This window comes from Polymorphospora sp. NPDC051019 (genome assembly GCF_040683055.1).
Classification (GTDB): domain Bacteria; phylum Actinomycetota; class Actinomycetes; order Mycobacteriales; family Micromonosporaceae; genus Polymorphospora; species Polymorphospora lycopeni.
On sequence record NZ_JBFBCH010000007.1, the window covers coordinates 227,591 to 284,497 of the forward strand.

Below are 56,907 nucleotides of genomic sequence, written 5' to 3' on the forward strand. Positions count from 1 at the left end.
ATCTGCAGGAACTCGTCGGCGAGCGCGGTGCCCGGCCCGACGATGCCGTCCGGCCGCTGCGGGTTGCGGAAGCGGCGGAGGCCGGCCTCGGGCAGCGGGTTGACGGCGATGATCTTCGTGCCGTTGGTCCGCTTGGCGTGTTCGAGGGCGGAGAGCATCCGGGGGTGGTTGGTGCCGGGGTTCTGCCCGACGACGACGATCAGTTTGGCCCGGTGGATGTCGTCGAGGGTGACCGAGCCCTTGCCGATGCCGATGGTGCCGGTCAGGGCCACGCCGGACGACTCGTGGCACATGTTGGAGCAGTCCGGCATGTTGTTGGTGCCGTGGGCGCGGGCGAGCAACTGGTAGAGGAAGGCGGCCTCGTTCGACGTACGGCCGGAGGTGTAGAACAGTGCCTCGTCCGGCGCGGCGGCCCGCAGGTGGGAGGCGGTGAGTTCGAACGCCTCGTCCCAAGCGATCGGCGTGTAGTGGTCGGCGCCGGGGCGGCGGACCATCGGTGTGGTGAGCCGGCCCTGCTGGCCGAGCCAGTGGTCGGACTTCCCGGCGAGTTCGGAGATCGGGTGGGCGGCGAAGAAGTCGGGGCCGATCCGGCGCAGCGTCGCCTCCTCGGCGACGGCCTTGGCGCCGTTCTCGCAGAACTCGGCATGGGACCGTTTGGCGGGTGCCGGCTCGGGCCAGGCGCAGCCGGGGCAGTCGAACCCGTCGGCCTGATTGATCTTGAGCAGGGTCAGCGCGGTGCGCCGTACGCCCATCTGGGCGAGCCCGTCGGCGAGCGCGTGGGTGACGCCGGGGAGCCCGGCGGCCGACCGCTTCGGTGGGCTGATCCGCAGGTCACGGTCGCCGGCGTCGTCGCGCGGCGGCTTCTTCGCCATGCCTGAACCATCTCACAGTCTGCCGGTCGGGGTCGATGGCCGATCGGCCTACGGCTTGGCGTTTCGGCTGGCCAGCTCGGCGAGCCGGTCGGCAAGCCATCGGCACCACTGGATGCGAGACGGGTAACGCAGCAGGGCGAACTCCAGGGTGGCGTACGCGCCGAACTCCGGATGGGTGGGATCGCCGGCGCCGCGGGCGGCGAGTTCGGCGTGCTGCCCGGTGAAGTCGGCCAGTTGGCGCTCGTACGTTTCCGCCTCGGCGAGGTACATCTCCCGCATCGCGGTCGGGTCGGCCATGGCCAGCGCGTACGTCCGGAGCACGGTCTCGTCGCGTGGCGGGCGTACGACCGCGGGCCGCACCAGCCACTCGGCGAGTGCCTCCCGGCCGGCGGTGGTGATCCGGTGGGTCTTGCGCTGTCGCGGCCCGGGTCCGCTGTCCGCCTCGTGCTCGATGAGGCCGGCGGCCGACAGGCGGGCCAGTTCGGGATAGATCTGGCTCTGCTGTGCGGTCCAGTAGTAGCCGATCGGTCGCCGCATCCGCCGCACGATGTCGTAGCCGGTGAGTGGCCCGCGGTGGAGCACGCACAGCAGCGCGTAGCCGAGCGTGCTGACGGTGGCCAAACCGTTACCTCCTGGCGACGACGTAACTATGTCTGGGTTGACATAGTGCCATGTCAGAAGTGACATAGAGGAGGAGGGGCGCCATGCGACGGATCACGCGGCTCATCGCGTACGTGTTGGTGCTCGCGGCCGGCGCGGCCGGCTGCGGCGGTCCGGACCCCGGACCCGCCGCCCCGACGGGGGCCGCCGCGCCGGCCACCACCGCGCCGGCGACCCGATCGGATACGCCCACCGCTCCACCGCCGTCACCGGCTCCCGGCGACCACACCCTGCACCTGCCCTGGGAGGGCCGGACCCGGGACACCCTCCTGCACGCCCCGCCCGGCTACCGGCCCGGCACCCCCACCCCGCTCGTCGTGGTGCTGCACGGCCGGCCCAGCAACGCCACCGCCGTACGGGAGACGAGCCGGCTGGACGCCACCGCCGACCGCCACGGGTTCCTGGTCGCCTATCCCAACGCCCCGCAGCGGGCCTGGAACGGCATCGGCTGCTGCACCGACGCCGACGACGTCGGATTCCTCCGCCACCTGGTCGGCGAACTCGTCGCCACCTGGGGCGTCGACCCGGCCCGGGTCTACGCCACCGGCTTCTCCGCCGGGGCCAACATGGCCTGGAAGCTGGCGGTGGAGGGCAGCGACGTCTTCGCCGCCGTGGCGCCGGTCAGCGGCGGCTTCACCGGCGGTCGGGCGTACGACGACAGCGGCTACAAGCCACCCCGGCCGGTTTCCGTGATCACCTTCGTCGGCACGTCGGACCGGTCCCACGCCAGCATGATCGAGGGCATCGGCCGGTGGCGGGACAACCTCGCCTGCCGGCCGGGCCGCCCGGCCTTCGTCGACCCCGGCCGCGGCGTCGGGCGGACCACCGCGAAGTGCGCCGACGGCAGCGAGATCGTCGACTACGTCGTCACCGACATGGGGCACGCCTGGCCCGGATCACCCGCCTACCCGCCGGTCGCCGTCGACGCCAACGAGGTGATCTGGGACTTCTTCGTCCGGCACCGCCGCTGAGCCTTCGTCAGGCCGATCCACCGGCCGAAACGGGGCATGTCGACGGCCGCTCGCGCTGGGTAGGGTATGCACGACGGACGGACGCGATCATGGGCGAGCGGAGTGAGATGTCATGACGGAGCACATCCTGCTCGACGATCCGAGCACTTCCGACCTGCGGGCGAAGGTGACGCAGGCGTGGCAGGACTTCGCCCAGGCGCTCGCCGACTCGTTGCGTACCCTGCCGGCCGGTGCGCAGGTCGACCTCACCCTCGATCCGACCGCGTCCGGCACCGGCGACGCCGTCTACTCGGTCAGCATCCGCATCGACGAGCAGGACCGGCTCGGTGCGCTCGCGGTCGGCAACGCCGCCCTGCCCGCCGGCTACCGGATGGACCGGACGGCCGTCGCCGACCTGGTCGCGCTCGGCTGGTCGCCGCCCGGAGTGGTCGAGGGATCCGGCGACTCGTTCGGCATCCAGGCCACCCGCGCCGAGGCCGGCAGCCTGGCCGTCACCGTCTCCCGCACCCTGCGTGACGTCTACCACGCCCCGCATCCCGCCTTCCTCGTCTACCTGGTGCACGACGCCGACGACGAGCCGATCCCGGCCGACCCGCTGGGCACCGCCCGGCACGAACTGCGCCCCGAGGACCACGGCTTCGATCTCGACAACGCGCTCGCCGGCGCGCCCAGCACGGTTCCGGCCAGCGAGGAGCAGCTCGACCTCGCCGAGCGGGTCCGTACCGTCGTCGCCACCCTGCTCAAGACCCCGCCGGAGGAGCTGCAGGTCGACGCGGACGGCGACATCGGCATCCGCGCCGGTTCGGCGATGGTCTTCGTACGCGTACGCGACAACCCGCCGCTCGTCGACGTCTTCTCGCCGGTGCTGACCGAGGTCGAGCCGACCGAGCAGCTCTACGTCAAGCTGTCCGAGCTGACCAACCGGATGCCGATCGGTCGCCTCTACTGCGTCAACGACACGGTCTGGGCGTCGATCCCGGTCTTCGGCCGCAACTTCCAGGCCACCCACCTGATGCTCGCGGTGCAGGTGATGATGGGGCTGGCCGACGAACTGGACGACCGGCTGCACGGCGAGTTCGGCGGCAAGCGGTTCTTCGGCGACGCCGACAAGCCGGCCCAGCGTGACACCGGCGGCCACCGCACCGGGATGTATCTCTGACCTCCGCTTGACGGACGGTGAGGCCCGGAAACCCCGAGACCGGGCCCCACCGTCCGGGGGAGGGGGAATCAGGTCGTCGGCACCCAGCCCAGGGTGTCCAGTGTGGATAGATTGTTGGCCTGCAGGCCACTGTCGGAGACGGTCCACAGCACGTCACCGACCACCAGCGAACGCCGGATCATGCCGGTCCCGTGGATGTCCGGTGTGGACGCCGAATGCCGGACCGTGCCGACCGGGGTGAATCCGTCGTCGGACACCCGCAGCGCCAGCGCCCCGGCGTCCGGTGCGCCCCGCCGGCCCGGGTCGTACGTCGTCAACGGCACCACCACCAGCCGTTTGGCGGGCCAGTAGAGGAACGCGTGCGGGTCGAACTCGGCCTCCGAGTTGCCGTTGCGTACGTGGTGCTGGGCGAGGCGGGTCGGCCGGGCCAGGTCGCCGACGTCGAACAACGAGACCTGGGTGCCCTGCCGCCGGCCCTCCTCGGTGGCGTCCTGGCCGATCCCGAGCAGCCGGCTGTCCGAGACCGGGTGCAGATAGGCGGAGTAGCCGGGGATCTTCAGCTCACCGAGGACCTTCGGCCGGTCGGGGTCGCGCAGGTCGACCGTGTAGAGCGGGTCGGTCTCCCGGAACGTCACCACGTATCCGGTGCCGGCCACGAAACGTACGGCGTAGATGCGCTCGCCGGGGCCGAGCCCGGTGACCCGACCGGTCTCCCGCAGGGTGCCGCCGTCGGCGCGGAGCACATACACCGAGGAGGTGGACTTCGGCCGCGCCCCCCAGTCCCGGCCACTTGTGGTGGCGACCCGCAGATGGCCGTTCCACTCCGACATGGCGTACTGGTTGATCAGCCAGCCGGGCACCGAGGTGGCGGTGACGTAGCGCGGCCGGTCCGGCCCGGTGGTGTCGAACTGGTAGATCTCGGTCCGCTGATCCTCGGGCTTCGGGTCGCGCTCCCGTTCCTGGAGTGCCGGCAGGACCCGCCAGCGCTGGTCGCTGGCGATGTAGAGGTTGGCGCCGTTGGAGTAGACGGTGTCGCCGTCGGCGACGACGGTGACCGGCGACCCGTCGCCGAGCGTGGTGGCCGCGAGATCGAAGCTGAACAGGGTCACCATCGAGGTGCCGGAGTACGTCGCCGGCCGGGTCACCTGTCCACAGTCGACGCTTCCGGTGCTGGTCCGGCCATCGTCGGTGACCGCCCAGCGGGGCAACCAGTCCTCGATCGGCGCCCGGTCGATCACCGCCTGGTTGGCGGCGAGCCGTTCGTCGTCGGAACCCTGGTCGACCGACGGGAAGTCGAGCCGGGGTGCCGAGCGCACCACGACCCGGGCGGTCGGACCGACCTGGCGCGCGTCGACCAGCCCGCCGTCGACGCGGAAGTCGCTGACCACCCTCGGCTGTCCGGCGAGGTCGACGAGGACCAGGCGCGGCCCGGTCGGCGTACCCTCCGGCAACGGGGTCGCCGGACCCGGGCGACCCGGGACGATGCCGACCGGGCGGGCGGCCCACGGTTCGGGCACCAGGACGAGCGCCCGGTCGCCGTGCAGCAGCAGGCTGGCGTCGGCCCACCGGGCCGGGTCGTCGGTGGACGTGCCGAGGTCGAGCCGGCCGGTGACCCGGCGGGTCGCCGGATCGACGACGTGCAGCACCCCGCCGCCGACCGTGACGATGCGCCGGCCGTCGGTCTTGACCAGATCGGGCTCGTCGACCCCGGCCTCGTGGGTGTTCGTGCCCGAGAAGGCGGGCGGGTCCGGCGCCCCGGCACCGGGAGCGGCCCGCTCGGCGGTCACCGCTTCCCGCCCGCCGCCGGTCATGTCGGCCCGGACCGGGCCGCCGAAACCCCAGGGGCCGACGTACGCCCGGGCGGCCGTCCGCAGCCCGGCCAGCGCCTCGGCGCACGAGTCGAACGCGACGAGCCGGAATCCGCCGCCGGGCACGCCCGGGTCGACGGGCGCCGGTCGTGGTGCCGCCGACGTGCATCCGGCCAGGAGCGTGAGGCCGACGAGCACGCCGGTGGCGGCGCTCCGGGACCGCCGTCGGACCCGGCCTTCTGGTCTCATGCGGGGTACGACGTAACCCGTGGCCCGGCCGTTCCCTCCGGGCCGGGGCGACTTTCAGACCGATGTGCCGGGCACCACGGCGGGCGAGTCGACCAGCCGGGACAGCACGATCATGCTCCGGGTCGAGGTGACGAACGGTTCGGCCCGCAGCCGTTCGAGGGCCTGCTCCAGGTGGGCGATGTCGGCCGCCCGCAGGTGCACGAGCGCGTCGGCCTCACCGGAGACCGTGTACGCGCCGACCACCTCGGGGTGCCGCCGGGTCGCGACGGACAGTTGGGCGGGGGTGGTCCGGCCGGTGCAGAAGAGTTCGACGAACGCCTCGGTGGTCCACCCGACCGCTGCCGGGTCGACGACCGCGGTGAACCCCTTGATCACCCCGGCCGATCGGAGCCGGTCGACCCGTCGTTTCACCGCCGGTGCGGAGAGGGAGACGCGGGCACCGATCTCCGCGTACGAGGCTCGCGCGTCAGCCACAAGCGACGCAACGATCCGCTGATCGACGCTGTCCATCTGCAACGTTCCGCCCCTTGGAAGCAATAATCGCGGCTGTTATCGGCGTAACAGCCTACCTACCCTTGGTTTCCGTGACCCAGCATCGGATGCCTCGGAAGCGGACATACCTCATCTGCCCGCCTGAGCACTTCGCGGTGGAATACGCCATCAACCCGTGGATGGACACGGCCACGCCGGTCGACACCGAACTGGCCCTGAAGCAGTGGACCGGCCTGCGCGAGACGCTGCTCTCCCTCGGGCACGAGGTGCACGTCCTGCCGCCCGAGCCGGGCCTGCGCGACATGGTTTTCGCCGCCAACGGGGCATTCAGCGTCGACGGCACCGTCTACGGCGCCCGCTTCAAGCATCCGCAGCGTACGGCCGAGGCCGCCCTGCACCGGGAGTTCTACGATCGGCTCGGCTGGCGATACGTCGCGCCGAGCGAGACCAACGAGGGCGAGGGCGACTTCACCTACCTGCCCGAGGCGTACGGCGGACTCGTCCTGGCCGGCTACGGCTACCGGACCGACCCGGCCGCGCACGCCGAGGCACAGGAGGTGCTCGCCCGCCCGGTGGTGTCGCTGCATCTGACCGACCCGCGCTTCTACCACCTCGACACGGCGCTGGCCTCGATCGACGACAGCAACATCGCCTACTTCCCGACGGCGTTCTCGTCGGCCTCGCAGACGGTGCTGCGCCAGCTCTTCCCGGACGCGATCGTCGCCGCGGACGCGGACGCGCTGGCCTTCGGCCTCAACCTGGTCAGCGACGGGCGCAACGTGGTGCTGCCGGCCGAGGCGACCGGTCTGGCCGAGCAGCTGGCCGCCGCCGGCTACCGGCCGGTGCCGGTCGAACTCGCCGAGCTGAAGAAGGGCGGCGGCAGCATCAAGTGCTGCGTCGCCGAGCTGCGCCCCTGACCTCCCGGCGCCACCCCGTCCGGTGGCTCAGCCCAGCGTCGCCAGCTCGGTGATCAGCACGTTCGACAGCACCTGACCGTCGCGGCGCACCTCGCGCAGATACCACATCTGCTGCGGGGTGCGCGGCTGGTTGAACTGCCACGGGCCGCGCGGGCTGTCGATCTGGCCGACCCGGCCCAGCGCCAGGTTGACCTGCTGCGGGTTCAGGTCGTCGCCGACCAGCCGGATCGCCTTGTCGAGCACCTGCGCCGCGTCGTACGACGCCATCGCGTAGGTGGTCGGCGACGACCCGTGGCTCTTGCGGTAGCTCGACGCGAACCGCCGGTTGGCGGCGTTGTTGATGTCGGCGGAGTAGTTCAGCGCGGTGAAGATGTTCTCCGCGTCCCTACCCAGCTCGTCCAGCACGGTGCCCTCGGTCAGGAAACCGGGCGCGTAGACGACCTTGCGGTAGCCCGCGGCCCGAAGCTGCTTGATGAACTCGACGGCCGCGTCGCCGGCGTAGAAGCAGAAAACCGCCTCCGGGTTCAGCGCCCGGAGCTGGGCGATGTCGGACGCGAAGAAGTCCCGGCCCGGGCTGGTGTTGAACGTGGTCCAGATGACCGGGGACGAGATGCGTGGGTCGGACGCCCCGAATCCCTCCCGGAACCCGGTGACCGCGTCCCGGCCGGCCGGATAGTCCGGCGCGATCATCGCCACCCGGCCGGCGCTGGACACCTGGTCGGCCACGTACGGCCCGAGGGCGCGGCCGGGTTCGTCGTTGACGTACGAGGTGCGCCAGATGTAGACGACGCCCTGCATGGTCGACGGGGAGGCGTCGGAGCCGATCAGGGGCACCCGGGCCTGCTCGACGACGTCCCTGATGCCGAGCATCACCGACGAGTTGGCCACCCCGGTCAGGGCGAGCACGTCCTGCTGGAGCAGCCCTTCGACCGCGGTCCGCCCGGCCTCCGGGGTCTCCCCCTCGTCGACGATCAGGAGTTCGGCCGGGTGGCCGCCGAGCCGCCGCCCGTTGAGGTCGAGGAAGAGCTGGAAGCCGTTGACGATCTCGTCGCCGATCGGCTTGTAGCCGCCGGTCTGCGGGGCCACCAGACCGATTTTGACCGGTACGTCGCTCACCGGATCGCCCGTCTCCGGGTCGCCGTCGGCGCCGCAAGCGGCGACAAACCCACCCGCGCCGAGCGCTGTGAGGAGTTTGAGTGCCTGCCGGCGATCGAGGTGCGACACGCGACTGCCTCCCGTTGGTCGTGGGCCTGCTCACGGCCCCTCCGGCGTTCTACCCCTCTCACGACGCTGCGTCAATGCAAGTTGATCGTCAGTGCAGGGTCAGCAACCCGGCTGTGACCTCGGGCCAGGCCGCGGAGGCCGGATCAATGAGCCCGAAATGTTCTACATCGGGCAGCTCGACGAGCGTGACCTCGGCGCCGCGCCCGGCCAGCGAGTCGACGTACCGGCGGCTGATCCCGACCGGCACCTGTACGTCCGCCAGACCATGGATGATCACGCACGGTGATCCGGGTACGGGTAGCGCCGGGGCGGACGGGTCCGCCAGCGCATACCGGTCGGGCACCTCGTCCGGGCCGCCGCCGAGCAGGTCGGCCACCGCGCCGCCGTCCAGGTCGAGCCGGTACGCCTCGGCCAGGTCCGCGACCGGGGCGAGAGCCACCACCCCGCGCAGCTCGGCGGCGGTCCGGGCGGCGTACCACAGGGCCAGGTGCCCGCCGGCCGAGTGACCGAGCAGGATCGGTGGCCCGCCGTCGGCGACCCCGAGTTCGGCGACCAGCCGGGGCAGGGCGTCGATGCCGGCCGCGACGTCGTCGAGGGTGGTGGGCCAGCCGCCGTCGGGCTGTCCGGTACGCCGGTACTCCAGCTGCGCGACCGGATAGCCCCGGCCGGCCAGGTCGGCGGCGAGGGGACCGGTATGGGTACGGTCGTACTCCGCCCGCCAGAACCCGCCGTGCACGACCACGACGAGCGGCCGGACCGGACCCGTCCCGCCCGGCAGTCGTACGTCGGCGATCTGGTCCGGGTGCCCGCCGTAGCGGACGGTCGCGTCCGGCGGCGGCGCGGGGCGGCTGAGTACGGAACGTGGATCACTGCTCATCCCCCCATGGTCCCCGTGATCAGGGAGTACGTCGCGCGTGTCGGCGGCGCGTCGGGTCTGCCAGCCCCTGATCACCAGGATCATGCACCAGTCCGACCCGCGCCCCGCCCCCCGTCGCCGCTGCGCGAAGATGGGGTGATGACCGAGCGGAGCGAGGGAATCAGCCGGCGCAGTCAGCAGTCGTGCGATCGTCGAGCGAAGCGAGGTGTCGCATGACCGATCGAAGCGAGGGAACCAGATGACCGAGGAGCCCCGTACCCCTGAGGAAATCGACGAGGCGGCCCGACCGGGCGCCGGTCGGCCCTCCACGGTTGTCGTGGTCGGACCGGACGGACGGCCGGTCGGCACCGTCGAGGCCGACGGCGACGGCGACGGCGAGGAGGACCCGGGTCGTCTGATCGAGCAGCCGGCCAAGGTGATGCGGGTCGGCAGCATGATCAAGCAGCTGCTGGAGGAGGTCCGCGCCGCGCCGCTGGACGAGGCCAGCCGGCACCGGCTGCGCGAGATCCACCAGCGGTCGATCGCCGAACTCAAGGACGGCCTGGCCCCTGAGTTGCGCGAGGAACTGGACCGGCTGTCGTTGCCGTTCGAGCAGGGTGCCACCCCGAGCGAGGGTGAGTTGCGGGTGGCCCAGGCCCAGCTCGTCGGCTGGTTGGAAGGGCTCTTCCACGGCATCCAGGCGACGCTGGTGGCCCAGCAGATGGCGGCCCGCCTTCAGCTGGAGCAGATGCGCCAGGGCGGGCGGGCGGCGCTGCCGGTCGGCCCGGGCGGTGCGCAGATGATGCCGGGGATGCCCGGTGCCCCGGGGGCCGACAACGGCCACAGCACCGGCCAGTACCTGTAACACGTTGCGACCGCCGCCGGCCCGCGCCGGCGGCGGTCAGTCACGGTCCGCGTCGGCGAGCAACCTCTCCAGGTACGCGGCCACGCCGTCCTCTTCGTGTGACAGCGTCACCCGGTCGGCGATCTCGCGTACGGCCGGGTGGGCGTTGGCCACCGCGACCGCCGTGCCGGCCCAGGTGAGCATCGGTACGTCGTTGGGCATGTCGCCGAAGGCGACCACCTCGTCGGCGGTCACCCCGTACCGGGTGCACAGCCACGCCAGCCCGGCCGCCTTCGTCACCCCGGCCGCCGAGATCTCGACCAGCCCCGACCGCGACGAGTGGGTGGCCTCGGCCACCCCGGCGAGCGCGCCCGCGACGAGCCTGACGAAGGCGTCCGGGTCCTGGTGGGCGGTGGCCCGGGCGAGCAGCTTGACCGCGGGGGCGGTCAGCAGGTCGTCGGGCAGGTCGACGAGGCGGATCGAGGGGTCGCCGTCCTCCCAGAGCGTCGGCCAGGCCGCCTCGTGGAGCATCCGCCGGCCGTCTTCGATCTCGACCGCGAACATCACGTCGGGAATCTCGGCCCGCAGCCGCCGGACCACCTCGGCCAGCAGGTCGGGGGCGAGCGGGTCGGCGCGCAGGATCTCGTCGCCGACGGGGTCGTAGACCACCGCGCCGTTCGCGCAGACGGCTGGCAGCGGCGCCTTGAGCTGCTCGAAGACTCCGGCCAGCCAGCGGACCGGGCGGCCGGTGACCGCGACGACGTGGGTGCCTGCCGCCGACATCCGCTCCAGCGTCGCGGCGGTACGGGCGCTGACCGTGCGGTCCGCGCGCAGTAGCGTGCCGTCGAGGTCGGTTGCGATCAGTCGGGGCAGTGTTCCCATCAACGGGACAGTAGTCGATCGAGGTAGACCGCCACCCCGTCGTCGTCGTTGCGCAGCGCGATCTCGTCGGCGGCCCGCCGTACGGTCGGGTGGGCGTTGGAGACCGCGACCCGTCCCCAGCCGGCCCACTCGAACATCGGCAGGTCGTTGGGCATGTCGCCGAAGACCAGCACCTCGGCCGGGTCGACGCCGAGCGCCCCGGCGACCACCGACAGGCCGCTGGCCTTGTCGACCCCGGGCGGCAGGATCTCGATGAAGCCCAGCCCGGCCTGGGTCACCGTGGCATGGGTCACCGGGATGATCCGCCGGGCGGCGTCGAGCAGGGCGTCGACGTCGTGGTCGGCGGTACGCGCGAACGCCTTGATCACGTCGACGGACAGGCACTCCGCCCGGCTGCGGGCCTGGAACCGCTCCGGGTAGGGCCACGACGGGTCGAAGTCGCCCCACAGCGGCTCTTCGTGCCCGTCGAGCGCCTCGACCATCACGGTCAGCGGGCCGACCGCGTCTTCCAGGGCGTTCAGCAGTTCGGTGAGCACGGCCGCGCTGAGCCGCTCGTCGCGGAGCACGACCGGGTTGGTCGGGTCGACCTGGTCGACGACCCGGCCGCCGCCGGCCATCACCAGGTAGTCGGCGGCGCGGATGTCGTTGCGGGTCAGTTCGGTCAGCCGCGGACCGCGTCCGGTCGCCCCGACGATCGGGATGCCGGCGGCGCGTACCCGGTCGAGGACCTCGTGGGTGTAGGCGGACACCGTCTCGTCGCTGCGGACGAGCGTTCCGTCGAGGTCGGTGGCGATCAGCTTCGGCAGCCCAGGTCGCGGCATGGCTCCTCCTTCACCGCCGGGGCGGGCCTGGACCGGCCCTTCGCAGGCGTGGCTCCGGGGCGGATCCGTCCTGCGACGGCGGGGCAGCAACCGTACCTCGCGCTCCGCGACGCAGCCATGACTTCCTGGCGAAGTACGGATCAACTGCGCACGTCACCGAGGTTCCAGTACGTCCTTTCCGCCCAGGTACGGCTGGAGCGCCTTGGGGACCCGCACCGAGCCGTCCGGCTGCTGGTGGTTCTCCAGGATCGGGATGAGCCAGCGGGTGGTGGCCAGGGTGCCGTTGAGCGTCGCCGCCATCTGCGGGCGACCGTCCTCGTCGCGATAGCGGATGTTGAGCCGCCGGGCCTGGAAGGTGGTGCAGTTCGAGGTCGAGGTGACCTCGCGGTAGCGGCCCTGCGACGGCACCCACGCCTCGCAGTCGTATTTGCGGGCCGCGCTGCTGCCCAGGTCGCCCGCTGCGACGTCGATGACCCGGTAGGGCACCTCGACCTTGGCCAGCATCTCCTCCTCCCACGCCAGCAGGCGCAGGTGTTCGGTGGCGGCCTCCTCCGGCCGGCAGTAGGAGAACATCTCGACCTTGTCGAACTGGTGCACCCGCAGGATGCCGCGCACGTCCTTGCCGTACGACCCGGCCTCGCGGCGGAAGCACGACGACCAGCCGGCGTAGCGCGCCGGCTCGTCGAGCGACAGGATCTCGCCCGAGTGGTAGGCGGCCAGCGGCACCTCGCTGGTGCCGACCAGGAAGAGATCGTCGGCCTCCAGCCGGTAGACCTCGCTGGCGTGGGCGCCGAGGAACCCGGTCCCCTCCATCGACTCCGGCTTGACCAGCACCGGCGGGATCGCCGGGGTGAAGCCGTATTCGACCGACTGGGCGATCGCGAGCTGGAGCAGGCCGAGTTGGAGCAGCGCACCGACCCCGGTCAGGTAGTAGAACCGGCTGCCCGACACCTTGGCGCCGCGTTCGACGTCGATGGCGCGCAGCGCCTCGCCCAGTTCGAGGTGGTCGCGTGGATTCTCCAGTTGCGGCCGCTCGCCGACCTCACGCAGCACGACGAAGTCGTCCTCGCCGCCCGCCGGCGCGCCCTCCTGCACGATGTTGGGGATGGCCAGGTGTGCCCGGCGCAGCTCCTGCTCGGCCTGGCCGGCGGCGGCCTCGGCCGCCTTCACCTCGGCCGAAAGCTCCTTGGTACGCGCCAGCAGCGCGGTCTTCTCGTCACCGCTGGCCTTCGGCATCTGCTTGCCGAGCTGCTTCTGCTCGGCGCGTAGCGCCTCGAACCGCTGCACGGCGGCCCGGCGCTCCTCGTCGGCGCGCAGCAGCTCGTCGACCGCCGACTCGGACTCACCGCGAATCCGCTGGCTGGCTCGTACGGCATCGGGGTCGTCGCGAAGCAGGCGCAGATCAATCACGGGTGCTGAGCCTACCGGTGTCCGCCGACGTACTCACGGGGATATGTCCGTGGCGCGGGTGGACGCCGGCGCCCGCCCACCGGTACGCCCGCGCCGGTCGACGCCGGCGGCACCGGTCAGCGGGGGTCGCCCCGGTCCGGGCGGATGAACGGCGCGGCCGGGGTGACCGTTACGTCGATCATGGATCCGTCGGGATCGGTCGGCTCGGGCGACCGCCGTGGCCGGCGCCAGGGCCAGTCTCCGGCCGGGCCGGGGTTGCCCGGACCGGGTTCTGCCGGGCCGGGGTCGCCCGGATCGGTGGGGTCGGTCGCGGCCGGACCGGTGCCGGGGCCCTGCCCGGCCGGGGCGAAGCGCGCGGCGGCGGGTGCCAGCCGCCCGATCAGGTAGAGGGTGAGCAGCAGCCCGATGGTGCCGACGAACGCCATCACCAGCCCGCGACCCTGGTCGACGTCGATGGAGCCCTGCGGCGCGAAGTAGGAGCGGTCCACGGCCTGCTCGCCCACTGTCGTGGCGGCGACCAGGACGGCGATGGTGGTGCCGCCGGCGGCGAGGCCGACGACCCGGGCGTTGTGGCGTACCGCGGCGTCGCCGAAGAGGGCCAGCGCGGTGCAGCCGACGACCACGAAGACACCCAGCAGGTATCCGGCTCCGATCGCGTCCATCCGGACCAGTCCGGCGGTGAGAACCAGGGGTTCGCTGCCGATCCCGCCGATGTCCAGGGTGGCGATCACCCATTCGCCGGCGAACGAGGCGAAGACGGCCAGCAGGCTCAACCCGCCGACGACGGGGGCGAGCCGGCGGTCCCGCCCGACGGCGGCGAGCAGTCGGCCGGCCCGGCTACCGCCGGCCGGTTCGTCGTCTCCCCACTGCGCGACTGCGGGGTGACCGTCGGCGGGCGGCGTCGGGGGATCCTGGGACATGCGTTCGCCTTCCCGCGTCGGCGCGGTGCTTCGTCCGCATCGTCGCATCACCGGATCGTTTGGGCTAGCGTCGTCTTCATGCCTATTCGCACCGCAGCCGCCCGCTGGCAGGGGAATCTCACCGAAGGTTCCGGAACCATCCGCACTGGTAAGGGCGGCTACGAAGGGAACTATTCTTTCAAATCCCGCTTCGAGGAGGGAGAGGGCACCAACCCCGAGGAGCTGATCGGCGCCGCGCACGCCGGCTGCTTCTCGATGGCCTTCTCCAAGGGGCTGGCCGACGCCGGGCACACCCCGACCTCGGTGGAGACCACCGCGAAGGTCCACTTCGACAAGACCGAGGCCGGGATGACCGTCACCCGCATCGACCTGGAGACGGTCGGCGACGTGCCGGGAATCGACGAGGCCGAGTTCGCCAAGCTGGCCGAGGCGGCGAAGGCCAACTGCCCGATCTCCCGCCTGCTCTCGCCGGGCGCCGAGATCACCCTGTCCGCGCGTCTTTCCTGACCGGCTCTCCCGGTGGTCGGGGCGGCTACCTGATCACCGGGAGCACACGGCCGTGGCCGGCCGGGCAGAATGGGTTCGTGCCGGTCGAGATGAACCGCGAGCGTTTCGAGGAGCTGGTTGCCGAAGCCCTCGACGAAGTGCCCGAGGAACTGCTCGGTCTGATGAACAACGTCGTCATCCTCGTCGAGGACGACACGCCGCCGGGCGAGCCCGAGCTGCTGGGGCTGTACGAGGGCCACGCGCTGACCACCCGCGGCTGGGACTACGGCGGCGTACTGCCGGACCGGATCACCATCTACCGCAACCCCATCCTGCGGATCTGCGACAACGACGACGACGTCGTCGAAGAGGTCGCGGTGACCGTCGTACACGAGATCGCCCACCACTTCGGCATCGACGACGATCGGCTGCACGAACTCGGCTGGGGCTGAGCCGCCCCCGCCGAGCCGGTGCTTGCCAGCGCTGCCTAGGCTCGGCTCAGAAATCCCTGACCAGGAGGAACCCTCATGCGCAGCGCGCTGTTCTCCGCGGAAAACCTGGAAAAGGCGTCGGGCCAGCCCGGCATGAGCCTGCAGAACCACAAGATGCTCAAGGTGTCGCTGAACGGCGAGGTGATGGCCCGCACCGGCGCGATGGTCGCCTACCAGGGGCAGGTCGAGTTCAAGGCCCTCGGATCCGGTGGCGTCGCCAAGTTCTTCAAGCAGAAGCTCACCGGCGAGGGTGTGCCGCTGATGAAGCTGACCGGGCGTGGCGAGGTCTACCTCGCCGACCTGGCGTCGGACATCCACCTGATCGACCTCGAGCCCGGCGACGCCTTGTCGATCAACGGTTCCAGCGTGCTCGCCTTCGACTCGACCCTGTCGTACGACATCAAGATGGTCAGCGGCATGGGGATGCTCTCCTCCGCCGGGCTGTTCAACTGCGTCTTCACCGGACACGGCCGGATCGCGGTGACCACCAAGGGCACCCCGCTGGTGCTCAACGTCGCCCCCAACCAGCCCACGTTCGTCGACCCGCAGGCAGCGGTCTGCTGGTCGGCGAGCCTCCAGACCGGCTTCCACCGGGCCGACCAGACCGGCCTCGGCGGCAACCTGATCGGCCGCACCACCGGTGAGGCGTTCACGATGAGCTTCGCCGGTCAGGGCTTCGTGATCGTGCAGCCGTCGGAGGAGGCGCCGGTCCGGGGTGCCGGCCAGCAGTCCGGCAGCGGCATCTTCGGCTGACGGGCGCCCCTTCCCGCCGCCGTGGTTCAGGTCAGCTCGCCCGACCGCAGTCGGGCGAGCCAGGCCGCGGCGTCGGCATAGTCGGTGTCGGACTGACCGGCCGGCGCCGGGACCGGCCGCTCGTCCGTAGTCGTCGGAAAGCGGTGCCGGGGGTACGACCCGAGGAAGCGCACCTCGGCGCAGATCCGGCGCAGTCCCTGCAACGCCTCGCCGAACCGGTCCTCGGCGACGTGTCCGGTGCAGTCGAGGAAGAACGCGTAGCGGCCGAGGGCCTCACCGGTCGGCCGGGATTCGATCCGGGTCAGGTTGACCCCGCGTACGGCCAGTTCCATCAGCACCGCGAGCAGTGCGCCCACCCGGTCGTGGGCGATGTAGACGGCCAGTGAGGTCACGTCGTCGCCGGTCGGCGGCGGTGGCGGGCCGGGCCGGGAGACGAGCACGAACCGGGTCACCGCGTCGCTGTGGTCGGCGATCTTGTCGGCGAGCACGACCAGCCGGTGCCCGGCGGCTCCGATCGGCGCGCAGATCGCCGCGTCGTAGGAGCCGTCGGCGGCACCCGCGGCGGCGGCCCCGTTCGACAGCACGTCGACGACCTGCGCGTCGGGCAGGTGGTCGTGCAGCCAGCCCCGGCACTGCGTCGACGCCTGCGGGTGCGCGGCGACGGCGCGTACCCCGTCGAGGTGCACGCCCGTCCGCGCGGCCAGGACGAACTCGACCGGCAGCACCACCTCGCGGGTGATCATCAACGGGGTGCCGCCGGTGAGTTCGTCGAACGTCACGCCGACGGCGCCGCCGATGGAGTTCTCCAGCGGCACGAGCGCCGCGTCGGCGTCCCCGGCGCGTACGGCGTCGAGCGCCTCGGGCACGCTGCGGGCCGGCGTACGGTCACCGCGCTCGGCGGCCGGGATGGTGCGGAGGGCCTGCTCGGCGAAGGTGCCCTGCGGGCCCAGGTAGACGAAACGGGTCGGTGGTGTTCCCGGCATGGGCCCAGCCTACGCACCCCTCGGTGGCGACAGTCACGCGTCGCAGGCCAGGGTGCGGATCCCGGCCGGCGCGGTCGCCCGGATCCGGGCGTTGCAGACGTTGCTGCCGGCCGTGACCAGGATCAGGCTGGCCGCCCGCCCGGTGGAGACGACCTGCATCGCCGAGCTGCCCCGGCCCGGGACGTTCACCTCCACCACCGTGTACTGCCAGGTGTCGGCGCACACGGGTTCACGCACCACCCGTACGGTGGCGTCGGAGCGCAGCAGTCCGGGGGACCGGCGCAGCAGGTCGGTCACCTGGGCGCCGGACGGGTTGCCGGCACAGCTCACCGCCACGTATCCGCCGTAGCTCGGCGACGGGGTGCCGCCGGGCACGGGGGTGATTCCGGGAGTGGGGCGGGTGGTCGACTCGGTCGGCGGTCGGCCTGCGTCGGCACCCGGCCGGCCGCTCGGACCGCTGGAACCGCTCGCGGACGGCACCGGTACGCCCGGCCGGGGCCGCAGCTCCGGCGGTGTGCCGCAGCCAGCCAGCAGCACGGCGCCGGCCAGCACGCAGGCTGAAGCGGCGGCGAGGCGCGGCACGCGGGGCACGGACCGGTTCCTTGGCATAGGCGAACGTCATTGTATGTGGTGGCGGGGGCAGGGTGGAGCCCCATGGTAGGCGGTGCGTGCTCGCGCCGGGAAGATCAGGTTGTGATCCGGTGGCCGGTGTGGGTGAGCGTGGCCAGCGCCTCGGTGAGCCGTACGGACGGCACCAGCAGGTAGTCGGTGTCGTACGTCGAGAAGGCGAGGATGTTGACCCGGGCGTCGGCCAGCGGGGTGACCAGGGAGGCGAGGATGCCGGTCAGCGCGAGGTCGAGCGGGCCGACGACCCGGAAGCAACGCCACGGGGTTTCGGCGGTCGCCTCGACCGGCACCAGGTCGGACCGGCAGATGATGGAGACCTCGTCGGCGGTCCAGGTCACCGAGACGACGCCGCCGTCCGGGCCGCCGACCAGATTGGCGGGCAGCGGGGAGCCGGCCGGCAGTCGACACACCGCGTATTCGTCCGGTAGCAGGTCGAGGTCCAGCATGGTGGGAACACTACGGTTCACCGGGCCCGCTCCCAACCGTGTGGCGATGCGTTGATCGCCACACTCACCGGGCCCGGCGCCCGCGGGGTGGGCACCGGTCAGACCGGCGAGAAGAAGGTGAGCGAGCCGGCGACCGTCCCGTCGACCGACAACGGGGTGGCGATCGCGTCGACGGTGGCGACGTTTTCGGCGGAGCTGTCGGACTGCACGCGCAGCAGGCCCCGGGCCAGCCGGCCGGACGTCAGCGCGAGCAGCGGGGGAATCTTGTCGATCTCGGTCTCGGTCAGTTCGCCCCGGGCCGCGGTGAAGTCGACCAGCCGCAGCTTGCCGTCGAGCAGCGCGAGCCCGACCGTCTCGGCGGGCGTGCCCAGCCCGAGCAGATCACAGCACGAACTGGAGACGGCGGTGATGGTGGTCTGCCGGTCGATGACCAGGCAGGGCTCCGCCGCGTGTGACACCGTCGCCAACCAGAGTTGCAGGCTGTCGCCGACCGCCGGCTCCGCCGGTGTGCGACTGGATGGCGCCAACGCCTCGGTCAGCTCAAGCTCGACGTGTGCCACCGCGCCTCCCATGCACCTTGCCGGATCACCTCGCCGGATCCGCCGTCGGGGCGGATCCGCGGAGTCAACCGACCCGCAACGTTAGTCGATCGCCACACTCCCGCCGACCCGTGCCTGCCCGGAGCGACCGCGGCGGGGGAGGGCACCTTGGTGCCGCGGGCAGGCCAGTGCTTCGAGGGTGGTCGATGGGCGCGGGTGGTGTTGGGAGCAGACGTTACCGGCGCGCCGCGCTCTTGTCAGCGGCCGTTCGGCCGTCCTCGTACCACCGGTAGTCGGCGGCGGAACGGTAGGGCGCGTTCAACCAGGTCGATGGGTGTCGGGCGACCGCGGAGAGCTTCTCGGCCGTCGTCGCGCTGATCCGGCTGCCGCCGGCGACCAGCAGGCGGTCGAGTTCGCGGTGGGTGGCCACCAGGCAGTCCTTCGGCAGGCCGTAGACGCTGATGACGCCGGAGCCGACGAAGGTCAGCACCGGGGTGACCGGGATGGTGTGCCCGGTCGCGGCGGACATGGCCTTGCTGGCCCGCTTCGCGTCCCGGCGGGCCTGGCCGACGTAGGTCGGTCGCTTGCCGTTGATCTGCACCACGTCGCCCGCGACCATCACCCGGGAGCGGCCGTGATCGGCGATGGTGACCGCGAACAGCCCGCTCGGGCCGATCGCGAGGAAGCCCGCCCGGTCGTCGCCGGCGCGGCCGGTGTCGAAGATCTGGGTCTCGGGGGAGTCGGTCCGCGGCCAGTCCACCACGTGCCACGACGGCCCGAGGTGGTCCAGCCGGTTCAGCGCGCGGGCGCCGGCGGCTTCGACGCGACGGGCGTCCCGCTCGGCACGGCGGCGGCGGGCCCATTCGAGTGCGGTGGGGCGGACGGCGGCCAGCCCTCCCGGCGACGAGGGTGGCGACTTCTCGCTATTGGTGGGCAGAGCCCGCTGGCGAGGAACGGCTCGCTGGACTGGTGCACCCGAACGCGCAGGAAAGACAGTCATCTCTTCTCGACCTCCGGCAAAAGGTCCTCTGAGTTGTGATACCACTACCCTACGTGGTGACACCGCCTGTCGGGCAAGGTGCAAAACCGGAGTGAGTAAGGATGAATGCCTCATTCACTCCACGCCTCTTTTGCCAGATGGTGCCAACGCAAGGTCCTACGCTGCCATTGTGACCCATTACGTCGACAGTGAGGTCGGACGGCTGAGCACCGTCCTGTTGCACCGGCCCGGCCGAGAACTCGCCCGGCTGACCCCACGAAACAACGATGACCTGCTGTTTGATGCCATCCCGTGGGTTGGTCGCGCCCAAGAGGAGCACGACATCTTCGCGGCGGCCCTTCGCGACCGCGGCGTAGAAGTGCTCTATGTCGCAGATTTGCTTGCTGAGACACTGGCCGTGCCGGCGGCCCGATCTGAGCTGACCGAGATGATACTCGCCGACCGCAGGCTAGGCGATACCCTGAGTCGAAGAGTTTCCGACCATCTCGCATACCTCGATCCCGCCGGACTGGCCGACATCCTCATCGCCGGACTCGCCCGGCACGAGCTGCGGACCAGCTGGGACCGACCGGGCGGCCTCGTCCACACCCTGATGGACGAACACGACTTCGTGATCGACCCGCTCCCCAACCTGCTGTTCACCCGCGACTCGTCGGTCTGGATCCGCGACCACGCCGCGGTGACCAGCCTGGCCATGCCGGCCCGGCGCCGGGAGACCACCCTGCTCGACGCCATCTACCGGCACCACCCGCGATTCGGCGGGACCCGGTTCGCGTACGGGCCGGACCTCGAACCGCTCGAAGGCGGCGACCTGCTGCTCCTCGGTCCCGGCGTGATCGCCATCGGCACCGGCGAGCGGACCACGCCCGCCGGCGCCGAACGGCTGGCCCGCCGGGTCTTCGGTGCCGGCCTGGCGCACACCATCCTGGTCGTGCCGATCGCGCAGGAGCGGGCCACCATGCACCTCGACACGGTCTGCACGATGGTCGACGTCGATGCCGTCCTGATGTATCCCAACATCGCCGACACCCTGCTCGCCTACACGGTGATCTCCGGGCCGGACGGCGAGCCACAGGTGGACGGCCCGGCACCCTTCCTACGGGCCGCCGCCGACGCCATGGACATCGACACCCTGCGCGTGATCGACACCGGGCTCGACCCGGTCACCGCCGAACGCGAGCAGTGGGACGACGGCAACAACACCCTGGCGATCGCCGCCCGGCTGTGCGTGGCGTACGAGCGCAACATCGAAACCAACGCGCAGCTCGAACGGGCCGGAATCGAGGTCATCCGGATCCCCGGCTCGGAGCTGGGCTCCGGCCGGGGTGGTCCGCGATGCATGTCCTGCCCGATCGTCCGCTCACCGCTCGCCCTGCCGGCCGTCGCCGCCGGGTGAGCGGCCGGGCTCGCGCCGGGTGAGCGGCTGGGCTCGCGCCGGGTGAGCGGCCGGGCTCAGCGCAGGGTGAGCTGGCGACCGAGCAGTCCCTGCCGGGCCCGTCGCGCCGCCGCGTCCAGCGGTTCGGTGTCGGCGAGTGCCTCCGCGTACCGCTTCGCGAACTCGGCCAGCGGCGCCTCCCACTCGGCGGCCTCGGGCACGCCGGGGATGTCCCACACCGGCACGAGCAGGCCGTGTGCCCGGAACATCCCGGCGAACTTCGTCCCGTCGCCGAGTAGCAGCTCACCCGCCGCGGCGAGCCGCGACAGCGCCGCCAACGCGGCATCCTCCTGGTCCGGCAGCACCCAACGGACGTGCCCCTTGTCCGGCACCCGGCACCAGTACGCGGCCGGTGCGGCCGCGAGCCGTACGGTCGGGTAGATCGAGGCGTTCGCCCGCTCCAGGGATGCCTTGACGTTCGAGTCGTCGGCCGCGTCTTCGTCGAGCCAGAACTCGAAACCGTCGTGCATCGTCACGTCGAGCGGACCGTCGACGAGGACGTCCTGCAACCGTGGACCCTCACCGGGCAGGGCGGGCACCGACACGGTGCCACCGGGCGCGGTCTGCAGCGCGCACAGGATCGCCACGGCCAGGTCTCGGGAGACGTCGCCGGACTGCACGTGGCGCTGGAGGCCGATGAAGATCCGGCCGTCGGGCTTGGTCATCGCGGGCCAGGCCATCGGCAGCACCGTGGCCAGCGTGACCGGGCGGTCACCGAAGCGCTCCACCAGGTCGGGGGCGAGCGTCAGCGGAGCCGACGCCGCGGGCACCAGCTCCCGCAGGGCGATCCACTCGGCCTCGTCGGCGAGGCCCTCGAACGGTCGGGGGACGAAGATGTCACGTACCTTTTCGCGCTTCGGCGCTTGGTCGGCGGACCGGGGGTTCTTTCGACGCTTACTCACGGCGAAACAGCCTAGGCCCCGGCGGCGTCCCGTGGGACGCGTACCGGGTAAATGGCCGCCGCTACGACAGCTCCGCCCACACGCTCTGCCCCAGCCCGTCGCGCTCCACACCCCAGCGGCCGGACAGCGCCGCCACGATGCACAGGCCACGGCCGTCGAGCGACTCCGGGCCGACCGTACGCAGCGTCGGCGGTGCCTGCGCGCCGCCGTCGGTGACCCGTACCTCGACGATGTCGGCGTCGACCCCGGGCCGCAGCCGCCACGACACCCGGACGACCCCGCCCGGCAGTGGGTCGGCGTGCCGTACGGCGTTTCCGACCAACTCGGCGACCACGGCGACGGCATCGGAGAGCAGCTCCGGCGGTACGACGTCGGAGAGTTCCGCCGCGAGCCGGTGCCGGGCGATGCGGGCTCCCCCGGTGTGGTGAGGGACGACCACGCACCAGGATCGTTCGGCCAACGCCATGGACACGATCGTGCCTCCTCGGACATTCCGGCGGCGGGCCGCGCCGTCTCATCCGCGGGGCAGCCGCACCTCTGCGACCGTACCGCCCCCGTCGCGCGGACGCAGGGAGACCCAGCCGTTCTGTCGCTCGACGATCCGCCGTACCAGGAAGAGTCCGAGACCGGCGCCGGGGTAACGCCGCCGGTCGCCCGATTCGCCCTGCCAGAAGCGGTCGAACGCGCGCTCCACGTGATCGGGACGTACCCCGATGCCGCGGTCGCTAACCCGGAACACGACGGTCCGTCGGTCGGCCTCGGCGGTCAGCTCGATCAGGGTGTCGGGTGGCGAGTACTTGTCGGCGTTGGTCGCCAGTTCGGTGAGCACCGTGGCCAGGCTGGCCCGGTCGCCGAACGCCTTGGGCAGGTCACCGGGCAGGTCGACGACCAGCCGTCGGCGCAGGTCCGCCGGCAGGTCCAGGGCCGCCGCCCGCAGCGCCTCGACCAGGTCGAACGGTACGGGCGGGGCGTCGCCGACCGGGCCGATGTCGTCGGCCGCCGACAGGAGCCGGTCGAGCAGGCGGGCCAACTCGTCGGCACGCTGCCCGATGACCCGGGCCGCCTGCCTGCGGTCGGGGTCGGTCAGCGAGTCCCAGTGGTTGCACAGCGTGTCGGCGTACCCCTTGATGACGGTGACCGGAGTTCGCAGCTCGTGGCTGGTGACCGCGACGAACAGGTCGTGGTCGCGCCGGTGCTGGTCGGTGATGTCGCGGAACGTCACCACCCGCGACGAGATCGCGCCGGGCAGGTCGCCGGAGGTGATCGTCAACCACCGACCGTCCGGCAGCTTGTGGTCGACCACCTGCCCTGCCGGCGGCAGCGGGAACGGTGCCGGGCGGTTGAGGATCTGCGCCGCCGGATGCCCGGTCACCTGCTCGGCCGCCGGGTTCCACAGCCGGACGTAGCCGTCCCGGTCGACGATCGCCAGGCCGTCGGCGAGCGCCGCCACCACCGGGCCGTCACCGTGGATCGGCAGCCCGGCCTGGTCGCCGTACATGTGGGCGGCGCAGGCGGCGAGGTAGGCGAGCAGGGCGTGGTGCTCGGCGGAGTCGGCCGGATCGCCGTACGCGTGCCGGGTGCGGCCGGCGGGCGGGTCGGCGTAGTAGGCGTGGAGGCTGCCGACCACCAGTCCGCCGACCTCGGCCCGGGCCGAGATCACCCGGTGCAGCCCGTGCCCGGCGAGCTGGTGCGCCAGGTCACCGGGGAGTTCGCCGATCAGGGCCTCGTCGGTGCGAGGGCCGTGCATCAGCCGCGCCGCCGCCGGACCGGTGCGGTCGACCGGCCGGCCGAGCGCCCAACCGACCCCGCCGGTGGCCGCGATGATCCGTCCGCTGTCCGGCCGGTATTCCACGAACGCCATGCCGCCCGCGCCGAGGGCACGCTCGGCGACCCGGAGCAGGTGGGTGAGGACGGGAATCCCTGCCTCGCCGGAGTTGGTCATCTCGATGACGACGGTCTGGCCGGCGATCAGAGCGGCGTAGTCGGGGCGCTCCGGCATGCCCCGAGTCTGCCAACTCCCGCGTGTTTTGGGCAGTCCTGGCACTCAACGTCCGAGCCGCTGGAGGACCAGAGCCGGCCGATCGGTGATGATCCCGTCCACCCCGTGGCCGATTACCAGGTCGAGGTCGTCCGGCTCGTTCACCGTCCACACGAAGACCCGGTTGCCGGCGGCCCGCAGCTTCGGTACGAGCTGCGGCCGGGCCCGGACCAGGCCGATGCCCGGCCCGGCGATCCGGGCGCCGAACGGCAGCCGGCCGACCCGCAACCCGGGCGGCAGCATCTCCAGCAGCAGCGCCGTCGGCAGTCCCGGCGCGAGTTCGCGCATCCGCCGGACGGCCAGCGGCGAGAACGACATCACGGTGACCTGGACCGGATGGTCCGGGGCGGGGTCGAGCAGTCCCCGGGCCCGCAGTGTCGCCACCAGGGTGCGTTCGACGGTCGCGCCCCGCCGGGACGGGTGTTTGGTCTCGATCAGCAGTCGCACCGGGCGTCCGGCGTCGTGTAACGCGTCGAGCAGCCGGTCGAGGGTGAGCAGCCGGGTCCGGGACGGGTCGGCGGGTATGTCCGTGACCCGGTCGTCGGAGAGCGCGGCGGTGTGCCAGGAGCCGAAGTCCAGTTCGTCGAGTTCGGCGAGCGTACGGGCACTGACCCGGCCGGTGCCGTTGCTGGTGCGGTCCAGCCGCCGGTCGTGCACGCAGACGAGGTGCCCGTCGCGGGTGAGCCGTACGTCGCACTCGACCCCGTCGGCACCCTCTTCGATCGCGCGCAGGTAGGCCGCGAGGGTGTGCTCCGGCAGCAGCGCCGAGGAGCCCCGGTGGGCGAAGACCAGCGGTCCGTTCACAGCACGCGGGCCGGCTGCCCGTCCGTGCTGACGACCGGGCGGCCGGCGGCGGCCCAGTCGTGCATGCCGCCCGCGACGTTGCGTACGTTGTCCCACCCGTTGCTCATCAGATAGCCGACGACCTGGCCCGACCGCCCGCCGGAGCGGCAGATCACGACCACGTCGCCTTCGGTGGGCACCTCGGAGAGCCGGGCCGGGATCTCCATCATCGGGATGTGGTGGGCCCCGGGCGCGTGCCCGGCCGACCACTCGTCGGGCTCGCGTACGTCGAGCACGTAGGCGTCGTCGGCGATCTGGGGCACGCTCACGGAGGGGATCTGGCGTCCGAACACGGCTACCAAGCTTAGGGCGTGCTCCTTCGACGTGCCGCCGGCCGGTCCTACAGCCGATTCACCCAGTTCGGATTGCGGGTCGTCCAGTCCCGCATCCCGGCCTGCCGCAGGGCGCCGAAGAGGGAGTCGGCGGCCGGGTCGAGCATCGAGTACGACGATCCGGCCACGTCCTGCGCGTGCGCCGGCATCTGCACCCCGAGCAGCGTCTCCGGGCGCAGGCCGCGCAACGCGAACGCCAGGTCCTCGACCGGTACCCCGCCGGTGTCGACCGTGAACGAGGCGCCGACCGCCCGGATGAGCTGGTCGAGCTTGACGGGCTGGGTGACCAGGCCGCCCAGGTCGACCTTCTGCAGTATCGCCTTCAGCAGTTGCTGCTGGTGGCGCTGCCGGTCGTAGTCCCCGTTCGGCAGGTCGTAGCGCTGGCGTACGTAGTCGAGGGCCCGCGCGCCGTCCATCTGCTGGCAGCCGGTGGTGAACAGGTGGCCGGTGTGGATCGACCGCACCTCGCTGTCGACGCACATCTCGACCCCGCCGATCAGGTCGATGACCCGGCGGAACCCGGAGAAGTCGAGGATGGCGGCACCGTCGAACCGGACGCCGGTGAACAGGGTGACCGTGGCCGAGAGCAGTTTGGCCCCGCTGGCGCCGGCGTTGCCGAACTGGAAGGCGGCGTTGATCCGGTCGGTGCCGCCGGAGTAGCCGGCGGCCGGGTCGGCCGGGATCTGGACGAGCAGGTCGCGGGGGACCGAGACGAGGTAGGCCCGGTCCAGCCCGGCCGGGACGTGGACGATGAGGATCGAGTCGGCGCGCTGGCCGGCATCCGGGTTGGAGGCGCGCAGGTCGGAGCCGATGAGCAGGTAGTTGAGCGGGCCGGTGACGCCATTCCGGTCGCCCCGGGCGTCGGGGGCGAGGAGCTGGTCGGTCGTCACCGAGCCGCCGTACCGGTCGGTGAGGCTGCGCAGCCCGGTCAGTCCCGCCGCGGCGACGACCAGCAGCACCAGGCCCAGGGTGATCAGGGCGCGGGTCCAGCGTGGGGCGGGCGGCCGGGGCGCTTCCGCGTCGTCCCGGGGCCGTACGGCCAGCGCGCCGCCCCGCTCGGTGCCGGTCGGGCGGTTCCGGTCCGGGTCCGCCCGTTCGGATCTGGACGTGACGCCTCCCTACGCACGGCGTGAACCCTTCTCACGTCAGCGTAGGGATGACTTGCCCGAGTTGATGGTGTTTTGCCGACCTTGGGTGGTGCTACGACTTGTTGTTCGCCATCACGGTCGGGTTGTTCATGACGAACTCGGCGAGCCGGTCGTTCTTGACCGCCTCGAACATCTCGAGACTGATCGGCTGGAGCGCCTCGCGGCCGGAGTTGTTGCCGTTGAAGGTGCCGCCGTTGGTGCGCAGCATCACCATGTCGTTGGCCGCGACGCCCCGCAGGGTGAAGACGAAGTCGGCGACCGGCGTGCCGGCGGTGTCCAGGACGAACGCCTCACCGGCCGCCTTCATCAACTCGTTGATCTTCATCGGGTTGGTCATGGCCCCGCTGTCGACGGCCTTCTTGGCGATCGCCTTGACCAGTTGCTGCTGGTTCTTCTGGCGGTCGTAGTCGCCGTTGTCCAGGCCGTAGCGCTGCCGGGAGTAGTCCAGCGCCTCCCAGCCCTTCATCTCCCGGCAGCCCTTCTTGTAGACCACCGGGTTCAGCTTCTCGCCCGGGTGCCGCTCCTTGTCGGAGATGTAGACCGGGTATCCGTCCCGCTCCCGGGTCAGCATGTGGATCGACTCGACCTCCTGGTCGACGCACATCCGCACACTGCCGAGCGCGTCGATGATGCCCTTGAAGCCGCTGAAGTCGATGATCGCGGCGCCGTTGAAGGTGATGCCGCTGAAGTTCTTGATGGTCTGGGCGACCAACTGGGCCCCACCGGACCACTCGCCACCGTTCTGGGCGCCCGCGTGGAACATGTCGGTGATCTTCCCGACCCCGCCCTGGAAGCCGCTCTTCGGGAACGCCGGGGCGGTCACCTCCGTGTCCCGGGGGATGGAGATCAGGTATGCCTGGTCGTGGGTAGCCGGGATGTGCAGGATGATGATGGTGTCGGCCCGGGTGTCGTTCTTGTCCCAGCCCTTCCTGAGGTCGACACCGAGCAGCAGCATGTTGATCGGCCCGTCAAGGTCGTTGCCGCCCTGGTCGTTCGTGCCGGCGATGCCCAGCAGGTCGTCCTGTGCGATGTTGCTGGTCGCCTGGTCGATGATGACCTTGGTGCCGACGATGGCCCCTCCGCTGACCATCATCAGGAACGCGCCCGCGATCACCAGTAGCCGCGACCAGAGCGGATCCTTGCGTTTGGTGCGCTTCGCCGGCTTCGAATGGCTCCGTGCGGTGGCCGAACGGCTGGGCGGGGGTGCCGAACGGGCCGATCGGGTCCGTCTGGGGGTCTCGACGGGCATTGGTACTCCAGGGGCGGGACGATGGGCCGACGTCACTGTACGGACACCGATCCGTTCTCGCGAGCCCCCATCCTGTTTCGATTTTGTGACCAATACTGGTCGGTAGCCTCCGCGACGCCGCCGGGGCGGCCGGGCACCCGCCCACTCCGCCCCGCCGTACCCGGCTTGACCAGGCGATCAGCCGCCGTTGTCGGCCGACGGCGACGGTTCGGCGTTCGCCCGCACCCAGTCGGCCATCTTGTCGGCCGCCATCGCCTTGTACATCGCGAGCGCCTTCTCCCGGTCCGAGACGACCACCGACTCGCCGTTGATGGTCTCGCTGCCGTTGTGCGGGCTGGTCATGAAGCGCAGGTTGTCGCCCCGCAGGTTGCGGAACTTGACCGCCATGTCGACCAGCGAGAACCCCTCGTCGACGGTGACCGCGGCGGTCGTGGCCTTGAGGAAGTCGTTCATCTTCTTCGGGTTGGTCAGCGTGCCGGTGCTCACCGCCTTGTCCATCAGCGCCCGCAGGAACTCCTGCTGGTGGCGCATCCGGGCGAAGTCACCGTCCGGGAACTGCTTGCGCTGGCGGATCCAGTCGAGCGCCTCGGTGCCGTTCATGTGGTTCGTACCCTTGCTGAACTTGCGGTACGGCTTGTGGATCGAGGTGGTGTCCTGCTCGACGTACAGTTCCACCCCGCCGAGAGCGTCGGTGACCTCCTTGAACCCACCGAAGTCGACGGCCATGACGTGGTCCATCCGGATATCGGTGAAGCACTCCACCGTGTGTACGGCGAGTGGCAGGCCGCCCCACGCGAACGCCGCGTTGATCTTCGACCGCTGTCCCGAACCGCAGGGCGCGCCCGCGTTCTCCGGAATCGGCACGTAGAGGTCGCGCGGGATGGAGACCAGGTACGCCTCGTCGTGCGAGGCCGGGATGTGCATGATGATCACCGTGTCGGCGCGCCACTCGCCGGGCTGGTCCAGCGGGGCATCCGGATCACGGGAGTCGGTGCCGACCAGGAGGATGTTGAGCGCCCCGGTGACCGACTCGGGTCGTCCACCGGTGATGTCCGAGAACGCGTCGGTGCGGTCCAGGTCGCTTTCCAGGCTGCTCGCGTACACCCACATACCCCCGGCGCCCAGCAGGCTGAGCACCAGCACCGCGAGCCCGGCCACCAGGGCGATCCGGCCCCACCTGGGACGTGGCCCGCGCCGGCCCGACCGGACCGTTCCGCCGGACCGGCCGTAGGGCGGGCGAGGCCCGCCGCCGGACCCACCGCCCGACGCGGGGTGGCCCGGCTGCCGAGCGCCGGCTTGACCGCCGACCCGGGCACGGCCGGAAATCCGGCCCGAACCGCCGGAGCCGGCCTGAGGGATCGAAGACCGGCGGTATGAGCCATCGTGGGGAGACGTCCTGGCTGCCATGCTTTTCAGAGTACGGACAGATGCGAAAAGCGCAGTTCAGGCACGACGATGGCGGCACGAAGTCGGGACCGCCCCTCCCCCGATCAGTTCAGGTGAGCGCTGAAGTGGGCGATCGTGCGGCGCAGGCCATCCTCGGGCGGCACCGACGGGGTATAGCCGAGCCGCTCCCGGGCCAGGGTCAGATCGGGGCGACGCATCTCCGGGTCGTCGGCGGTCCGGGTGAGGTAGGTGACGGTCGACGTGCTGCCGGTCAGTGACACGATCAGCTCCGCCAGGTCGCGCATCGTCACCTCGTGTTCGGTGCCGCAGTTGACCGGACCGGTCTCGGACGAGTCGAGCAGCAGCAGGATGCCCTTGACCAGGTCGTCGACGTAGCAGATGGACCGGGTCTGGGTGCCGGTGCCGTGCACCGTGATCGGCTCGCCGCGCAGCGCCTGGGTGATGAACGTCGGGATGGCCCGGCCGTCGTCGGGCCGCATCCGGGGACCGTACGTGTTGAAGATCCGTACGATGCCGACGTCGGCGCCCCGGTAGCGGTGGTAGGCCATCGTCGTGGCCTCGGCGAACCGCTTGGCCTCGTCGTAGACGCTGCGGATGCCGACCGGGTTGACGTTGCCCCAGTACGACTCCGGCTGCGGGTGGACCAGCGGGTCGCCGTACGCCTCGGACGTCGACGCCATGATGAACCTGGCACCGTCGGTGACCGCCCGTTCGAGCAGGTGGATGGTGGCCAGCGAACCCACCCGCAGGATCTCGACCGGCAGGGTGGCGAAATCCTTCGGACTCGCCGGCGACGCCATGTGCATGATGGCGTCGAACCGCTCGGCCACGGCCGGGTGGTGCACCGGCAGACCGTCCGAAACATCCGCCTCCACCAGCGTGAACAGCGGGTTTTCGGCCAGGTGGGCAACGTTGTTCTTGGATCCGGTCACGAAGTTGTCGATCGCGACGACGGTGCAGCCCCGGGCCAGCAGCGCATCGACGAGATGCGACGGCATGAAGCCCGCACCGCCGGTGACGAGGATTCGCTGACCTTTTCCATAACGTTGAGCTACCACCATGCCGTCAGCCTACTTGTCGCGATCGGGCGCGGCATGAGGTGAGTGGACCTCGGCGCCCGACCCGCCGGTGCCGGGTGGGTGTCGACCCACCCGGCACCGGTCGCGGTCAGTGCGCGCCGTGTCCGGTCAGCGACCTGACCTCCAGTTCGGCGTACTTGTCCTCGTCGCGTTCCTTGGAGATCACCGTCCCGATCCAGCCGGCGAGGAAGCCGAGCGGGATCGAGATGATGCCCGGGTTGGACAGCGGGAACCACTGCCAGTCCGCGTCGGGGAACATCGACGACGGGGCACCGGAGACCACCGGGGAGAAGAAGACCAGCACCACCGCGGCGAGCAGGCCGCCGTAGATCGACCAGACCGCGCCCGAGGTGTTGAACCGTTTCCAGAACAGGCTGTAGAGGATCGCCGGCAGGTTGCCGGAGGCGGCGACCGCGAAGGCCAGCGCCACCAGGAACGCCACGTTGAGGTTCTGCGCGAAGATCGACAACACGATGGAGACCGCGCCGATCACGAAGGCGGAGATCCGGGCCACCCGTACCTCCTGGCGCTCCGACGCCTCGCCCCGCTTGAGCACGTTGGCGTAGAAGTCGTGGGCCAGGCTGGACGACGAGGCCAGGGTCAGGCCGGCCACCACCGCCAGGATGGTGGCGAACGCGACCGCGGCGATCACCGCGAGCATCGCCGCGCCGCCGAGTTCGCCGCCGAAGAAGTCGACGCCGAGGGCCTGGGCGAGCTGTGGTGCCGCGGTGTTTCCGGCCGCGTCCTGGGTGGTGATCGCCTCGCCGCCGACCAGGGCCGCCGCGCCGAAGCCCAGGGCCAGGGTGAACAGGTAGAAGGTGCCGATGATGCCGATCGCCCACAGCACGCTCTTGCGGGCCGCCTTGGCCGTCGGCACCGTGTAGAAGCGGATCAGGATGTGTGGCAGGCCGGCGGTGCCGAGTACCAGCGCGATGCCCAGCGACAGCAGGTCCATCTTGTTGTAGAAGGTCTGTGTCGCGTTGCCGGCGACCTCGACGCCGTATCTCAGCCCGGGTTCGAGGAACGCGTTGCCTTTGCCGGAGGTGGCCGCCGCGTCGCCGAGCAGCGCCGACAGGTTGAACTTGTAGTGCGCCAGCACCAGCACCGTCATGATCAGCGCGCCGCCCATCAGCAGGAACGCCTTGACGATCTGCACGTAGGTGGTGCCCTTCATGCCGCCGACCGTCACGTAGATGATCATCAGGGCGCCGACCAGGATGATGGTGGCGACCTTGGCGGTGTCGGCGTCCATGCCGAGGAACGTCGTGCCGGGCCGGATGCCGAGCAGCAGCGCCACCAGGGCGCCCGCGCCGACCATCTGGGCCAGCAGGTAGAAGATCGACACGGTGATCGTGGAGACGGCGGCGGCGGTACGCACCGGACGCTGCCGCATCCGGAACGCCAGCACGTCGGCCATCGTGTATCGGCCCGAGTTCCGGAGCAGCTCCGCCACCAGCAGCAGGGCCACCAGCCAGGCGACGAGGAAGCCGATCGAGTAGAGGAAGCCGTCGTAGCCGTACAGGGCGATCATGCCGGCGATGCCGAGGAACGACGCCGCCGACATGTAGTCGCCGCCGATCGCCATCCCGTTCTGGAAGCCGGAGAACGACCGGCCACCGGCGTAGAAGTCGGTGGCGGTTTTGGTCTGCCGGCTGGCCCAGAGCGTGATGCCCAGCGTCACCGCGACGAACACCAGGAACAGCGTGATGGTCAGGGTCCGGGCGGTGCTGTTGCCGGCCTCGGCGGCGAGGTTGCGTACGCCGTCGACGACGCCGTCGAGCGTCAGGTTGCCGCTCACCGCTTGTCACCCTTCCCTTCGAGGTCGGCGTGGATCCGTTCGGCGATCGGGTCCACCTTCCGGGCGGCGTACCGGGAGTACAGCCAGGCGATCAGGAACGTGGTGACGAACTGGAGCAGGCCGAAGAGAAGGGCGATGTTGATGTTGCCGAACAGTTTGGTGCCCATGAAGTCCCGCGCGTACGCGGAGAGGATCACGTAGAGCGCGTACCAGAGGAAGAACGCGACGGTCATCGGGAAGATGAAGCCGCGCAACGCCTTGCGTAGCCCGGCGAACTCGTCCGACCGCTGCACGACGACGTATCGGTCCGGCGTGGACGTGGTCGGCGCGGGTGTATCCGTACTCATGCGGGTCACCACCTTTGTGCAGGACGTGAGTGGGTCCTGCGCACCGTAGGGAGGTGTACCCATCGACGGGAAGCTGTGATCCTCGTCATTGCGACCGGGTGCGCCGAACGGGCGATTGGCTGCGCCGAGTGACCCCGGTCACGTCGCCGAACGGCGGAGAAGACGCTGATCGCGGGATCAGGTGCGGTAGCGGCCCCGGTGGTGGATCAATGGTCCCGGGTCGTCGTCACCCAGTTCGACGTGCTCGATCGTCGCCTCGACCAGCAGCGCCCAGCCGTACTCGCGGGCGCCGTCGAGGCGGCACCCGGCCCAGCCGCCGGCGTCGGCCGGCACCGGGCCGTAGTCGGTCTCCGTCCAGTCGTGCCCCCTGAAGAGGCCGCCGGGTGCCGGCATCAGGCCGGCGAAGCGGTCGGCGAGCTGCCGGTGGGCCGGCCCGAGCGGCGCGACGGCGAAGCGCCCGGCGGCGGACACCGCCGCCCACAGGTCGGACTCGTCGTCGACCAGACCGAGCAGCCGGCCCGGTTCGCCGTCGGCGACCAGCGTGGACGACACGGTCAGGCCCGCCGGTCCGGGCGCCGTCCACAGCGTCACGGCCGCCGCCAGCCGGCCCCGCAACCGGCGTACGGGCGACCGCTCGTGGGCCGGCGCGGCGAACGGGTCGGTGTGGTGGATACGTCCACCCGGCTCCGGATGATTCACGTGAAACATTGTCCCCGGCTAGCGGCGCGGGGTGACGGTCTGCAACAGCTCCGGCATCCGGCGGTCGAGGATGTCGCCGGTGATGTACGTGCCCAGCGCCACCGCGCCGTAGCCGTAGCCGATGCCGACCGGAAGCGCCAGCCACAGCCAGAAGTCGGGCAGCAGCGCCGTGGCGATGATCATCGGCAGGCCCAGGGCGGCCGATCCCACCATCGCCACCAGGCTGAGCATGCTCTTGGCCACGCCGGCACCGGTGTTGATCGCGAACGGGTTCGACGTCTCCGGCAGCGCGTACGCGGCGGCCACCGACATGACCAGGTTGACCGCCAGTCCGGTGCCGTACGCGGCGGCGACGGTGCCACCGATCATCCCGATCCAGCCCGGCTCGCCGAGCAGGAGGCCGAAGCCGACCGTGACCAGGGCCAGGAACGGCACGATGTACAGCGAGAACGCCGCCACCCGGGCCTGGAGTTCCACCCGGCCGGGTACCCCAGCGACGACGTTGGCCGCGTACGCGCTCCCGTCGAAGCCGAACTGGTTGGCCAGGGTGACCGCGGCGAGTATGCCGACGAAGAGCATCGACAGGGCGACGGTCGTCGGCGAGGCGGTCAGGCCGGAGACGTCGCCGTTGAATTCGAACGAGGTGAAGTTGATCATCACCGGGACGAAGATGCCGACGATCGCCAGCGTGATCAGGTTGGCCCGGCGACGGGCGTCCCGCCACCAGTAGCGCGCCTCGCGGGCGACCAGCGCACCGAACCGGGAACGCGGCACCCAGCGCAGGCTCGCCGGGAAGAGTTGGTCGACGGCCTGCCCGGGCTCGCCCTTCGCGGCCCGGGCCGGACCGCCGCTGACCGCGCCGACCATCGCCGACTCCAGCGACCGCGACCACCACCAGAGCAGCAGCGACAGGGTCGCCGCGAGCAGCGCGAGCTTGACCGGTACGGCCCACAGTCGCCCGTCCGCGACGTCCAGGCCCATCGTGTACGGGGCACCGAACGGCGTCCACCCGATGATCTCCGCAGCACTGCTGAACCGGCGCCAGTCGGTGTTCTCCGCCGCGCCGAGCACGGCGATCTGCAACGGGCCGAGCAGCGCCGCGAGTACGGCCAGCAGCACGGCTGCCAGATCGCGGACCCGCCGCGACCGCAGCATCGTGGCGAAGGCGCTGGTCACCGCCCGGCTCACCGCGACGCACAGGAAAAGCCCGGCGACCACGCCGACCGCGGCGACGAGCGCGGCGAACCAGCCGCCGTGCAGCCCCGCCGACACGATCAGCCCGGACGTGGCGATCAGCAGGGCCAGCGCCGGCACGCCCACCAGGGCGGCCATGAACAGGCCACCGACCAGGGTCCGCCGGGGCAGCGGCAGCAGCGCGAACCGGGCCGGGTCGAGCGTCTCGTCGACGCCGAAGAAGACCAACGGCAACAACAGCCAGCCGAGCACCAGGGCACCGCCACCGAACGCCGCCGCCAGGCGGGCGATGCCGATGTCGTCGGCCACCCCGGTGACCGCGAAGAGCAGGAATCCCATGGCCGCGAAGAACAGCCCGACCAGGCCGCCGCCGACGAACAGGCCGATCCGCCAGGCCTGGCCACGGAAGTTGTTGGCCATCACCCGCAGCTTGAGCCGTACGAACAACCCGGGCGTGACCGGCCGGACACCCTGCCGGGCCGGTGCGGTCACCGCCACCGGCTCACCGACGCGCGCCGGCCCAGGACCGGCGGGGCCGCCGCCGGTGGCGGTCACAGCCATGCCAGTTCCGCACCGGTCGCGGTCCGTCCGCCGACCACCTCGACGAACACCTCCTCCAGCGAACGGTCGCCGCGCACCTCGGCGAGGGTTCCCACCCGCTTGATCGCCCCGTCGGCGAGGATCGCCACGTGGCTGCAGAGCCGCTCGACGACCTCCATCACGTGGCTGGAGAAGATCACCGTGCCGCCGCCGGCCACGTAGCGCTGGAGGATGTCGCGGATCAGGGCGGCGGAGACCGGGTCGACCGCCTCGAACGGCTCGTCGAGCACGAGCAGGCGAGGGCCGTGCAGCAGCGCGCAGGCCAGGCCGATCTTCTTCTTCATCCCCGCCGAATAGTCGACGACGAGCGTGTTTCCGGCGTCGCCGAGGGCGAGCACGTCGAGCAGTTCGTGCGCCCGCTGGTCGACCACCTGCGGGTCCATGCCGCGCAACAAGCCGTTGTACGCGAGCAGTTCGGCGCCGTTGAGCCGGTCGAAGAGACGTACGCCGTCGGGCATCACGCCGAGCAGTCGCTTCGCCTCGGTCGTGCTGCCCCACACGTCGTGGCCGAGCACCCACGCCCGTCCGTGGTCGGGGCGGAGCAGGCCGACCGCCATCGACAGGGTGGTCGTCTTGCCCGCGCCGTTCGGGCCGAGCAGCCCGTAGAAGGAACCGGCCGGAACGTCGAGGTCGACGCCGCGTACGGCGATCTTCGTCTCGAACCGTTTGGCCAGCCCGCGCAGGGCGAGTGCGGCGTGCTCACCAGTCATGAGACGACGTTATCCCGTACCCGTGAGACGCGCTCCGGCCCACGGGGGATCTTCCACTCCTCCTCGGGAAGGACCTGCCCCGGCGCGGGTTCCGGGAGGTCAGAGACGCAGCGACTCGGGCGCGTGCAGCCGGAGCATGGTCGCGCCGACGTCGAGCGGCGTACGGCGCCGGGTGGCGAGCGACACCAGCACCATCACGGCGAACGCGAGCGGCACCGTCCAGGCCGCCGGATGCGCGACCAGGGTCGCCGGCCAGCCGTCCAGCGGCGGACCGGCGACCGTGATCAGGGCAGCCACCACCGCCGCGCCGCCACCGGCGACGATCCCGGCCGCGGCGCCCGCGTCGGTCAGCCGCCGCCACCAGATGCCCAACACCAGAAGCGGGCAGAAACTGGACGCGGCCACCGCGAACGCCAACCCGACCACCTGCGAGACGTCGAGTCCGGCCACGTTGATCGCGAGCACCAGCGGCACCAGACCGGCGATCAGCGTGGCGAGCCGGAAGTCGCGTACCGAACCCCGGCCGAGCACGTCGGTCGAGATCACCCCGGCGACGCTGGTCAGCAGCCCGGACGAGGTCGACAGGAACGCGGCGAACGCCCCGGCGGCCACCAGCGCGGCCAGCAGTTGGCCGGTCAGCCCGTCGCCGAGCGCGGCGCCGGGCAGCAGTAGCACCGTCGCGTCGGTCTGGCCCGTCATCACCAACTGCGGGGTGTAGACCCGGCCGAGCACGCCGTACAGGGTGGGGAAGAGATAGAACAGCCCGACGAGCGCCAGCACCACCAGCGTCGTCCGGCGGGCGGCGGCCCCGTCCGGGTTGGTGTAGAAGCGGACGAGTACGTGCGGAAGCCCCATCGTGCCCAGAAACGTCGCCAGGATCAGTGAATAGGTGGCGAACAGCCCGCCACCCTCCTGCGTCGGATCGCCGGGCAGCAGCCAGTCCAACCCGTCCGGCACCCCTGCCACCTGCGGCACCGGATCACCGGCGGCGAACGACAGCTCGTCGCCGGGGCGTACCCGGATGGTGGTGCCGTCGCCGAGGGTGAGGGTCGCGGACTGCTCGACCACGACGGCGGTCGCGGTCCGGAACGCCGGACCGTCCGGCGGGGTGATCGCCGGCCGCCCGTCGGCCTGCCACTGCAGGACCAGGAAGATCGCGGGTACGGCGAGCGCGGTGAGCTTCAGCCAGTACTGGAACGCCTGCACGAAGGTGATCGCCCGCATCCCGCCCAGCGCCACGTTCGCGGTGACGACCGCGCCGACCAGCACCGCCCCCAGCTCGTACGGGCTGCCGGTCACCGTGCTCAGGGTCAGGCCGGCGCCCTGCAACTGCGGTACGAGGTAGAGCCAGCCGATGAAGATCACGAAGACGGTGGCCAGCTTGCGCAGCCGGCGCGAACCGAGCCGCACCTCGCAGAAGTCGGGCAGGGTGAAGGCGCCCGAGCGGCGCAACGGCCCGGCCACGAAGAGCAGCAGGGCCAGGTAGCCGGCGGCGAACCCGACCGGATACCAGAGCATGTCGACACCCTCGGCGAGGATCATGCCGGCGACCCCGAGGAACGACGCCGCCGACAGGTATTCGCCGCCGATCGCCGACGCGTTCCAGGTCGGGCTGACCGTACGCGAGGCGACCAGGAAGTCCGACGTCGTCCGGGCCAGCCGTAGGCCGTAGAAGCCGATCGCGGCGGTGACCAGGGTGACCGCGACGATGCCCGGAACGATGTACGGGTTGTCCACTCAGCGCTCCGGGCGCCGGACCACGGCGGTGAAGTCCTGCTCGTTGCGTTCGGCCAGATGGACGTACGTCCACCCGACCGCGACCAGGAACGGGAAGGAACCCAGCCCGAGCAGCAGCCACGGCAGGTCGACGCCGAGAACCCGCACGTCACTGACCGTAGGCGCGACCGCGAACAGCAACGGCAGGGCGCCGAGACCGATCGCGACGACCAGGCAGAGCCGCAGGGCGAGGGCGAGTTGGGCCCGGACCAGACCGCGTACGAGGGCCTCGCCGACCTGGGTCTGCTCGGTCAGTTCACTGCGGGTGCGGTCGTGGTCGGCCGGTCGGCGGGTGACGTCGGCGAGCACCACCCTGGTTCGCTGCGGGGGTGTGCGCGGCTGTGGTTGCCGGTCCGGGGCCGGGCGTTGGTCCGGGGCCGGACTCGGGCCCGGGGCCGGGCGTTGGTTCGTGGCCGGCCGAGGTTCCGGGGCCGGGGCGGGTGGTGGGTTCGTGGCCGGGACCGGGGCTCGGGGTGGGGGCGGGTCGGCGGGGGCCTCCATGCCGGCAGTCTGGCCGGCTGCGGCGGAAAGTCAAGACGGGCTGTTATCCACAAGGTGGACAGCTCTGTGCACAAGCTGTGGATAACTCAGATGGCCTGTGGATAACTTGTGTGTCGTGCGGGCTGTGGATCGCGCTCGTCACGGCTCGGCCGGACCGGTCACCACGGCCACGATCGTCGTACCCGGCGCGAACCGTCCCGCCCCGATCATCGTGAACAGGCCGGCGAGCATCTTCCCGACGTAGATCCGGTCGAGCCGGACGCCGTGCCGGACCTCGAAGTCGGCGACGAACGCGTCGAGTTCGGGAGTGGTGCGGGCGAACCCACCGAAGTGGAAGTCGGTTTCCACAGCCCAGTCGACGCCTGGTTCGGCTGCCGCCGCCCGGTGTGGCTCGGTCGGCGGGGCGGCCGGGTCGAGCAGGGCGGCGACCTCGACGGTCAGGAACGTGCCGCCCTTCAACGCCGCGAAGCCGATCGCCCGGGGCCGGGGCCGGGCCGGGTTGGCGGCTTCAGCCGGGTGGGCGTGACCGGCTGGGCCGGCGGCTTCGGTTGGTCTGGCGGCTTCGGTTGGTCTGGCGGGCAGGGCCGAGATGATGCCGGCCAGGGTGCCTCCGGTGCCGACCGGGCAGCAGATCACGTCGAACGGCTCGGCGATCTCGGCCACCAACTCGGCGCAGCCGGGCAGCGCGAGCCGGTTGCTGCCGCCCTCGGGAATCAGGAAGAAGTCGCCGAACCTGCGACGCAGCGCGGCGACGACCTCCGGGGACGTCTTCCGCCGCCAGGTCGTCCGGTCCAGGTAGGTCAGCGTCATCCCCAACTCGCTGGCCCGCGACAGCGACCAGTTCAGCGGGACATGCTCTTCGCCGCGAACCACCCCGATCGTGGCGAACCCGCAGGCCCGTCCCGCCGCCGCGACCGCCCGCAGATGGTTCGAATAGGCGCCGCCGAACGTCAGCAACGTCCGGTGCCCACCCCGGCCGGCCGCGACCAGGTTGTGCTTCAGCTTGCGCCACTTGTTGCCCGGCACCACCGGGCTGAGCAGGTCGTCGCGCTTGAGCAGCAGCCGTACGCCGTGCCGGTCCACCCGGTCGTCCACCAGCCGGACCAGCGGCGACGGCAGGCGTACGCCGAGCAGTTCGGCCGCTGTCGCACCGATATCACCCACCGGTCAGCGGTTCCAGTCCTGCTTCGCCGCCCGTACCAGTTTGTCCTTCAGCTCCCGGGTGTGCCGGCGGCTGACCGGCAGTTCGGTGCCGTCGATGACCACCACGTAGCCGGTGTTGGCCAGCCGCAACTCGGCGATCAGCCGCAACTGCACCAGGAAGGAGCGGTGGATCCGGACGAAACCGGCATCGGCCCACCGGTCGGCGAGAGTGGCCAGCGACACCCGTACGAGATGGGAGGCATCGGCGGTGTGCAGCCGGGCATAGTCGCCCTGCGCCTCCACCCAGCGCACCGCCGAGCGGGGCAGCATCCGGGTGGTCCCCGCCAACTCCACCGGAATCGTCGGATCGTCCTCCGCCCGCGCCAGCGCCGCCGGATGCGACGGCACCACCCGTGAGTTGACCACCCGCCGCAACGACTCCGCCAACCGCTCCGCCCGCACCGGCTTACGTACGTAGTCGGTGACCCCGAGATCGAAGGCGTCCACCGCACCGTCGTCGTACGCGGTCACGAACACGATGGCCGGCGGCCGGGCGAACCGGTGCAGGATCCGGGCCAGCTCCATCCCGTCCAGCCCCGGCATCCGGATGTCGAGGAACACCACGTCGATGTCGTTGTCGCGCAGCACCCGCAGTGCCTCGGTCGCGTCGCCGGCCGTGTGCAGCCGGGCGACCCGGTGATCTGCCCGCAGCAGGTAGGCGAGTTCGTCCAGGGCCGGCGGCTCGTCGTCGACGGCCAGCACCCGCAGGAACGCGGTCACGGTGTTCTCTCGCCGCGCTCGGCGTCACCGTGCCGGGGACCGTGCCCGTCGGTTCCCTCGCTCCGCTCGGTCACGGTGCCACCTCGCTCCGCTCGGCGTCACCGTGCCGGGGACCGTGCCCGTTGGTTCCCTCGCTCCGCTCGGTCACGGTGCCACCTCGCTCCGCTCGGCGTCACCGTGCCGGGGACCGTGCCCGTTGGTTCCCTCGCTCCGCTCGGTCACGTGCTTGCCCGTACGTGGCGGTGGAACTTCGGCACCCGCATGCTCACTCTCGTACCCGCCCCTACACCCGTGTCGACCACCAGGCCGAACTGGTCGCCGAAGACCGCCCGCAGCCGCTCGTCGACGTTCGACAGCCCGACGTGCTGACCCGAGTCGTCGGCCGGGTCGACGACCCCCTCGGCGATCCGGGCGGCCAGCACGGCCGGATCCATGCCGACGCCGTCGTCCTCGACCGTGATGTGACACTCGGCGCCGGCGTCACGGGCCTCGATGCTCACCATACCGACGCCCGGCTTGCGCGACAGTCCGTGCCGGACGGCGTTCTCGACCAGCGGTTGCAGGCACAGGAACGGCAGCCCGACCGGCAGCACCTCCGGCGCGATCTGCAACCTGACCTGCAACCGGTCGCCGAACCTGGCCCGCTCGATCGTCAGGTAGCGGTCGATCGACCGCAGCTCCTCGGCCAGGGTGGTGAACTCGCCGTGGGCCCGGAACGAGTAGCGGGTGAAGTCGGCGAACTCCAGGATCAGCTCGCGGGCCCGTTCCGGATCGGTGCGTACGAACGAGGCGATCGCCGTCAGCGCGTTGTAGATGAAGTGCGGACTGATCTGCGCCCGGAGGGCCCGGACCTCGGCGCGGGCCAGCCGCTCCCGCGACGAGTCCAGTTCCGCCAGCGCCAACTGCGCCCCGGCCCAGCGTGCGGTCTCCAGCGTCGCCTGCACCAGCCCGGGTGCGGGCTCGCTGTCGGCGATCGACACCACGACCGCGGCCGCCTGGCCGTCCGGCCCGGTCATCGGCGCCACCACGGCGCCGCGTACGGGGCAGTCGACCCGGTCGCAGCGCAACTCCCGCTGGCCGAGCACCGTCGACCGGTCGGTGTCCAGCGCCCGCCTGGCGGCCGCGACGAACTGCGCCGAGTGGTGCCCGCCCCGGCCGTCGATCGCCAGCACCTCCGCACCGTCGACCACCGCGAGTCCGGGTGCGCCGACCAGGGCCCGCAGGTGCCGTACGGCTTTGGCCGCGCCCGTCGGCCTGAGCCCGGTGCGCAGTGGCTCGGCGGCCAGGCCGGCGGTGTGCAGCACCTCGTACGTGGCCCGCTGGGTGGCGGTCGCGATGCCCCGCCGGGCGCGCAGTCGTACGACCGCGAACACCGCCCCGGCCAGCGCGCTGACCAGCGCCAGCACGGCAAGTACGGCGGACAGGTTGGCACCCACGCCGAAATCCTGTCGGTTCGCCCCCCGATCCGCCAGAGGCGAGCACCACCACCCACACCCCACGACACGCGACAGGCACCCCGCAGCGCACGAATGGCGAGTTGATCTGAGCGCGAACCACCTTATTCATCGCCGGTTAGGTGGCTACTGCCCAGATCAACAACGGCCGTCCCAGATGCGCCCCCGACACTCGAGCCACGCGGGCCCGCCACCGATCGCCGAAGCAATCGACGGACAGCCCTGGACCGCAACCCAGGTCGCGAGTCGACCGAGCGCCGCCGCACCGTCTGGAGCCCGAGGACATGCGGCGAAGCCGTCATGCCCACAGGGTGAAGACGGTGCACTTAGGCGGCGCGAAGCGGAGCGAGCCGTCCGAGCGGAGCGAGGACCAACTAGTTCAGTACGCGCCCTTGCGGGCCACGACGACGCCGATGGTGCGCCAGAGGATGCTGAGGTCGTAGGCGAGGGACCAGTTGTCGACGTAGTAGAGGTCGAGGCGGACGGCTTCGTCCCAGGAGAGGTCGGAGCGTCCGGAGACCTGCCAGAGGCCGGTGATGCCGGGGCGAACCAGGAGCCGGCGGCGTACGTCGCCGAGGAAGTCGCCGTCGTCGGCGGGCAGGGGGCGCGGGCCGACGAGGGACATCTCGCCCCAGAGCACATTGATCAACTGGGGTAGCTCGTCGAGCGAGCTGGCCCTCAGGAAGCGGCCGACGGGGAAGACCCGGGGATCCTTTCGGATCTTGAAGAGCATGCCGTCGGTCTCGTTCTGGTCGACCAGTGACGCGAGGCGGTCTTCGGCGTCGACGTACATGGTCCGGAATTTCCAGACCCGGAAGGTGCGGCCCTCGTGGCCGACGCGGGGTTGGCGGAAGAACACCGGGCCGGGGTCCGAGAGCCGGATCGCGATGGCGATGGCCATGAAGACGGGTACGAGCGCGATGAGGCCGACGGCGGCCGCGACCCGGTCGATCAGGTTCTTCACCAGCCAGGCGACGCCGGACAGGGTGGGTTCTTCGACGTGCAGCAGCGGCAGGCCCTCGATGGGGCGGATGTGCACCCGTGGGCCGGCGATGTCGGTGAGCTGTGGCGCCACGACGAGGTCGATGCCGGAGCCTTCGAGCTGCCAGGCGAGCCGGCGCAGCTCGCCGGGTTCGGAGCTGGCCGAGCCGCAGACCGCGATGGTGTCGCCGCCGACCTCACGGACGAGGGCGAGTACGTCGCGTCCGGCGTACACCGGGATCGGGGTCTGCATGCCACGGGCGGCGGCGTATCCGTCGGTGATGTGGATGGCGACGGGCACCAGCCCGGCGGCGGGGCTGCGGGTGACCGCGGTGTAGACCTCCAGGCACTCCGGCAGGGTGCCGACCAGCACCATCCGGTGGCCGGCCTGGCCGGCTCGTTTCCGGATGAGGTGCAGGACGAACCGGGCCTGGTAGCGGGCCAGGAGGATCAGCACCATCGCGCCGACGAGGGCGGTGGCGACGGAGAGCCGGGAGAGGTCGGTCTTGGTGGCGAACGCGAGGAAGGAGACGCTGGCGGTGGCCGTGACCGCGGCCCGGATGACTCGTTTGAACTCGTCGGTGCCGAGCCCGAGATATCGGCGGTCGTACGCCCCGTTGCCCCACAACACGATCAGCCAGCCGAGCGGCAGCAGGAGGTAGGTGACGGTGTGGAACCAGGTGGCGTCCTGGTCGGCGTCGGTGAAGCCGGCCGTCGCCTTCTCGAAGAGGCTGATCGAGATCCAGCTCGCGAGTACGGCGGCGGCGAAGTCGAGCAGGAGCAGCGCGACAGTGTAGGGACGGTGCCAGCGGGACGCCCGCCGACGCGAACGCGACCATGCGGACCGGGGCACGCCGTTGGGGGCCGGCGGCGGTGTCGGCTGGATCTCGAAGCTGTTGAGGTGGCGCACGGTGCTCCGGCCTATGTAGGTCACCGGGCGCTGGAGGCTGGTCGTCACCTCACCTACGTCCTCCCGTATGACACGTGCCGCCCGAAGCCACCGAGGTCCGGGTCGCCACCGCTCAAGTCTTGCATGGTGACCGTTCGTGGACGGTGACCCGGGAGACATTACGCCGGGCTGTCACACCGGCGTGGCCCCTGTGGTTTCGCCGCGGACTGACGCGCGGACCGGGTCACTATACCGATGGATGATGCCGTGGGAAGTCTCCGTTGTGCGTGGTTCATCGCTTCGCGGACGTTTCCCTCAGCGTGACAGCGCCGCTGTTACTTACCGCACAAGTCGGGACAACCTACGGTCAGCGAGTGGCTTGCCGCCGGTCTGGCAGGTGGGGCAGTACTGGAGGCTGGAGTCGGCGAAGGACACCTCTCGTACGGTGTCACCACACACCGGGCACGGCAGTCCGGTGCGCGCGTGCACCTTGAGCCCGGAGCGTTTCTCGCCCTTGAGGGTCGCGGCCCGCTGCCCGACCGACCGGGTGACCGCGTCGGTGAGCACCTCGCGGGTGGCGCCGTGCAGGGTGGCCAGTTGCTCGTCGGTGAGCCGGCTGGAGATCGCGAACGGAGACAGTTTCGCCGCGTGCAGGATCTCGTCCGAGTAGGCGTTGCCGACTCCGGAGAGCACCGACTGGTCGGTGAGCACGCCCTTGATCTGGCCGCGCCGGCCGCGGACGCGGGCGCCGAAGGTGGCGAGGTCGGCGGCCAGCGCGTCCGGGCCGAGTTTCGTCACGCCGGGCACCTGGGCCGGATCGGTCACCAGGTAGGTGGCCAGCTTTTTCTGGGTGCCGGCCTCGGTCAGGTCGAAGCCGGAGCCGTCGTCGAGGCGTACCCGGACCGCGATCGGGCCCTTGCCCGGCTTGAGCGGGGCGGGTGAGGCGAACGAGTCACGGTAGTGGAGCCAGCCGGCCCGGGCCAGGTGCACGACCAGATGCAGGTCGCCGTCGAGGACCACGTCGAGGAACTTGCCGTGCCGGGTGGCGCCGACCACGGTACGGCCGGCGGCCGCCGTCGGCGGTGGGTCGTACGTCTTCAGGGCGCTGATCGCCGCGATCTCGACCCGCTCGACACGCCGGCCGACAGCGCGCTCGCGCAGGTAGGCGCCGAGTGCTTCGACCTCGGGTAGTTCGGGCACGTCATCAAAGGTAGCCTCTGGCGCGACCGGGCAGGTGGAACAGACGGGTGGGTGGCGCGGGTGAAGGTCGTGGTGGCGCACAACCGCTACCGGCAGGCGCAGCCGTCCGGCGAGAACATCATCGTCGACCTGGAGATCGACCAGTTGACGGCGGCCGGTGTCGAGGTGCTGCCGTTCCTGCGCAGCTCCGACGAGATCCCGTCGATGTCGAAGGCCGGCAAGGCGCTGCTGCCGCTCTCACCGATCTACGCGCCGAAGGCGCAGCAGGACCTGACCCGGCTGATCACCGAGCATCGGCCGGACGTGCTGCACCTGCACAACCCGTACCCGTTGATCTCGCCCTGGATCGTGCGGACCGCGCACCGGCACGGCGTGCCGGTCGTGCAGACCGTGCACAACTACCGGCAGGTGTGCTCGTCGGGGCTCTACTTCCGGGACGGGAAGATCTGCCAGGACTGCCGCGGCAAGGCGTTCGGGCTGCCGGCGGTGGTGAACCGGTGCTACCGGGACTCACGGGCGCAGAGCGCCCTGATGGCCACGACGCTGGCGGTGCACCGGCCGACGTGGAAGTCGGTGGACCGCTACATCGCGTTGACCTCGGCGATCAAGGACCATCTGGTCGACTACGGGGTGCCGGCCGACCGGATCGTGGTCAAGCCGAACGCGATCCCCGACCCGGGACCGCCGGCTCCGCTCGGCGACGGGTTCCTGTTCCTCGGCCGGTTGTCGCCGGAGAAGGGGCTCGGGCTGCTGCTGGACGCGTGGCGGCGGCACCCCGACGGGGCACTGGGACCGCTGCGGATCGCCGGTGACGGCGAGTTGCGGTCGCTGGCCGAAGAGGTCGCGGCGAACCGGTCGGACGTCGAGTTCCTGGGGCCGCTCGACCGGGACGGCGTGCGCCGGGCGCTGCGGGCCTCGGCGGTCGTGGTCGCCGCGTCGACCTGGCACGACGTGCTGCCGACGGTGGTGATCGAGGCGTTCGCGGCCGGCCGGCCGGCGTTGGGCACCGCGCTCGGCGGCATCCCCTACCTGCTCGGCGCCGACGGGTCCGGCGAGGTGCCAGCGGGGTGGGTGGTGCCGGCGGAGCCGGCGGCGATGTCGGCCGCGCTCGCGGTGGCCCGGGCCGGTGCGGCTGAACTGTCGGCGGTCGCCCGCTCCCGCTATGAACGCACCTTCCACCCCGACGTGGTCACCAAGCAACTGCTCGACGTCTACGGCAACATGTCCGCCCCGAGATCCGCGTGATCAGGGGTTGATTTGCGCGTGCCGTCGGCGGGTGGCGGCACGAACGCCCTGATCACGCGGATCTCGGGGCGCCCCAACAGCGAGCGGGGCGGTAGGGACGCGGTCTAGCGGACGGCGGCGCGGGCGGAGAAGGCGATGCTCGCCAGCAGGAAGCCACCGTTGACCAGGCTGAAGGCGGCGATCAGCCACACCGTTAGCGCCGGGGCGAACAGCAGGACCAGCGCGGCCACGAAGATCACCGCGCCGTAGTCGCGGATCAGCTTCACCAGGCGCACCGGAAGCGACGTCGAGGTGACCATGCTGGCCGCGTTGTCTCCGGACTGGAGCACCGATGTCACCAGGTTGACCATCCAGGTGCCGGCGAACACCGCGACCAGCCAGACCGGAGTATCGGGCCGTTGTGCGACCGTGGTCGCGGACAGTGCGGTGACCAGGGCGATCTGGGCGGCCACGTCACAGAGGATGTCGATCCGGGCGCCGGCCGCGCTGCCCTTGCCGGTGACCCGGGCCAACTGACCGTCCGCGCAGTCCAGGGCGTATGCGATCTGCCAGCCGACCAGCGCGACCAGCCCGACCACCCAGGCTGGCAGGGACCCGTCCGCGACCGGCCCGGCGAGCGCGATCACCGCGACCGAGGCCGACAGGCCGATGACCAGGTTGGTCAGCGTCAGCGCGGTGGGGCTGAGCCCGAAGCGCTGGCCGGTCAGGGCGAAGGCGGCGCCCAGCCGCTGGCTCAGTGCCTCGCTGAACAGCCCACCACCACGGTTGACGCGGTAGAAGTCGTTGAACGTCGGCCGGGGAAGATCAACCGGCATGGTCGCGGAGTGCATCGGCGTAGTCTGCCAGCCGCCTACGGATCTCGTCGGGCCCCATCGCGAGGTGTTCGAGGATGGTGTAGCGGTCCGGCCGGGTGGCCGGCGCGTGGGCGACGACATCGACGAACTGCTCGTCGGTGAGTCCCAGGTCCGCCGGGTGTACGGGCAGGCCGTGCCGGCGCAGGCAGAGCGCGAGTTGCCCGAACCGTTCCGGCTCGTCGCGCAGGAAGGTGCAGAAGAGCGCGCCGAGCCCGACCTGCTCGCCGTGCGAGCCGGTGCCGGGGTGGAGGTGGTCGATGGCGTGGGAGATCTCGTGACAGCCGCCGCTGGCGGGGCGGCTGGAGCCGCAGACCGCCATCGAGATTCCGCCGAGGATGAGTGCTTCCGCGAGCGTGGTCAGGAAGCCGTCGTCGGTGATCTTGCCGGGGTGGTTGACCAGCGCCTCGGCGCCGGTACGCGCCAGCGTCACGGCGAGTCCGTCGATCGGCTCGGCCCGGACCCGGTGCGCGAGTTCCCAGTCCGCGACCGCGTTGATGTTGCTGACGGCGTCGCCGATGCCGGCCTGGGTCTGCCGGTCCGGCCCGTTCTCGACGAAGTCGAGGTCGACCACGATGGCGATCGGCACGTGGGTGCCGTAGGAGCCCTTGCCGGTGCCGTGGTCGAGGGAGGCGACCGGGGAGGCGATCCCGTCGTTGGCGAGGCTGGTCGCCACCGACACCATCGGGATCGCGAGCCGACTGGCGGCGTATTTGGCAGTGTCGATGGTCTTGCCGCCGCCGATGCCGACGACGGCGTCGTACGACCGCTCGCGTAACCGGTCGCCGAGCTGGTTGGCGGCGTCGAGGGTGCCGCCGGCGACGGTGAACAGGTCGGCCCGGTGCAGCCCGGGCAGGCACAGGTCGGCGATCCGCTCGCCCTGTCCGGGGCCGACGACCAGGGCGACGTCGCCGCCGGCCGAGATCCGCCGGTCGGCGAGCAGGGCGCCGAGTTCGGCGACGGCGCCGCGGCGTACCTCGATGGCCAGCGGCGTGCTGACGGTCCGGGCTAGTAACGGCACGCGATCTCCCGCGCCCGGGCCAGGTCGTCGTGGTTGTCGACCTCCACCCAGTCGACCTCGCCGATGGTGGCCGCGCGTACCTCGCCGCCACGGTCGGCGTATTCCTGGTAGCCGTCCTCGTAGTAGAGGTTGGGGTCGCGCCGCCAGGTCGCCTCCAGCGCCTCGGCCAGGCCGGCGGCGGCGTGCGGCTCGATCACCGTCGCCCCGATGTACTCCCCGAACGCGGCGGCCGGGTCCATCAGCTTGGTGATCCGGGTGAGCTGGCCGGACGCGTCGAAGGTCGTCTTCATCTCCTCGTCGGCGAGCCGCTTGACGTTGTCGATGGCGAGCAGGATGCCCGGTCCGCGTTCGGCGAGCAGGGTCTTCTCGATCCCGACCGGGTGGACGGTGTCGCCGTTGACCAGCAGCGCGCCCTGCGCGAACCGGTCGCGGGCGAGCCAGAGCGAGTATGCGTTGTTCCACTCCTCGGCCCGGTCGTTGTGCACGAGGGTCAGCTTGACGCCGTAGCGCCGCTCGAAGCCGGCCTTGCGGTCCTCGACCGCGCCGGCGGCGTAGCCGACGACGACCGTGACGTCGGTGAGGCCGACCTCGGCGAGGTTGCGCAGCGCGATGTCGAGGATCGTGGTGTCGCCATCGACCGGCACCAGGGCCTTGGGCAGGGTGTCGGTGTAAGGGCGCAGCCGGCGGCCCGCACCGGCGGCGAGCACCAGACCGATCATCACGAGATCCTCTCTGAAGGTGAACACCTGACGGACGGAGGATATCCGCCACACCAACCGGTCCACCGGTCGTGGCGGTCGGGCGGCCCTCCAAGATCCGGGTGATCAGGGACCTGGAGCCGCGCCGCGCCGACGACACGCGCGGCTTATTCCCTGATCACGGGGATCTTGGAGGGGCCGGCGGATAGGGGCGATCAAGGAAAAACGGGTCAGGTGGGGAGGGCGGCCAGATCGGCCAGGAGGCGGAGGCGGGCTTCCGGCGCCAGCGCGGCGTAGGGGGCGGCGGAGCGGCGGTCGGTCTCCTGCTCGATGGCCAGGCGTTCCGGGCCGGGTGGCAGGTCGGCGATGGTGAGCCGGGTGTGGCCGGCGGCGGTCCAGGCGGCGGCGTGGGCGTCGGCCCGGTGCTGGCGCAGCACGCTCAGCCGGTTGAGCAGCAGCACCCCGGGCGGGCAGCCGTCCGGCTCGTACGGCGGGGCCAGCGCGCCGAAGGCGTCGCCACCGTCGCGCGCCGCCTCGGTGACCAGCACCCCGAGTACGTCGACCAGCCGGGCGACCCGCCCGCCGTGCCGCTGCTCCCACAGTTCGCCGGTGATCCGGGCGTGCAGTTCGTAGACCTCGGCGAGGTAGGTCCGGCCGCGTTCGGTGGCCTGCAACCCGCCCTCCGTGGTGCGGTGGATCATCGCGTACGCGACCTGCTTGTCGAGGCCACGTTGGCAGCGCACCGGGTCGCGGTGGCGGGTGACGGCGGCGAAGCCGGGGGCGCTGACGGTGCCGCCCGGCGCCGCGAGCCGGGTGCGGAACTCCATCAGGAAGCCGGTTGCCGCCGGCCCGCCGTACCGCTGGCTCAGGGCCGCGCCGCCGCGCTCCCAGCCGGTCGCGGCGGTGCCGACGACGAGCCGGTCGACGGCCGGCGCGACCAGGGCGGCGAAGCCCGGCGGGTCGAGCGGGACAGGGTCGATCACAGGCCGATGACGTGCAGCGCCGCGAACCCGTCCTCGACGATGCGCCGGATCAGCCCGTCGTTGACGTGCCGGTGCTCGTCGAGCAGGACGGTCTCGTGCTCGGCGAGCCAGCGGAACTCGGTGTGCTTGCCGGCCTCCAGCCGGGGTCGGGTCAGGTCGCCGTCGACCCGGACCAGGAAGTCGCTCTCGACCCGGGCGATGCCGTCGTCGCCGACGTACGTGTATTCACCGACCAGACCGAGCACGTGTGACACGGTCCACCCGGTCTCCTCGGTCACCTCGCGCTGCAGCGCGTCCTCGATGCTCTCGCCGGGCTCGACGTGGCCGCCGACCACGTCCCAGCAGTTGGGGAAGAGTTTGCGGGCGGCGGACCGGCGCTGGACGAAGATCCGGCCGTCGTCGTCGACGATCAACGCTCCGGCGCACGAGAGGGGCTCGGTGGACACGCCCTGACAGTAGCGATCAGGGGGAACCCTCGAACAGGACGAGGCGACCCACGCCGGACTGCTCAGGATGCGGACTTCGCCCGGTCGCCGGAAAAGGGCGCGACGGCGGCCGTAGGCTGGAGAACCATGACCGCCGAGCAGTTGATCTCCTTCGCCCGTGGGGCGCCCTCGCTGGACATCGTCGACATCGAAGGGCTCAAGGCCGCGGCTGTGCGCGCCTTCGAGGCCGACCCGGCCGGCCTTACCGCGTACGGCACGTCGGTCGGCTACCTGCCGCTGCGCAAGTGGATCGCCGACAAGCACGGCGTGACCCCGGAGCAGGTGCTCATCACCAACGGGTCGCTGCAGGCCGACGCGTTCCTCTTCGACCACCTGGTGCGTGAGGGCGACGCGGTCGTGGTGGAGCGGCCGACGTACGACCGCACCCTGCTCAACCTGCGGCAGCAGGGTGCCGAGGTGCACGCCGTCACGATCACGCCGGACGGCGTCGACACCGACGAGCTGCGCAAGCTGCTGGAGTCCGGGGTACGCCCGAAGCTGGCGCACATCATCCCGAACTACCAGAACCCGGCCGGGGTGACGCTGTCGCTGGAGAAGCGCCGCGCCCTGCTCGCCCTCGCCGTCGAGTACGGCTTCACGATCTTCGAGGACGACCCGTACGCCGACATCCGGTTCCGGGGCGAGGCGTTGCCGTCGATGCTCTCCCTCGACGAGCACGGCGTGGTCGTGCACGCGTCCAGCTTCACCAAGACGGTCTGCCCGGGCGTACGGGTCGGCTACCTGGTCGGGCCGGCGGCGCTGATCGCCGACATCGCGAAGCGGGCCACCAACCTCTACATCTCGCCCGGCATGGTCGCGCAGGGCATCGTCCACCAGTTCTGCGTCTCCGGCGACATCGACCGGTCGATCCGCACCGTGTGCGACGCGCTCGGTGAGCGGGCCGGCCTGCTGGCCGCCGCGTTGCGTGAGCACATCCCGGGAGTGCGGTTCACCGAGCCGGACGGCGGTTACTTCCTCTGGATCGAGCTGCCCGACGACGTGTTCGCGGCGGACGTGTTCGTCGCGGCGCAGGAGCGCGGTGTGGCGGTCGTCAAGGGCAGCGACTTCGTCGCCGAGGGCGGGGAGCACGCGTTGCGGCTGGCGTATTCGGCGGTGACCGCCGATCGTATCGACGAGGGTGTACGTCGTCTGGCGGCTGCCGTCGAGGCTGTCCGTCGCTAAATTTGTGTCGGATTTTTGACAATGAGCCGTCGTGGCCGGTCCGGGGTTCCCGCCGGGCCGGCCAACGGCCCACAATGCTGCGAGCGGTCGATCCCCGTACGGATGACCCCCTGGACACCACCCCCGCCCCTCGGCGCCGGGCGGGCCGCTCGCACCCCACCCCCCTGTAAGCGGTCGGTCCGCCCGGCGCCACCCCGTCGGCACGCCGGCACACCCTCGTGATCCTTCCGCCGGACCCCGCCCGAGCGGCGTACCGTGCAACCCGCACACCCGTGCCGGTGGAGGGAGGTCGACATGAACCGACGTGCCTGGCGGGGCCCCGTACGAGCGGTGACCCGCATCCTCACCCCCGAACCCCCACGGCCGCCGACCCGTTCCGCGCCGTCGTCCGGCCGTAGCGCCATCGTCGACTGCGCCCTCTACGTCGACGGGACGCGGCAACCGGGCCAATGGCACTACGCCGACGCGCTGGCCGCCGCCCGCGAGGCCGACCGCGCCTTCGTCTGGGTCGGCCTGCACGAGCCCGAACTGCCGGAGATGACGCAGATCGCCCAGACGTTCGGGCTGCACGAACTGGCGGTCGAAGACGCGGTCAAGGCCGAACAACGCCCGAAGCTGGAGCGCTTCGGTGAGATCAACTTCCTGGTGCTGCGCACCGCCCGCTACGTCGAACACGGCGAGCTGACCGAGAACTCCGAGGTCGTGGAGACCGGCCAGGTGATGCTGTTCATCGGCCCGTCCTTCGTGATCAGCGTGCGGCACGGCGACGCCTGCCGGCTCTCCCCGGTCCGGGCCGACCTGGAAGCCAAGCGGGACCTGCTGGCACACGGTCCGTGGGCGGTGGCGTACGCGGTCGCCGACCGGGTCGTCGACCTCTACATCGCGGTCGCCGACCAGGTCGAGATCGACCTCGACGCGCTGGAGTCGGAGGTCTTCGCCCGCCACGGCCACGGCCGGATTCAGCGGATCTACCAGATGAAGCGTGAACTGGTCGAGTTCAAGCGGGCGGTGGCTCCGCTCCAGCGGCCGCTGATGACGCTGACCGCGCAGATCAACCGCGAGGTGCCGAAGGAGATCCGGCGCTACTTCCGGGACGTGCAGGACCATCTGACCCGCACCGTCGAGCAGGTCAACTCGTACGACGACCTGCTCAACTCGATCCTGCAGGCCCGGCTGGCGCAGGTCACCGTCGACCAGAACAACGACATGCGCAAGATCGCCGCGTGGGCCGGTATCGCCGCGGTGTGGACCGCGATCGCCGGCATCTACGGCATGAACTTCACGTTCATGCCGGAACTCGGCTGGCGGTACGGCTATCCGATCGTGCTCACCGTGATGGTGCTCAGTTCGGTCGGGCTCTACCGCTGGTTCCGCCGTAACGGCTGGCTCTGACCCCGTCCGGCGACCGGGCGAACGACCCCCTCCGGCGACCGGGCGAACGACCCCCTCCCGCGACCGGGCGAACGACCCCCTTTCGCGACCGGGCGAAACGCGCCGGGACACGAACCGGCCCCGGCGGGCGGTGCCACGCCGGGGCCGGGCCGGGCCGGTCAGCTACGGCTGTTGCGCGACGGCGCGGAGGCGTTGCTCATCACCCCGTCGGGCTTCATGGCGTTGCCGGTGCTCTGCTTGGCGGACTCCGTCGTCGACTTCGCCTTCGACGAGGCCGAGTCGGCGGCCGAGGACGCCTTGCCCTTGGCCTCGCTCAGGGCCGAGGCGGCCCGGTTCTTCGCCTCGTCCATCGCCGCGGCGGTCCGGTCGCCCATCGATCCGACCTGCTCGCCGGTCGTCGAACGACCCGCCGCCGGATCGCGCAGCGGGTTGTCCGGCGCGGTGTCGATGGCCGAGGCGGGGTCGTCGGGCAGCGTGTCCAGGGGGCGGCTCGGGTCGTACTCCTCCCACTGCTGTTGCTGCCGGCGGCGCATCGCGATCGCACCGACCGTGCCCACCGCGGCCCCCGCCACCACCAGTCCGGTGATCATCGGCCACTTGCGGCTCGACCGCTTCGACCCGGACTTCCGCAGCTTCTTGAGGTTGTTGCTCTTGGCCTTGCGCGCCACCGTGCCGGCCTGCCGTGCTCCGTCGGACGCGGCGACGGCCAGCGGTGCGAGCGCGGCCATCGTCGACCCCCAGCCCGACATCGCGCCGTCGCGGATCCGTCCCGCCGTCGGCTGCATGTACTCGCGTGCCGACTGGACCCGAGGTCCGACGGCCGCGCCGACCCCGCCGGCCGCGTGTGTCGCGGCCTGCCTCAGATGGTCGAAGCTCTCGCTCAGTTCAGACTTGGCGAGCTGGCCATGGGTCTTGCGCCGCCCGATTCCAAACACCAGTCCCCACCTCCCTGGGTGTTGTTCCAATGTCATCCTGCACCTTCGGATGCCTCCGCACTGCCGGAACGGGCACATGGGAGGATCCGCAAGGAACTGACCAACGACAGAGGAGTACCCGTGGCCGAGGCCATTTACGCCACTCTGCACACGAACCACGGCGCGATCCGGTTGGAACTCTTCCCCAACCACGCGCCGAAGACGGTCCGCAACTTCGTCGGGCTCGCCGAGGGCACCCAGGAATACATCGACCCGCGCACCGGCCAGCCGGGCAGCGGCCCGTACTACGACGGCACGATCTCGCACCGGGTGATCAGCGGCTTCATGATCCAGATGGGTGACCCGACCGGTACCGGCCGCGGTGGCCCGGGCTACACGTTCGCCGACGAGTTCCACCCCGAGCTGAGCTTCAACCGGCCCTACCTCCTGGGTATGGCGAACACCTCGCGGCCGGTCACCAACGGTTCGCAGTTCTTCATCACCGTCAGCCCGACGCCGCACCTGACCAACGCGCACACCATCTTCGGTGAGGTCGCCGACGAAGAGTCGAAGAAGGTCGTCGATTCGATCGCCAACACCCCGACCGGTCCGGGCGACCGTCCCCGCAGCGAGGTCGTCATCGAGCGGGTCGAGATCGAGCGCACCGCCGCCTGATACGTCCTGCGGGTATCTTTGCCGGCATGACCGAGCGCTGCTCGCGGGCCGTCCCGCCCCATGCCGTCGATGATCACCGCCGGTCGCCCCGGCGCGGGGCGACCCGGTGAGCCAGTCCCCGCCGACCGTCCCGGTCTGCTACCGCCACCCGGGCCGCGAGACCTACATCCGGTGCACCCGCTGCGACCGGCCGATCTGCCCCGAGTGCATGCGTGACGCGTCGGTCGGTCACCAGTGTCCCGAGTGCGTCGCCGAGGGCCGGCGGACCCAGCGGCCGGTGCGCACCGCCTTCGGTGGCGGTGCCGCCGGCCAGCGGGGCCTGGTCACCAAGACCCTTCTCGGGCTCAACGTCCTGGTGATGATCCTCTCGGTCATCTCCGGCGGTGGCGAGGGCCTCGCCGGCGGCGGCTGGGGCGGCCTGCTCGGCGGCTACACGCCGCTGATCGGCTGGGGCGCCAACTACGGCGGCGACCCGGAGCTGGCGACCAGGCTGTCCGACGGGACGATCGTCGGCGGCATCGTGCAGGGCGAGTACTACCGCATGGTCACCTCGCTGTTCCTGCACTACGGCGTGCTGCACCTGCTGATGAACATGTGGGCGCTGTGGGTCCTCGGCCGGAACCTGGAGGCCGCCCTCGGACCGCTGCGCTTCCTCGGGCTCTATCTGCTGTCCGGGCTCGGTGGCAGCGTCGCGGTCTACTACTTCGCCCCCAACGCGCTGACCGCCGGCGCCTCCGGCGCGATCTTCGGACTCTTCGCCGCGCTGTTCCTCCTGCTGCGCCGGATGGGTCGGGACACCTCGGCCGTGCTTCCCGTGATCATCATCAACATCGTGTTCACGTTCGCCGTACCGGGGATCTCGATCGCCGGGCACCTCGGCGGCATGGTGGTCGGTGCGCTGGTCGGCACGATCCTGGCGTACGCCCCCCGCGAGCACCGCAACCTGGTCCAGGGCGTCGGCATGGGGGCGATCTTCCTGCTGCTGATCGCCTTGACGATCATGCGAACGGCGATGCTGAGCATCTGACGGCCGGTGGCCGCCTACCCGGGCGGACCCGGCCGGATGGTCAGCCGGGCGGGTCGCCGGCGGCCACCCGCCGGGCCGCCTGGAGGGTGGCGGCCACGTCGGCCGGGGCGGCGCCGAGGTCGTACGCCCCGAGCAGGTGCAGCGAATCCCCGGCGTCGATCTCCAGGGTCTCGGTACGCAGCCCGAGGCGGGGGCGGGTGTCGACGGTGATCCGCTCGATGCGGTCCCAGGGCAGGTGTCGTCGGCGGGCATAGCCGGTGACGACGGTGACGCCGTCCTCGTCGACGGCCAGCCGGACCGGTACGACGATGTCGCGTACCGCCCAGCCCAGCAGGACCACCGCGACCAGCACCGCCAGGCCCAGGGTGACCGGGTCACCGCCGGCGAGGCCGTACCCGATGAGCAGCAGCGCCGCGGCACTGACGATCTTGAGTAGCGGCATCGACCGGGCGACCCGCCAACTCGTCACCGCACCCACGTCACCCATCCCGCGAGCATGCCACCCCCGCCTCCCCGCCACCCGCCCCCGCCGCCTCTTGTCGCCCTCTGCCGCCTCTTGTCGCTGATCAAGGAGTAGTTGCGGGATTCGCGCCCTGATTTGTCGGGGACATCCCCTTGATCGACGCGATCTTGAGGGGGCGGGTCGGCGCGGCGGGCGGTAGTATCGATCCGACTCAAGTTACCGGGGAGTAGATATGCGGGATGCGGTCATCGTCGGCGCGGTACGGACCCCGGTCGGGCGGCGCAAGGGCGGGCTGTCCGGCGTCCACCCGGTCGACCTCTCCGCCCACGTCCTGCGCGCCCTCGCCGAGCGCACCGGCCTCGACCCCGCCGACGTCGAAGACGTGGTCTGGGGCTGCGTGTCACAGGTCGGCGACCAGTCGTGGAACGTCGGCCGCAACGCCGCACTCGCCGCCGGCTGGCCGGAGTCGGTCCCCGGCACCACCCTCGACCGGCAGTGCGGGTCGAGCCAGCAGGCACTGCACTTCGCCGCCGCCACCGTCGTCTCCGGCCAGGCCGACCTCGTCGTCGCCGGCGGCGTCGAGTCGATGAGCCGGGTACAGATGGGTGCCAGCGCGGCCGGCGGGCTGCCGTACGGCAACCAGGTGCGGGACCGCTACCGGGGCGTCGAGGGGTTCGCGGTCGACGAGCCGGTCCCGTTCAACCAGGGCGTCGGCGCCGAGATGATCGCCCGGCGGTGGAGCCTGTCCCGCACCCGGCTCGACGAGTTCGCGCTGGCGAGCCACGAGCGGGCGGCGGCGGCCCAGGACGCCGGTGCCTTCGACGCCGAGATCGCGCCGGTCGGCACGCCCGACGGCGGCAAGGTGACCACCGACGAGGGGGTACGCCGGGACACCTCGGTCGCCAGGCTCGCCGAGTTGAAAACCCCGTTCCGGGCCGACGGCGTGGTCACCGCCGGCTCCGCCTCGCAGATCTCCGACGGAGCCGCCGCCCTGGCCGTCACCACCTCGGAGTGGGCCCGCGCCCACGGCCTGCGCCCGCTGGCCCGCGTGCACACCGCCGTCGTCGCCGCCGACGACCCGGTGATCATGCTGACCGCGCCGATCCCGGCCACCGCGAAGGCGCTGCGCCGGGCCGGTCTCGACATCACCGACATCGGCGTCTACGAGGTCAACGAGGCGTTCGCCCCGGTGCCGCTGGCCTGGCTGGCCGAGACCGGGGCCGACCCGGCCCGGCTCAACCCGCGCGGCGGGGCGATCGCCCTCGGTCACCCGCTCGGCGGCTCCGGCGCCCGGATCATGACGACGATGCTGCACCACATGCGGGACAACGGCATCCGCTACGGCCTGCAGACCATGTGCGAGGGTGGCGGGATGGCGAACGCGACCATCGTGGAACTTCTTTAGCCGCACTTTTCACGACCGACGCCGCGTCATAATGTGTCAACGCGTCGTTAACCAGGTCATGGACGTGTTCTCACGTACGTTCCTTCCCGCCGCGGCCGAGGCCGGGGTGGCCATCCCGACGGTGAGCCGGCACATGCCGGTCTTCCGCCGGTGTGTCGAGGCCGACGACGCGACCGTGCTGGTCAGTCGCTGCATCCGGGTCGACCGCCCGCTGCGGGGAGAGTTCCTGATGCTGCTGACCTACCGGCGCCTCGTCGTCACCCAGGAGACCCGGCTGCTGCACCGGCTGCGCCTGCACCTCAACACCGAACTGCGGCACCTGAGCAACGTGACCTGGAACCCGGACCCGCGTACGTCCGCGATCGAGGTGGCCGCCACCGCCGTCGACGGCGTACGGGAGCGGTTCGCCATCCCGGTCAGCCAGCCGAAGCAGGTCTGGCACGTCGACGCGTTGCTGACCCACCTTTTCCGGCCGCGGATCACCGTGGACCGCACCGAGACCCGAAAGGGGCTGGCCGGCGCTCCCCGTGCGCCGAAGCTCAGCCCCGCCGTCGCGTTCTGAACCCGGGGCACCGTCGGGTGCCCCCGGGTTCGTCGTGACGGAGGGCCCGCCGAGCCGCCCGATCGGCCCGGCGGGCACCTTCGCCCGCG

57 protein-coding genes and 1 pseudogene (1 of these 58 running past the window's edge) are annotated in these 56,907 nt (G+C 71.3%); 15 read left to right on the forward strand and 43 right to left on the reverse strand.

The genetic code is table 11. From position 1 onward, the window contains the following. Both AB0M79_RS15835 and AB0M79_RS15840 read right to left on the reverse strand, forming a co-directional pair. Positions 1–872 carry the 5' end (the start) of an FdhF/YdeP family oxidoreductase gene (locus AB0M79_RS15835; RefSeq protein ID WP_364213357.1) on the reverse strand. Its footprint begins 1,414 nt before the window's first position, so 872 of the gene's 2,286 nt are visible here — the first part of the coding sequence; its start codon is at positions 870–872; the stop codon falls past the left edge of the window. Positions 873–920: 48 nt separating this feature from the next. Then, positions 921–1,493, reverse strand: a complete 573-nt coding sequence (locus AB0M79_RS15840; protein WP_364213360.1) for a PadR family transcriptional regulator — start codon at positions 1,491–1,493, stop codon at positions 921–923. Between the two features lie 83 nt (positions 1,494–1,576). On the opposite strand from AB0M79_RS15840, the gene AB0M79_RS15845 reads away from it, so the two are divergent. Both AB0M79_RS15845 and AB0M79_RS15850 read left to right on the forward strand, forming a co-directional pair. Beyond that, entirely contained in the window at positions 1,577–2,503 is a 927-nt protein-coding gene (locus AB0M79_RS15845) for a PHB depolymerase family esterase (RefSeq protein ID WP_364213363.1), read from the forward strand. 112 nt (positions 2,504–2,615) lie between these two features. Continuing rightward, positions 2,616–3,662, forward strand: coding sequence for a hypothetical protein (locus tag AB0M79_RS15850; protein WP_364213365.1), 1,047 nt, complete (start codon positions 2,616–2,618; stop codon positions 3,660–3,662). A gap of 68 nt (positions 3,663–3,730) precedes the next feature. Here the strand turns inward: AB0M79_RS15850 and AB0M79_RS15855 are convergent, their stop codons facing one another. Together AB0M79_RS15855 and AB0M79_RS15860 are read right to left on the reverse strand one after the other, a co-directional pair. Beyond that, positions 3,731–5,719, reverse strand: coding sequence for a beta-propeller domain-containing protein (locus AB0M79_RS15855; protein ID WP_364213368.1), 1,989 nt, complete (start codon positions 5,717–5,719; stop codon positions 3,731–3,733). Between the two features lie 54 nt (positions 5,720–5,773). Next, complete coding sequence (locus tag AB0M79_RS15860; protein WP_364213371.1) at positions 5,774–6,235, reverse strand: Lrp/AsnC family transcriptional regulator; 462 nt, start codon at positions 6,233–6,235, stop codon at positions 5,774–5,776. Between the two features lie 59 nt (positions 6,236–6,294). Between AB0M79_RS15860 and ddaH the strand changes: the two genes are divergently transcribed. Continuing rightward, positions 6,295–7,128 carry a dimethylargininase gene (ddaH, locus tag AB0M79_RS15865; RefSeq protein WP_364213374.1) on the forward strand — a complete coding sequence of 278 codons (834 nt, stop codon included), beginning with the start codon at positions 6,295–6,297 and terminating at the stop codon, positions 7,126–7,128. 27 nt (positions 7,129–7,155) lie between these two features. Here the strand turns inward: ddaH and AB0M79_RS15870 are convergent, their stop codons facing one another. Both AB0M79_RS15870 and AB0M79_RS15875 read right to left on the reverse strand, forming a co-directional pair. Further along, positions 7,156–8,352, reverse strand: coding sequence for an ABC transporter substrate-binding protein (locus AB0M79_RS15870; RefSeq protein ID WP_364213377.1), 1,197 nt, complete (start codon positions 8,350–8,352; stop codon positions 7,156–7,158). 88 nt (positions 8,353–8,440) lie between these two features. Then, a complete protein-coding gene (locus AB0M79_RS15875) occupies positions 8,441–9,229 on the reverse strand; it encodes an alpha/beta hydrolase (protein WP_364213380.1) in 789 nt (262 codons plus the stop codon). A 238-nt stretch (positions 9,230–9,467) separates the two neighbouring features. Here AB0M79_RS15875 and AB0M79_RS15880 point away from each other — a divergent pair, with 238 nt between their 5' ends. Further along, positions 9,468–10,073: a bacterial proteasome activator family protein gene (locus AB0M79_RS15880; protein ID WP_364213383.1), complete on the forward strand. Its 606-nt coding sequence runs from the start codon at positions 9,468–9,470 to the stop codon at positions 10,071–10,073. Between the two features lie 36 nt (positions 10,074–10,109). Here the strand turns inward: AB0M79_RS15880 and AB0M79_RS15885 are convergent, their stop codons facing one another. The 4 genes from AB0M79_RS15885 to AB0M79_RS15900 form a co-directional block, all read right to left on the reverse strand. Beyond that, positions 10,110–10,934 (reverse strand): HAD family hydrolase, encoded by an 825-nt coding sequence (locus AB0M79_RS15885; protein WP_364213386.1) that lies wholly within the window; start codon positions 10,932–10,934, stop codon positions 10,110–10,112. Then, positions 10,934–11,755, reverse strand: coding sequence for an HAD family hydrolase (locus AB0M79_RS15890; protein ID WP_364213389.1), 822 nt, complete (start codon positions 11,753–11,755; stop codon positions 10,934–10,936). Before AB0M79_RS15890 ends, AB0M79_RS15885 begins: the two co-directional genes overlap by 1 nt. A gap of 153 nt (positions 11,756–11,908) precedes the next feature. Beyond that, positions 11,909–13,165: a serine--tRNA ligase gene (gene serS, locus AB0M79_RS15895; RefSeq protein WP_364213392.1), complete on the reverse strand. Its 1,257-nt coding sequence runs from the start codon at positions 13,163–13,165 to the stop codon at positions 11,909–11,911. Positions 13,166–13,281: 116 nt separating this feature from the next. Further along, positions 13,282–14,085, reverse strand: coding sequence for a hypothetical protein (locus AB0M79_RS15900; protein ID WP_364213394.1), 804 nt, complete (start codon positions 14,083–14,085; stop codon positions 13,282–13,284). 78 nt (positions 14,086–14,163) lie between these two features. Between AB0M79_RS15900 and AB0M79_RS15905 the strand changes: the two genes are divergently transcribed. The 3 genes from AB0M79_RS15905 to AB0M79_RS15915 all read left to right on the forward strand — a co-directional run bounded on the left by AB0M79_RS15905 (position 14,164) and on the right by AB0M79_RS15915 (position 15,815). Continuing rightward, positions 14,164–14,592, forward strand: a complete 429-nt coding sequence (locus tag AB0M79_RS15905; protein WP_357535040.1) for an OsmC family protein — start codon at positions 14,164–14,166, stop codon at positions 14,590–14,592. Between the two features lie 89 nt (positions 14,593–14,681). After that, complete coding sequence (locus tag AB0M79_RS15910; protein ID WP_364213610.1) at positions 14,682–15,023, forward strand: metallopeptidase family protein; 342 nt, start codon at positions 14,682–14,684, stop codon at positions 15,021–15,023. A gap of 75 nt (positions 15,024–15,098) precedes the next feature. Beyond that, positions 15,099–15,815: an AIM24 family protein gene (locus AB0M79_RS15915; RefSeq protein ID WP_357535038.1), complete on the forward strand. Its 717-nt coding sequence runs from the start codon at positions 15,099–15,101 to the stop codon at positions 15,813–15,815. A 26-nt stretch (positions 15,816–15,841) separates the two neighbouring features. Here AB0M79_RS15915 and pheA read toward each other — a convergent pair whose 3' ends face one another. The 5 genes from pheA to AB0M79_RS15940 all read right to left on the reverse strand — a co-directional run bounded on the left by pheA (position 15,842) and on the right by AB0M79_RS15940 (position 19,410). Then, complete coding sequence (gene pheA, locus AB0M79_RS15920; RefSeq protein ID WP_364213398.1) at positions 15,842–16,798, reverse strand: prephenate dehydratase; 957 nt, start codon at positions 16,796–16,798, stop codon at positions 15,842–15,844. A gap of 33 nt (positions 16,799–16,831) precedes the next feature. Then, complete coding sequence (locus tag AB0M79_RS15925; protein WP_364213401.1) at positions 16,832–17,389, reverse strand: hypothetical protein; 558 nt, start codon at positions 17,387–17,389, stop codon at positions 16,832–16,834. Between the two features lie 95 nt (positions 17,390–17,484). Continuing rightward, the gene (locus AB0M79_RS15930) at positions 17,485–17,871 is read right to left on the reverse strand and encodes an ACT domain-containing protein (RefSeq protein WP_364213613.1); all 387 of its coding nucleotides are present in this window, start codon (positions 17,869–17,871) and stop codon (positions 17,485–17,487) included. Positions 17,872–17,969: 98 nt separating this feature from the next. Beyond that, entirely contained in the window at positions 17,970–18,431 is a 462-nt protein-coding gene (locus AB0M79_RS15935; protein ID WP_364213404.1) for a PAS domain-containing protein, read from the reverse strand. A 214-nt stretch (positions 18,432–18,645) separates the two neighbouring features. Then, complete coding sequence (locus AB0M79_RS15940) at positions 18,646–19,410, reverse strand: hypothetical protein (protein WP_364213407.1); 765 nt, start codon at positions 19,408–19,410, stop codon at positions 18,646–18,648. Positions 19,411–19,576: 166 nt separating this feature from the next. On the opposite strand from AB0M79_RS15940, the gene AB0M79_RS15945 reads away from it, so the two are divergent. Beyond that, complete coding sequence (locus AB0M79_RS15945) at positions 19,577–20,806, forward strand: arginine deiminase (RefSeq protein ID WP_364213616.1); 1,230 nt, start codon at positions 19,577–19,579, stop codon at positions 20,804–20,806. A 56-nt stretch (positions 20,807–20,862) separates the two neighbouring features. On the opposite strand, the gene AB0M79_RS15950 is transcribed toward AB0M79_RS15945, so the two are convergent. The 21 genes and pseudogenes from AB0M79_RS15950 to AB0M79_RS16050 all read right to left on the reverse strand — a co-directional run bounded on the left by AB0M79_RS15950 (position 20,863) and on the right by AB0M79_RS16050 (position 43,915). After that, complete coding sequence (locus tag AB0M79_RS15950) at positions 20,863–21,747, reverse strand: DUF5926 family protein (protein WP_364213410.1); 885 nt, start codon at positions 21,745–21,747, stop codon at positions 20,863–20,865. Positions 21,748–21,808: 61 nt separating this feature from the next. Beyond that, positions 21,809–22,213 carry an ATP-binding protein gene (locus AB0M79_RS15955; protein ID WP_357535249.1) on the reverse strand — a complete coding sequence of 135 codons (405 nt, stop codon included), beginning with the start codon at positions 22,211–22,213 and terminating at the stop codon, positions 21,809–21,811. A gap of 48 nt (positions 22,214–22,261) precedes the next feature. After that, on the reverse strand, positions 22,262–23,746 hold the full coding sequence (locus tag AB0M79_RS15960; RefSeq protein WP_364213413.1) for an ATP-binding protein: 1,485 nt from the start codon (positions 23,744–23,746) through the stop codon (positions 22,262–22,264). 45 nt (positions 23,747–23,791) lie between these two features. Next, positions 23,792–24,589 carry a glycerophosphodiester phosphodiesterase family protein gene (locus tag AB0M79_RS15965; protein WP_364213416.1) on the reverse strand — a complete coding sequence of 266 codons (798 nt, stop codon included), beginning with the start codon at positions 24,587–24,589 and terminating at the stop codon, positions 23,792–23,794. Next, the gene (locus AB0M79_RS15970) at positions 24,586–24,921 is read right to left on the reverse strand and encodes a rhodanese-like domain-containing protein (RefSeq protein WP_357535018.1); all 336 of its coding nucleotides are present in this window, start codon (positions 24,919–24,921) and stop codon (positions 24,586–24,588) included. The genes AB0M79_RS15965 and AB0M79_RS15970 overlap by 4 nt, the downstream gene beginning before the upstream one ends. A 47-nt stretch (positions 24,922–24,968) precedes the next feature. Then, positions 24,969–25,919, reverse strand: coding sequence for an LCP family protein (locus AB0M79_RS15975; RefSeq protein WP_364213419.1), 951 nt, complete (start codon positions 25,917–25,919; stop codon positions 24,969–24,971). Positions 25,920–26,160: 241 nt separating this feature from the next. After that, positions 26,161–27,222: an LCP family protein gene (locus tag AB0M79_RS15980; RefSeq protein ID WP_364213422.1), complete on the reverse strand. Its 1,062-nt coding sequence runs from the start codon at positions 27,220–27,222 to the stop codon at positions 26,161–26,163. A 312-nt stretch (positions 27,223–27,534) separates the two neighbouring features. Beyond that, positions 27,535–28,764 carry an LCP family protein gene (locus tag AB0M79_RS15985; protein ID WP_364213425.1) on the reverse strand — a complete coding sequence of 410 codons (1,230 nt, stop codon included), beginning with the start codon at positions 28,762–28,764 and terminating at the stop codon, positions 27,535–27,537. Between the two features lie 83 nt (positions 28,765–28,847). Beyond that, positions 28,848–29,825, reverse strand: a complete 978-nt coding sequence (locus AB0M79_RS15990; protein ID WP_364213428.1) for an NAD-dependent epimerase/dehydratase family protein — start codon at positions 29,823–29,825, stop codon at positions 28,848–28,850. 106 nt (positions 29,826–29,931) lie between these two features. Continuing rightward, positions 29,932–31,629, reverse strand: coding sequence for a cation acetate symporter (locus AB0M79_RS15995; protein ID WP_364213619.1), 1,698 nt, complete (start codon positions 31,627–31,629; stop codon positions 29,932–29,934). An 8-nt stretch (positions 31,630–31,637) separates the two neighbouring features. Then, positions 31,638–31,988: a DUF485 domain-containing protein gene (locus tag AB0M79_RS16000; RefSeq protein ID WP_364213431.1), complete on the reverse strand. Its 351-nt coding sequence runs from the start codon at positions 31,986–31,988 to the stop codon at positions 31,638–31,640. A 177-nt stretch (positions 31,989–32,165) separates the two neighbouring features. Then, positions 32,166–32,702: pseudogene (locus AB0M79_RS16005) on the reverse strand (flavin reductase family protein); the annotation flags it as partial. A 3-nt stretch (positions 32,703–32,705) separates the two neighbouring features. Further along, positions 32,706–34,442 carry an ABC transporter permease gene (locus AB0M79_RS16010; protein WP_364213434.1) on the reverse strand — a complete coding sequence of 579 codons (1,737 nt, stop codon included), beginning with the start codon at positions 34,440–34,442 and terminating at the stop codon, positions 32,706–32,708. Continuing rightward, a complete protein-coding gene (locus tag AB0M79_RS16015; protein ID WP_364213437.1) occupies positions 34,433–35,191 on the reverse strand; it encodes an ABC transporter ATP-binding protein in 759 nt (252 codons plus the stop codon). The genes AB0M79_RS16010 and AB0M79_RS16015 overlap by 10 nt, the downstream gene beginning before the upstream one ends. Positions 35,192–35,290: 99 nt before the next feature. Continuing rightward, positions 35,291–36,928, reverse strand: a complete 1,638-nt coding sequence (locus tag AB0M79_RS16020) for a cation acetate symporter (protein WP_364213440.1) — start codon at positions 36,926–36,928, stop codon at positions 35,291–35,293. After that, entirely contained in the window at positions 36,929–37,279 is a 351-nt protein-coding gene (locus AB0M79_RS16025) for a hypothetical protein (protein ID WP_364213442.1), read from the reverse strand. 327 nt (positions 37,280–37,606) lie between these two features. Then, a complete protein-coding gene (locus tag AB0M79_RS16030; protein WP_364213445.1) occupies positions 37,607–38,632 on the reverse strand; it encodes a pyridoxal-phosphate dependent enzyme in 1,026 nt (341 codons plus the stop codon). Positions 38,633–38,635: 3 nt separating this feature from the next. Next, the gene (locus tag AB0M79_RS16035) at positions 38,636–39,391 is read right to left on the reverse strand and encodes a LytTR family DNA-binding domain-containing protein (protein WP_357534998.1); all 756 of its coding nucleotides are present in this window, start codon (positions 39,389–39,391) and stop codon (positions 38,636–38,638) included. Positions 39,392–39,609: 218 nt separating this feature from the next. Further along, positions 39,610–40,827, reverse strand: coding sequence for a histidine kinase (locus AB0M79_RS16040; protein WP_357534996.1), 1,218 nt, complete (start codon positions 40,825–40,827; stop codon positions 39,610–39,612). 397 nt (positions 40,828–41,224) lie between these two features. Continuing rightward, entirely contained in the window at positions 41,225–42,736 is a 1,512-nt protein-coding gene (locus AB0M79_RS16045) for a sugar transferase (RefSeq protein WP_364213622.1), read from the reverse strand. Positions 42,737–43,054: 318 nt separating this feature from the next. Continuing rightward, positions 43,055–43,915, reverse strand: a complete 861-nt coding sequence (locus AB0M79_RS16050) for a DNA-formamidopyrimidine glycosylase family protein (protein WP_364213449.1) — start codon at positions 43,913–43,915, stop codon at positions 43,055–43,057. Between the two features lie 60 nt (positions 43,916–43,975). Here AB0M79_RS16050 and AB0M79_RS16055 point away from each other — a divergent pair, with 60 nt between their 5' ends. Further along, positions 43,976–45,160, forward strand: coding sequence for a glycosyltransferase family 4 protein (locus tag AB0M79_RS16055; RefSeq protein ID WP_364213452.1), 1,185 nt, complete (start codon positions 43,976–43,978; stop codon positions 45,158–45,160). 104 nt (positions 45,161–45,264) lie between these two features. Here AB0M79_RS16055 and AB0M79_RS16060 read toward each other — a convergent pair whose 3' ends face one another. The 5 genes from AB0M79_RS16060 to AB0M79_RS16080 all read right to left on the reverse strand — a co-directional run bounded on the left by AB0M79_RS16060 (position 45,265) and on the right by AB0M79_RS16080 (position 49,159). Continuing rightward, on the reverse strand, positions 45,265–45,990 hold the full coding sequence (locus AB0M79_RS16060; protein ID WP_364213454.1) for a CDP-alcohol phosphatidyltransferase family protein: 726 nt from the start codon (positions 45,988–45,990) through the stop codon (positions 45,265–45,267). Further along, positions 45,965–47,032, reverse strand: coding sequence for an iron-containing alcohol dehydrogenase family protein (locus tag AB0M79_RS16065; RefSeq protein ID WP_357534990.1), 1,068 nt, complete (start codon positions 47,030–47,032; stop codon positions 45,965–45,967). Before AB0M79_RS16065 ends, AB0M79_RS16060 begins: the two co-directional genes overlap by 26 nt. After that, positions 47,020–47,751, reverse strand: a complete 732-nt coding sequence (locus tag AB0M79_RS16070) for a phosphocholine cytidylyltransferase family protein (RefSeq protein ID WP_357534989.1) — start codon at positions 47,749–47,751, stop codon at positions 47,020–47,022. Before AB0M79_RS16070 ends, AB0M79_RS16065 begins: the two co-directional genes overlap by 13 nt. Positions 47,752–47,960: 209 nt before the next feature. Beyond that, entirely contained in the window at positions 47,961–48,713 is a 753-nt protein-coding gene (locus AB0M79_RS16075) for a hypothetical protein (protein ID WP_364213458.1), read from the reverse strand. Further along, on the reverse strand, positions 48,710–49,159 hold the full coding sequence (locus AB0M79_RS16080) for an NUDIX domain-containing protein (protein ID WP_364213461.1): 450 nt from the start codon (positions 49,157–49,159) through the stop codon (positions 48,710–48,712). Before AB0M79_RS16080 ends, AB0M79_RS16075 begins: the two co-directional genes overlap by 4 nt. A 126-nt stretch (positions 49,160–49,285) precedes the next feature. On the opposite strand from AB0M79_RS16080, the gene AB0M79_RS16085 reads away from it, so the two are divergent. Both AB0M79_RS16085 and corA read left to right on the forward strand, forming a co-directional pair. Then, positions 49,286–50,380, forward strand: coding sequence for a PLP-dependent aminotransferase family protein (locus AB0M79_RS16085; RefSeq protein ID WP_364213464.1), 1,095 nt, complete (start codon positions 49,286–49,288; stop codon positions 50,378–50,380). A 294-nt stretch (positions 50,381–50,674) separates the two neighbouring features. Then, a complete protein-coding gene (gene corA, locus AB0M79_RS16090; RefSeq protein ID WP_357534983.1) occupies positions 50,675–51,772 on the forward strand; it encodes a magnesium/cobalt transporter CorA in 1,098 nt (365 codons plus the stop codon). A 158-nt stretch (positions 51,773–51,930) separates the two neighbouring features. Here the strand turns inward: corA and AB0M79_RS16095 are convergent, their stop codons facing one another. Then, the gene (locus AB0M79_RS16095) at positions 51,931–52,707 is read right to left on the reverse strand and encodes a hypothetical protein (protein ID WP_364213467.1); all 777 of its coding nucleotides are present in this window, start codon (positions 52,705–52,707) and stop codon (positions 51,931–51,933) included. A 120-nt stretch (positions 52,708–52,827) separates the two neighbouring features. Here AB0M79_RS16095 and AB0M79_RS16100 point away from each other — a divergent pair, with 120 nt between their 5' ends. Both AB0M79_RS16100 and AB0M79_RS16105 read left to right on the forward strand, forming a co-directional pair. Continuing rightward, a complete protein-coding gene (locus tag AB0M79_RS16100) occupies positions 52,828–53,361 on the forward strand; it encodes a peptidylprolyl isomerase (protein ID WP_364213470.1) in 534 nt (177 codons plus the stop codon). Between the two features lie 106 nt (positions 53,362–53,467). Continuing rightward, positions 53,468–54,388, forward strand: a complete 921-nt coding sequence (locus AB0M79_RS16105; RefSeq protein WP_364213472.1) for a rhomboid family intramembrane serine protease — start codon at positions 53,468–53,470, stop codon at positions 54,386–54,388. Positions 54,389–54,428: 40 nt separating this feature from the next. Here AB0M79_RS16105 and AB0M79_RS16110 read toward each other — a convergent pair whose 3' ends face one another. Next, a complete protein-coding gene (locus AB0M79_RS16110; RefSeq protein ID WP_364213475.1) occupies positions 54,429–54,875 on the reverse strand; it encodes a PH domain-containing protein in 447 nt (148 codons plus the stop codon). Positions 54,876–55,083: 208 nt separating this feature from the next. Here AB0M79_RS16110 and AB0M79_RS16115 point away from each other — a divergent pair, with 208 nt between their 5' ends. Further along, complete coding sequence (locus AB0M79_RS16115; protein WP_364213478.1) at positions 55,084–56,256, forward strand: acetyl-CoA C-acyltransferase; 1,173 nt, start codon at positions 55,084–55,086, stop codon at positions 56,254–56,256. 58 nt (positions 56,257–56,314) lie between these two features. Next, positions 56,315–56,818, forward strand: a complete 504-nt coding sequence (locus tag AB0M79_RS16120) for a hypothetical protein (protein ID WP_357534972.1) — start codon at positions 56,315–56,317, stop codon at positions 56,816–56,818. Positions 56,819–56,907: the final 89 nt, after the last annotated feature.

Bases quoted from the DNA above. Each gene is read 5' to 3' on its own strand.
- AB0M79_RS15845 (WP_364213363.1), top strand. From the start codon at position 1,577: ATGCGACGGATCACGCGGCTCATCGCGTACGTGTTGGTGCTCGCGGCC.
- AB0M79_RS15850 (WP_364213365.1), top strand. From the start codon at position 2,616: ATGACGGAGCACATCCTGCTCGACGATCCGAGCACTTCCGACCTGCGG.
- AB0M79_RS15855 (WP_364213368.1), bottom strand. From the start codon at position 5,719: ATGAGACCAGAAGGCCGGGTCCGACGGCGGTCCCGGAGCGCCGCCACC.
- AB0M79_RS15875 (WP_364213380.1), bottom strand. From the start codon at position 9,229: ATGAGCAGTGATCCACGTTCCGTACTCAGCCGCCCCGCGCCGCCGCCG.
- AB0M79_RS15880 (WP_364213383.1), top strand. From the start codon at position 9,468: ATGACCGAGGAGCCCCGTACCCCTGAGGAAATCGACGAGGCGGCCCGA.
- AB0M79_RS15885 (WP_364213386.1), bottom strand. From the start codon at position 10,934: ATGGGAACACTGCCCCGACTGATCGCAACCGACCTCGACGGCACGCTA.
- AB0M79_RS15890 (WP_364213389.1), bottom strand. From the start codon at position 11,755: ATGCCGCGACCTGGGCTGCCGAAGCTGATCGCCACCGACCTCGACGGA.
- AB0M79_RS15900 (WP_364213394.1), bottom strand. From the start codon at position 14,085: ATGTCCCAGGATCCCCCGACGCCGCCCGCCGACGGTCACCCCGCAGTC.
- AB0M79_RS15905 (WP_357535040.1), top strand. From the start codon at position 14,164: ATGCCTATTCGCACCGCAGCCGCCCGCTGGCAGGGGAATCTCACCGAA.
- AB0M79_RS15910 (WP_364213610.1), top strand. From the start codon at position 14,682: ATGAACCGCGAGCGTTTCGAGGAGCTGGTTGCCGAAGCCCTCGACGAA.
- AB0M79_RS15915 (WP_357535038.1), top strand. From the start codon at position 15,099: ATGCGCAGCGCGCTGTTCTCCGCGGAAAACCTGGAAAAGGCGTCGGGC.
- pheA (WP_364213398.1), bottom strand. From the start codon at position 16,798: ATGCCGGGAACACCACCGACCCGTTTCGTCTACCTGGGCCCGCAGGGC.
- AB0M79_RS15930 (WP_364213613.1), bottom strand. From the start codon at position 17,871: ATGCTGGACCTCGACCTGCTACCGGACGAATACGCGGTGTGTCGACTG.
- AB0M79_RS15940 (WP_364213407.1), bottom strand. From the start codon at position 19,410: ATGACTGTCTTTCCTGCGCGTTCGGGTGCACCAGTCCAGCGAGCCGTT.
- AB0M79_RS15955 (WP_357535249.1), bottom strand. From the start codon at position 22,213: ATGGCGTTGGCCGAACGATCCTGGTGCGTGGTCGTCCCTCACCACACC.
- AB0M79_RS15960 (WP_364213413.1), bottom strand. From the start codon at position 23,746: ATGCCGGAGCGCCCCGACTACGCCGCTCTGATCGCCGGCCAGACCGTC.
- AB0M79_RS15985 (WP_364213425.1), bottom strand. From the start codon at position 28,764: ATGGCAGCCAGGACGTCTCCCCACGATGGCTCATACCGCCGGTCTTCG.
- AB0M79_RS15990 (WP_364213428.1), bottom strand. From the start codon at position 29,825: ATGGTGGTAGCTCAACGTTATGGAAAAGGTCAGCGAATCCTCGTCACC.
- AB0M79_RS16000 (WP_364213431.1), bottom strand. From the start codon at position 31,988: ATGAGTACGGATACACCCGCGCCGACCACGTCCACGCCGGACCGATAC.
- AB0M79_RS16010 (WP_364213434.1), bottom strand. From the start codon at position 34,442: ATGGCTGTGACCGCCACCGGCGGCGGCCCCGCCGGTCCTGGGCCGGCG.
- AB0M79_RS16015 (WP_364213437.1), bottom strand. From the start codon at position 35,191: ATGACTGGTGAGCACGCCGCACTCGCCCTGCGCGGGCTGGCCAAACGG.
- AB0M79_RS16060 (WP_364213454.1), bottom strand. From the start codon at position 45,990: ATGCACTCCGCGACCATGCCGGTTGATCTTCCCCGGCCGACGTTCAAC.
- AB0M79_RS16070 (WP_357534989.1), bottom strand. From the start codon at position 47,751: ATGATCGGTCTGGTGCTCGCCGCCGGTGCGGGCCGCCGGCTGCGCCCT.
- AB0M79_RS16085 (WP_364213464.1), top strand. From the start codon at position 49,286: ATGACCGCCGAGCAGTTGATCTCCTTCGCCCGTGGGGCGCCCTCGCTG.
- corA (WP_357534983.1), top strand. From the start codon at position 50,675: ATGAACCGACGTGCCTGGCGGGGCCCCGTACGAGCGGTGACCCGCATC.
- AB0M79_RS16110 (WP_364213475.1), bottom strand. From the start codon at position 54,875: ATGGGTGACGTGGGTGCGGTGACGAGTTGGCGGGTCGCCCGGTCGATG.
- AB0M79_RS16115 (WP_364213478.1), top strand. From the start codon at position 55,084: ATGCGGGATGCGGTCATCGTCGGCGCGGTACGGACCCCGGTCGGGCGG.
- AB0M79_RS16120 (WP_357534972.1), top strand. From the start codon at position 56,315: ATGGACGTGTTCTCACGTACGTTCCTTCCCGCCGCGGCCGAGGCCGGG.